At 34.2% G+C, this 57671-nt stretch carries 55 protein-coding genes, 1 other RNA gene and 1 other annotated feature (1 of these 57 running past the window's edge); of the genes, 54 read left to right on the top strand and 2 right to left on the bottom strand.

Annotation, left to right across the window (positions count from 1 at the left end):
• The 29 genes from alaS to GX308_04980 form a co-directional block, all read left to right on the top strand.
• Nucleotides 1–1540, top strand: the 3' portion of a protein-coding gene (gene alaS / locus GX308_05120; protein NLK21456.1) for an alanine--tRNA ligase. It extends 1103 nt beyond the left edge of the window; only the last 1540 of its 2643 coding nucleotides appear in the window; the start codon falls outside the window, past its left edge; it ends in the stop codon at nucleotides 1538–1540.
• 105 nt (nucleotides 1541–1645) lie between these two features.
• Entirely contained in the window at nucleotides 1646–2914 is a 1269-nt protein-coding gene (locus GX308_05115; GenBank protein NLK21455.1) for a CapA family protein, read from the top strand.
• 114 nt (nucleotides 2915–3028) lie between these two features.
• Nucleotides 3029–3202: a 30S ribosomal protein S21 gene (locus GX308_05110; protein NLK21454.1), complete on the top strand. Its 174-nt coding sequence runs from the start codon at nucleotides 3029–3031 to the stop codon at nucleotides 3200–3202.
• A 31-nt stretch (nucleotides 3203–3233) separates the two neighbouring features.
• Complete coding sequence (locus GX308_05105; GenBank protein ID NLK21453.1) at nucleotides 3234–3677, top strand: GatB/YqeY domain-containing protein; 444 nt, start codon at nucleotides 3234–3236, stop codon at nucleotides 3675–3677.
• 164 nt (nucleotides 3678–3841) lie between these two features.
• Complete coding sequence (yqfC, locus tag GX308_05100) at nucleotides 3842–4156, top strand: sporulation protein YqfC (protein NLK21452.1); 315 nt, start codon at nucleotides 3842–3844, stop codon at nucleotides 4154–4156.
• Nucleotides 4157–4190: 34 nt separating this feature from the next.
• A complete protein-coding gene (gene yqfD / locus GX308_05095) occupies nucleotides 4191–5429 on the top strand; it encodes a sporulation protein YqfD (protein ID NLK21451.1) in 1239 nt (412 codons plus the stop codon).
• Nucleotides 5392–6363, top strand: a complete 972-nt coding sequence (locus GX308_05090; GenBank protein ID NLK21450.1) for a PhoH family protein — start codon at nucleotides 5392–5394, stop codon at nucleotides 6361–6363. Before yqfD ends, GX308_05090 begins: the two co-directional genes overlap by 38 nt.
• Nucleotides 6364–6372: 9 nt before the next feature.
• Nucleotides 6373–8568 (top strand): HDIG domain-containing protein, encoded by a 2196-nt coding sequence (locus GX308_05085; GenBank protein ID NLK21449.1) that lies wholly within the window; start codon nucleotides 6373–6375, stop codon nucleotides 8566–8568.
• Nucleotides 8558–9052: an rRNA maturation RNase YbeY gene (ybeY, locus tag GX308_05080; GenBank protein NLK21448.1), complete on the top strand. Its 495-nt coding sequence runs from the start codon at nucleotides 8558–8560 to the stop codon at nucleotides 9050–9052. The genes GX308_05085 and ybeY overlap by 11 nt, the downstream gene beginning before the upstream one ends.
• A 32-nt stretch (nucleotides 9053–9084) precedes the next feature.
• Entirely contained in the window at nucleotides 9085–9771 is a 687-nt protein-coding gene (locus tag GX308_05075; protein NLK21447.1) for a DUF502 domain-containing protein, read from the top strand.
• A gap of 19 nt (nucleotides 9772–9790) precedes the next feature.
• On the top strand, nucleotides 9791–10183 hold the full coding sequence (gene cdd, locus GX308_05070) for a cytidine deaminase (GenBank protein NLK21446.1): 393 nt from the start codon (nucleotides 9791–9793) through the stop codon (nucleotides 10181–10183).
• 297 nt (nucleotides 10184–10480) lie between these two features.
• Nucleotides 10481–11386 carry a GTPase Era gene (locus GX308_05065; protein NLK21445.1) on the top strand — a complete coding sequence of 302 codons (906 nt, stop codon included), beginning with the start codon at nucleotides 10481–10483 and terminating at the stop codon, nucleotides 11384–11386.
• A 104-nt stretch (nucleotides 11387–11490) separates the two neighbouring features.
• The gene (locus GX308_05060) at nucleotides 11491–11652 is read left to right on the top strand and encodes a YqzL family protein (GenBank protein ID NLK21444.1); all 162 of its coding nucleotides are present in this window, start codon (nucleotides 11491–11493) and stop codon (nucleotides 11650–11652) included.
• A gap of 6 nt (nucleotides 11653–11658) precedes the next feature.
• Nucleotides 11659–12411 (top strand): DNA repair protein RecO, encoded by a 753-nt coding sequence (gene recO, locus GX308_05055; GenBank protein NLK21443.1) that lies wholly within the window; start codon nucleotides 11659–11661, stop codon nucleotides 12409–12411.
• A 48-nt stretch (nucleotides 12412–12459) separates the two neighbouring features.
• Nucleotides 12460–12634: a binding site (T-box leader), on the top strand.
• Nucleotides 12635–12696: 62 nt separating this feature from the next.
• Entirely contained in the window at nucleotides 12697–14079 is a 1383-nt protein-coding gene (locus tag GX308_05050) for a glycine--tRNA ligase (protein NLK21442.1), read from the top strand.
• Nucleotides 14080–14245: 166 nt separating this feature from the next.
• Entirely contained in the window at nucleotides 14246–16888 is a 2643-nt protein-coding gene (locus GX308_05045) for a pyruvate, phosphate dikinase (GenBank protein ID NLK21441.1), read from the top strand.
• A gap of 219 nt (nucleotides 16889–17107) precedes the next feature.
• Complete coding sequence (locus GX308_05040) at nucleotides 17108–18118, top strand: deoxyguanosinetriphosphate triphosphohydrolase (GenBank protein NLK21440.1); 1011 nt, start codon at nucleotides 17108–17110, stop codon at nucleotides 18116–18118.
• Between the two features lie 12 nt (nucleotides 18119–18130).
• Nucleotides 18131–18571 (top strand): YaiI/YqxD family protein, encoded by a 441-nt coding sequence (locus GX308_05035; GenBank protein ID NLK21439.1) that lies wholly within the window; start codon nucleotides 18131–18133, stop codon nucleotides 18569–18571.
• A 178-nt stretch (nucleotides 18572–18749) separates the two neighbouring features.
• Nucleotides 18750–20558 carry a DNA primase gene (locus tag GX308_05030; GenBank protein NLK21438.1) on the top strand — a complete coding sequence of 603 codons (1809 nt, stop codon included), beginning with the start codon at nucleotides 18750–18752 and terminating at the stop codon, nucleotides 20556–20558.
• 33 nt (nucleotides 20559–20591) lie between these two features.
• On the top strand, nucleotides 20592–21671 hold the full coding sequence (gene rpoD / locus GX308_05025; protein ID NLK21437.1) for an RNA polymerase sigma factor RpoD: 1080 nt from the start codon (nucleotides 20592–20594) through the stop codon (nucleotides 21669–21671).
• 55 nt (nucleotides 21672–21726) lie between these two features.
• A complete protein-coding gene (locus GX308_05020) occupies nucleotides 21727–22416 on the top strand; it encodes an SAM-dependent methyltransferase (protein ID NLK21436.1) in 690 nt (229 codons plus the stop codon).
• Nucleotides 22407–23222 (top strand): Nif3-like dinuclear metal center hexameric protein, encoded by an 816-nt coding sequence (locus tag GX308_05015; GenBank protein ID NLK21435.1) that lies wholly within the window; start codon nucleotides 22407–22409, stop codon nucleotides 23220–23222. Before GX308_05020 ends, GX308_05015 begins: the two co-directional genes overlap by 10 nt.
• A gap of 93 nt (nucleotides 23223–23315) precedes the next feature.
• Nucleotides 23316–24989, top strand: a complete 1674-nt coding sequence (locus GX308_05010; GenBank protein ID NLK21434.1) for a nucleoside kinase — start codon at nucleotides 23316–23318, stop codon at nucleotides 24987–24989.
• Between the two features lie 64 nt (nucleotides 24990–25053).
• Nucleotides 25054–25413: RNase P RNA component class A (gene rnpB, locus GX308_05005), an RNA gene on the top strand.
• A 125-nt stretch (nucleotides 25414–25538) separates the two neighbouring features.
• Nucleotides 25539–25970 (top strand): DMT family transporter, encoded by a 432-nt coding sequence (locus tag GX308_05000; protein NLK21433.1) that lies wholly within the window; start codon nucleotides 25539–25541, stop codon nucleotides 25968–25970.
• A 106-nt stretch (nucleotides 25971–26076) separates the two neighbouring features.
• The gene (locus GX308_04995; GenBank protein NLK21432.1) at nucleotides 26077–26247 is read left to right on the top strand and encodes a hypothetical protein; all 171 of its coding nucleotides are present in this window, start codon (nucleotides 26077–26079) and stop codon (nucleotides 26245–26247) included.
• A 106-nt stretch (nucleotides 26248–26353) separates the two neighbouring features.
• On the top strand, nucleotides 26354–26665 hold the full coding sequence (locus tag GX308_04990; GenBank protein ID NLK21431.1) for a hypothetical protein: 312 nt from the start codon (nucleotides 26354–26356) through the stop codon (nucleotides 26663–26665).
• 10 nt (nucleotides 26666–26675) lie between these two features.
• Nucleotides 26676–27548, top strand: a complete 873-nt coding sequence (locus GX308_04985) for a DUF2953 domain-containing protein (GenBank protein NLK21430.1) — start codon at nucleotides 26676–26678, stop codon at nucleotides 27546–27548.
• A complete protein-coding gene (locus GX308_04980) occupies nucleotides 27523–27927 on the top strand; it encodes a sporulation protein (GenBank protein NLK21429.1) in 405 nt (134 codons plus the stop codon). The genes GX308_04985 and GX308_04980 overlap by 26 nt, the downstream gene beginning before the upstream one ends.
• Before the next feature lie 25 nt (nucleotides 27928–27952).
• Here the strand turns inward: GX308_04980 and ychF are convergent, their stop codons facing one another.
• Both ychF and GX308_04970 read right to left on the bottom strand, forming a co-directional pair.
• Entirely contained in the window at nucleotides 27953–29050 is a 1098-nt protein-coding gene (gene ychF / locus GX308_04975) for a redox-regulated ATPase YchF (GenBank protein ID NLK21428.1), read from the bottom strand.
• Between the two features lie 132 nt (nucleotides 29051–29182).
• A complete protein-coding gene (locus tag GX308_04970) occupies nucleotides 29183–29365 on the bottom strand; it encodes a hypothetical protein (GenBank protein NLK21427.1) in 183 nt (60 codons plus the stop codon).
• Nucleotides 29366–29589: 224 nt separating this feature from the next.
• Between GX308_04970 and GX308_04965 the strand changes: the two genes are divergently transcribed.
• The 25 genes from GX308_04965 (at nucleotide 29590) to GX308_04845 (ending at nucleotide 57591) form a co-directional block, all read left to right on the top strand.
• Complete coding sequence (locus GX308_04965) at nucleotides 29590–30117, top strand: YhcN/YlaJ family sporulation lipoprotein (GenBank protein ID NLK21426.1); 528 nt, start codon at nucleotides 29590–29592, stop codon at nucleotides 30115–30117.
• A gap of 90 nt (nucleotides 30118–30207) precedes the next feature.
• On the top strand, nucleotides 30208–31074 hold the full coding sequence (locus tag GX308_04960; protein NLK21425.1) for a prolipoprotein diacylglyceryl transferase: 867 nt from the start codon (nucleotides 30208–30210) through the stop codon (nucleotides 31072–31074).
• 124 nt (nucleotides 31075–31198) lie between these two features.
• Complete coding sequence (locus GX308_04955) at nucleotides 31199–31363, top strand: Spo0E family sporulation regulatory protein-aspartic acid phosphatase (GenBank protein NLK21424.1); 165 nt, start codon at nucleotides 31199–31201, stop codon at nucleotides 31361–31363.
• Between the two features lie 163 nt (nucleotides 31364–31526).
• Nucleotides 31527–31958 carry a division/cell wall cluster transcriptional repressor MraZ gene (mraZ, locus tag GX308_04950; GenBank protein NLK21423.1) on the top strand — a complete coding sequence of 144 codons (432 nt, stop codon included), beginning with the start codon at nucleotides 31527–31529 and terminating at the stop codon, nucleotides 31956–31958.
• A gap of 18 nt (nucleotides 31959–31976) precedes the next feature.
• On the top strand, nucleotides 31977–32912 hold the full coding sequence (rsmH, locus tag GX308_04945) for a 16S rRNA (cytosine(1402)-N(4))-methyltransferase RsmH (protein ID NLK21422.1): 936 nt from the start codon (nucleotides 31977–31979) through the stop codon (nucleotides 32910–32912).
• Nucleotides 32913–32928: 16 nt separating this feature from the next.
• A complete protein-coding gene (locus tag GX308_04940; GenBank protein ID NLK21421.1) occupies nucleotides 32929–33468 on the top strand; it encodes a hypothetical protein in 540 nt (179 codons plus the stop codon).
• Nucleotides 33469–33472: 4 nt separating this feature from the next.
• The gene (locus GX308_04935) at nucleotides 33473–35473 is read left to right on the top strand and encodes a PASTA domain-containing protein (GenBank protein NLK21420.1); all 2001 of its coding nucleotides are present in this window, start codon (nucleotides 33473–33475) and stop codon (nucleotides 35471–35473) included.
• Between the two features lie 76 nt (nucleotides 35474–35549).
• The gene (locus GX308_04930; GenBank protein NLK21419.1) at nucleotides 35550–37499 is read left to right on the top strand and encodes a PASTA domain-containing protein; all 1950 of its coding nucleotides are present in this window, start codon (nucleotides 35550–35552) and stop codon (nucleotides 37497–37499) included.
• Between the two features lie 101 nt (nucleotides 37500–37600).
• Nucleotides 37601–39076, top strand: coding sequence for a UDP-N-acetylmuramoyl-L-alanyl-D-glutamate--2,6-diaminopimelate ligase (locus GX308_04925; GenBank protein ID NLK21418.1), 1476 nt, complete (start codon nucleotides 37601–37603; stop codon nucleotides 39074–39076).
• Nucleotides 39054–40454, top strand: coding sequence for a UDP-N-acetylmuramoyl-tripeptide--D-alanyl-D-alanine ligase (locus GX308_04920; GenBank protein ID NLK21417.1), 1401 nt, complete (start codon nucleotides 39054–39056; stop codon nucleotides 40452–40454). Before GX308_04925 ends, GX308_04920 begins: the two co-directional genes overlap by 23 nt.
• 4 nt (nucleotides 40455–40458) lie before the next feature.
• Entirely contained in the window at nucleotides 40459–41421 is a 963-nt protein-coding gene (locus GX308_04915) for a phospho-N-acetylmuramoyl-pentapeptide-transferase (protein NLK21416.1), read from the top strand.
• Nucleotides 41422–41450: 29 nt separating this feature from the next.
• Nucleotides 41451–42821, top strand: a complete 1371-nt coding sequence (locus GX308_04910; GenBank protein ID NLK21415.1) for a UDP-N-acetylmuramoyl-L-alanine--D-glutamate ligase — start codon at nucleotides 41451–41453, stop codon at nucleotides 42819–42821.
• A gap of 5 nt (nucleotides 42822–42826) precedes the next feature.
• Nucleotides 42827–43960 carry a putative lipid II flippase FtsW gene (ftsW, locus tag GX308_04905; protein NLK21414.1) on the top strand — a complete coding sequence of 378 codons (1134 nt, stop codon included), beginning with the start codon at nucleotides 42827–42829 and terminating at the stop codon, nucleotides 43958–43960.
• A 116-nt stretch (nucleotides 43961–44076) separates the two neighbouring features.
• Complete coding sequence (gene murA / locus GX308_04900; GenBank protein NLK21413.1) at nucleotides 44077–45330, top strand: UDP-N-acetylglucosamine 1-carboxyvinyltransferase; 1254 nt, start codon at nucleotides 44077–44079, stop codon at nucleotides 45328–45330.
• A gap of 23 nt (nucleotides 45331–45353) precedes the next feature.
• Nucleotides 45354–46094, top strand: coding sequence for an FtsQ-type POTRA domain-containing protein (locus GX308_04895; protein NLK21412.1), 741 nt, complete (start codon nucleotides 45354–45356; stop codon nucleotides 46092–46094).
• A 223-nt stretch (nucleotides 46095–46317) separates the two neighbouring features.
• Complete coding sequence (ftsZ, locus tag GX308_04890) at nucleotides 46318–47427, top strand: cell division protein FtsZ (GenBank protein NLK21411.1); 1110 nt, start codon at nucleotides 46318–46320, stop codon at nucleotides 47425–47427.
• A 221-nt stretch (nucleotides 47428–47648) separates the two neighbouring features.
• On the top strand, nucleotides 47649–48578 hold the full coding sequence (gene spoIIGA / locus GX308_04885) for a sigma-E processing peptidase SpoIIGA (GenBank protein NLK21410.1): 930 nt from the start codon (nucleotides 47649–47651) through the stop codon (nucleotides 48576–48578).
• Entirely contained in the window at nucleotides 48556–49341 is a 786-nt protein-coding gene (gene sigE / locus GX308_04880) for an RNA polymerase sporulation sigma factor SigE (protein ID NLK21409.1), read from the top strand. The genes spoIIGA and sigE overlap by 23 nt, the downstream gene beginning before the upstream one ends.
• A 74-nt stretch (nucleotides 49342–49415) precedes the next feature.
• Complete coding sequence (gene sigG, locus GX308_04875) at nucleotides 49416–50189, top strand: RNA polymerase sporulation sigma factor SigG (GenBank protein NLK21408.1); 774 nt, start codon at nucleotides 49416–49418, stop codon at nucleotides 50187–50189.
• Between the two features lie 122 nt (nucleotides 50190–50311).
• Nucleotides 50312–50575, top strand: coding sequence for a YlmC/YmxH family sporulation protein (locus GX308_04870; protein NLK21407.1), 264 nt, complete (start codon nucleotides 50312–50314; stop codon nucleotides 50573–50575).
• Nucleotides 50576–50680: 105 nt separating this feature from the next.
• Nucleotides 50681–51145, top strand: coding sequence for a transcriptional repressor NrdR (gene nrdR / locus GX308_04865; GenBank protein NLK21406.1), 465 nt, complete (start codon nucleotides 50681–50683; stop codon nucleotides 51143–51145).
• A 10-nt stretch (nucleotides 51146–51155) separates the two neighbouring features.
• Nucleotides 51156–52220: a hypothetical protein gene (locus tag GX308_04860; GenBank protein ID NLK21405.1), complete on the top strand. Its 1065-nt coding sequence runs from the start codon at nucleotides 51156–51158 to the stop codon at nucleotides 52218–52220.
• A 782-nt stretch (nucleotides 52221–53002) separates the two neighbouring features.
• Nucleotides 53003–54262, top strand: coding sequence for an anaerobic ribonucleoside-triphosphate reductase (gene nrdD / locus GX308_04855; protein NLK21404.1), 1260 nt, complete (start codon nucleotides 53003–53005; stop codon nucleotides 54260–54262).
• 190 nt (nucleotides 54263–54452) lie between these two features.
• A complete protein-coding gene (locus GX308_04850; protein NLK21403.1) occupies nucleotides 54453–56861 on the top strand; it encodes a N,N'-diacetylchitobiose phosphorylase in 2409 nt (802 codons plus the stop codon).
• A gap of 145 nt (nucleotides 56862–57006) precedes the next feature.
• Nucleotides 57007–57591: a hypothetical protein gene (locus GX308_04845; GenBank protein ID NLK21402.1), complete on the top strand. Its 585-nt coding sequence runs from the start codon at nucleotides 57007–57009 to the stop codon at nucleotides 57589–57591.
• Nucleotides 57592–57671 lie beyond the last annotated feature (80 nt).

Below are 57671 nucleotides of genomic sequence, written 5' to 3'. Positions count from 1 at the left end.
AATACTAAAAGATTACATTAAAGAGTTAAAGGAAAACAAACAAACCGTTCTTCTAGGGGAAAAATCTTTTAAACTTTACGATACTTATGGTTTCCCAATTGATTTAACCAAGGAAATCTTGGAAGAAGAAGGCTTAGACTTAGATGAAGAAGGATTCATAAAAGAAATGGAAATACAGAAGGAAAGGGCAAGAACTGCTAGGGAAGAAAGCACCTATATGGGAGCAAAGGAAACCGTATATGCAAAATTAAATAAGGAATGGCTAACGAAATTCGAAGGATATAGAAATCTAAAACTAGATAATGTTAATATTCGTGCGATTATTTCAAACAATGAATTTGTAAATCAAGCTCAAGAGGATGAACAGGTATCCGTTATTGTGGATAGAACTCCTTTTTATGCTGAAAGTGGTGGACAAGTAGGGGATAAAGGAATTATAAAGACGGATAAAGGGACGATTCAAGTTTATGACTCCATAAAAGCAACAGGGGGAAATATTCCCCATATAGGGAAGGTTGTAGAAGGAACGGTTTCAGTAGGGGAAAAAGCTTCTTTAATAGTGGATAAGGAAAATAGAATGGCAACTGCTAGAAACCATAGTGCAACCCATCTTCTTCATAAGGCATTGAGGGATATCTTGGGAAATCATGTGGAACAGGCAGGTTCCCATGTATCCACAGAAAGGCTTCGTTTTGACTTTGTTCATTTTGCATCTCTTTCTCCAGAAGAAATCCAAAGGGTAGAGGAAAAGGTAAACAAAAAGATTTTTGATAATATTCCTATAACAATCCATGAAACAGATATTAACGAAGCTAGAAAAATGGGAGCAATGGCATTGTTCGGTGAAAAATACCAAGAAAAAGTTCGAGTGGTTAATATGGGGGATTACAGCATAGAATTATGCGGAGGGACCCACTTAGATAATACAGCTCAAATCGGAACCTTTAAAATTATTTCAGAATCCGGGATTGCTGCAGGAGTTAGAAGAATTGAGGCATTAACGGGCTCAGCAGCTTTAGAACACTATAAACAGCAAGAAGAGTATATTAAAGAACTATCTTCAATGCTTAAGACTACCCCAGACCAAATAACGAAAAAGATAGAAGCGTTAATTTTAGAAACCAAGGAAAACCAAAAAGAGATAGAAAAATTAACAAGTAAAATGTCTATCGAAACAGTTCAAAACATGCTTGAAAACAAAAAAGATATTGATGGTGTTACCTTGATAACAGCCAGATTTGACGAATTAGATATGAATGGGCTTAGAAATATGGGAGATAGTATTAAAAATAAAATAGTATCGGGAGTAATAGCCTTGGCTACGGGGAAAGATGGCAAAGTTAGCTTCGTTGTAATGGCAACGGATGATGTTGTTAAAAAAGGCGCCCATGCAGGAAATATTATCAAAGAAATTGCCAAAATAGCAGGGGGCAATGGTGGCGGACGTCCCAATATGGCCCAAGCAGGTGGTAAGGACTTATCAAAAATCGATAAAGCTCTTAGTAAGGCAGAAGAGGTATTAAAAAGTCAAATTAAATAAATTCAAATAAGAAAGCGGCAGAATACTGTCGCTTTCTTGTTTGACACATTTTAGGTTAAAGAGTACAATTAATATTAAATTATGAATTAAATTGGAGATGTATAGATGAAAAAAACATACTGTTTATTTTACCTCTTAACACTTGTTTTTTTAACTTCCTGCGGACAGACGAAAGAAAGCAATGAGATAGTGGCCAACTGGAATATAGAAGGAAATACACAAGTGGCAATGGCTATTAATGGAGAAAACAGTAATGTTGTTTTGGAAGAAATATCTATAGAAAAAAAAGAACCAGAAATACATTCTGCAAAAATGAAAGTTGTAGGAGATATTATGGTCCATGAGTGGCAGATAGAAGCTGCCTTTGATAAAGAAAGTAATACCTATGATTTCGGTAGACAATTTGAATTGGTAAAACCCTTTTTAGAAGATGGGGATATTACAATAGGTAATTTAGAAACTACCCTTGCAGGTTCAGAAGCCGGTTATAGCGGTTATCCGAGGTTTAATACTCCAGATTCCCTAGGAGATAGTTTGAAAGATTCTGGATTTGATATACTTACCACGGCTAATAATCATTCCTTGGACACAAATGCAAAAGGCGCCCTTAGAACCTTAGATATATTGGATAAGTTAGAAATTGAACATACAGGTACATACAGAAGTCAAGAAGAAAGCGAGCAGATAATAATCAAAGAAGTAAATACTATTTCCTTTGCTTTTTTATCCTATACATATGGGACTAATGGTATACCAATTCCTAAAGAGCATTCTTATTTAGTTAACTTAATCGATATGGAAAAAATGAAAGCAGATATAAGAAAAGCTAAAGGTTTGTCCCCAGATTTTATTGTTGTAAGTATTCATTTTGGAGAGGAATATCAAGAATATCCCAACGGGAATCAAAAGCAGATAGTGGACGAATTATTTGATGTCGGGGCTGATATAATATTAGGTTCCCATCCCCATGTCATTCAGTCTATGGAAACAAGAAAAATTACAAGGGATGATGGTAGTGAAAAGATATGTTTTGTGATATATTCTCTGGGTAACTTTGTTTCTTCTCAAAGAACACCCCTTTATCCTCCAAGAGATGCAGGAATTATATTAAATTTGGATTTTGAAAAAATAGAAAATGAAAAAGCAGAATTGAAATCAGTATCATTTATGCCTACATGGGTGCAGTTTAGCAAGAAAGACGGGAAAAGACTAATAAGAGTTATAGGAAACAATTTATCCGAAGAAGAATTAAAGGAAGAATTAAATGGAGATGAAATAAATAGGTTCAAAAGCACAAGGGAGTATATATTGCAGCATCTATTAGGAGAAAATGAAATAAGAATAAAGGACGATTTTTATGTGTATCCTTTTTAAGATTGGTTATTGACGAAAGACACCTAATTGTGTATAATCTATTACAGTGCTTTAGAACTTTTCTCCGTTAGTATGCATAAAGCACAACCTTGCAATCCGGAGGGAGGGGAATTTATGTCAGAGGTTATCGTCAGAGAAAATGAATCCTTAGATAGTGCTCTGCGCCGTTTTAAAAGAAACTGTGCAAAAGCTGGAATTATGCAAGAGATTCGTAAACGAGAACATTACGAAAAACCAAGTGTTAAACGTAAAAAGAAATCAGAAGCTGCTAGAAAAAAGATTAAATAATTCGTTATAAAGCATATAAAGGATGATGTTTATGTCTTTAAAAGCCAGACTTATGGAAGACATGAAAGCAGCGATGAAAGAAAAGGATACTGTCCGAAAGAATGCAATTCAAATGGTTCGTGCTGCAATATTGCAAGTTGAAAAGGACCAAAGAATTGAATTGGACGAGGAAGGCATTCTTGAAGTAATTTTAAAAGAAGTTAAAAAACGTAAGAGTGCCCTTGCCGAAATAGAAAAAAGTAATCGCCAAGATATAATTGAAGATTCAAAAAGGGAAATTGGAATCTTAATGAACTATCTTCCTAAGCAGTTATCTGACGAAGAGCTAGAAGAGATTATCAATGAAGTGATTTCTGATATTGGTGCAGCTACTATGAAAGACATGGGAAAAATTATAAAAGCTGCAGCGTCAAAGGTAAAAGGTCGGGCAGATAACGGAAGAATTAGTAAAATAGTTAAAGAAAAACTAAAGTAAAATAATTGTAAGGCAGAAACAAGCTGTGTATTTATTATACAGCTTGTTTTTTATGTCTTAAAAACCCTTTTTCTGCATATTATTTATAGGGGAGCCCTAATAAGACCTAAAGATGAATCAATCCTATGGGAGGTGCAGACCTATATAAATGGAGGGATACATTTATGAGTAATAGAAAAAAAAAGAAACAAAAACAGAAAAAAGAATTACAACCAATTGGTATAAAGAAGAAAATGACAGATATATTAGATCTCCCAAAAGAAGTTATTTTAAATCTCCCAATCATTTCAATGGTAGGAAATGAGGAAATGCATATTGAAAATTATAAAGGAATATTGGAATATGACAATGAAAGAATAAGAATATATACATCAAATGGAATCCTTAAATTAGAAGGTCGTGGATTATTTTTAAGAGCTATGACAACAGAAGAAATTGTAGTTAAGGGGACTATTCTTAAGATGGAATTTTTAGTTTAGGTTCAATATATACAGGTTGTGGGGGGCATAATATATGTTTTTGTCTATATGGAATTATTTGCGAGGCTATGTTACTATACAGGTATCGGGATTTTCCGCAGAAAGGTTTATGAATTTAGCATCCCATAGAGGGATTTATTTGTGGGATATTCATAGAAACAAGGGGAAAATGCAGATGAAAGTAAGTATAACCGGATTTAAGTTATTGAAAGATTGCGCTAAAAAAACAAAATGCAAAGTTAAGATTGTAGAGAAAAAGGGATGGCCTTTTGTCGCCCATAGATATAGAAAAAGAAAGATGATGGCTTTAGGAATATTTGTTTTTCTAGGGATTTTATATCTTATGTCTTCATTTATATGGGTTATAGAAATAAGTGGTAATGAAAGAATTGCCCTAGAGGAATTAATAGAAGCATTAAATAGCCATGGAGTAAAATTAGGAGTTTTGAAAAATAAAATCGATAACACGGAAATAGAAGGCTTCTTAAGGGAAAACTTTGATGATATATCCTGGACAGCTGTGAATATTAAAGGCACAAAAATCACAATAGAATTAAATGAAACTGTAATAAAACCTGAAATTGTAGACCAAACAACCCCCTGTGATTTGGTGGCAGAAAAAACAGGACTGATAGTAAGCATTACAACTAGGGCAGGAACGCCGAAAGTTAAGCCAAAAGATATTGTTAAAAAAGGAGAGGTATTGGTCAGTGGTCAGTTAATTGTAAAAGAAGATGAAGAGGGGGTAATTACAAAATACGTCCATGCCGATGCGGATGTAATCGCTAAAACTAGATATGAGATAAAGCATAAGCAGCCCTTATATTATATAGAAAAACAATATACAGATAATATAAAAAAGCAATATGCTATAAGTTTATTAGATAAAGAATTAAATTTATTAAAACCCCGTATTTCTTTTCAACATTATGATAAAATTATTAGTAACAAACAATTGGCTATCACAAAGAATTTCGTTTTGCCAGTTCAAGGTATTACTTATGAATACAAGGAATATATACCCGTTAAACATAAATGGACTATTGAGGAGGCAAAAAACTTAGTTCAAGAAGAAATACAAAAAAAGCTCCTAGAGCAAATAGAAAAAGATAGCGAGATTTTAAATCAAGAAATACAATATCATCCCAAGGAGGATTCCTTAGGTGTAGAGGCTGTTTTTACAATTAAAGAACATATAGACAAAGTGCAAGCAATCGATAGGAGGAAATTAATTGATGGAACAAAAGGAAAAGACACTACAGATACCGACTGAATATATTTCTAATATTTTTGGAAAGTTTGATGAGAACCTAAAGATAATTGAAAAATCATTTAATGTTGAAATTGTAAATAGAGGCGAACACATAAAAATCATCGGGAATGAAGGGGATATAAATAAAACCCTTCGTACCCTTAAACAACTTATTACTTTGGCAGATAAGAAAGAAACGATAGCCACCCAAAATATACAATATATAATTTCCTTGGTGGGAGAAAATAAAGAAGAAGAATACAGTCAAATACACTCAGATTTTATATGCATGACAATCAATGGAAAACAAATAAAGAGCAAAACCTTAGGACAAAAGAAATATGTTAACATGATAAGAAATAATGTAGTCGTATTTGGAGTGGGACCAGCAGGGACAGGGAAAACTTATCTAGCTATGGCTATGGCAATTACCGCCTTAAAAAACAATGAAGTAAACAGGATTATTTTAACAAGACCTGCCATAGAAGCAGGGGAAAAATTAGGATTTTTGCCGGGAGATTTGCAAAGTAAGGTAGACCCATATCTTAGACCGTTATACGATGCATTATATGAAATCATGGGGGCAGAAACCTTTCTAAAAAACATGGAAAAGGGTATAATTGAGGTGGCACCTTTAGCTTATATGCGGGGGCGAACCCTAGATAATTCTTTTATTGTTTTGGACGAGGCTCAAAACACAACTCCTGAACAAATGAAGATGTTTTTAACCCGTATAGGTTTTGGTTCTAAGGCTGTTGTGACGGGAGATATTACACAAATTGACTTGCCAACTGGTAAAAAATCAGGATTAACAGAAGCACTTAAGGTACTAAAGGAAGTAGAAGGGGTGGGAATTTCCCTTCTATCTAAAAACGATGTGGTAAGGCATCCATTGGTTCAAAAAATAATACAAGCTTATGAAAAATATGAGAACAAAAAAGATAAGAAAAGGTAGGAGATTATATTGAGTAGGGGGCGAATAGTAAGAGTTTTACTAATTATAATATCTTTTGTATTAACCGTATCTGTAATTATGTCAGGGGAATATTTTAAAAGATCGGAAGACATTAAAGTAGGCGCTGTTTCTTCAAAAAGATTCATTGCTCCTAGAGAAACGGAGAATGTATTTGCTACGGAAAGAAAAAAAGATGAAATAAGAAATAGTATAGAACCGCTATATAAACAGGATACTAAAGTAGGAGAACAAGCAGTTATAAAAGTAGAATCCCTATTTGATAATATAGAAGAGACAAGAAGATTTATAGAGGAACAAAAAAAGATACAAAATGAAATACTAAGAAAACAGGAATCTGCAAAGCCTATGGGAGCAGAAGACTCCGAAGAGTTCGAGGATATGGAAAAGGAAGTAAACCAGGATATTAAAGAGTATTCGATAGAAGATATAATAGAAATGACAAAGCACCAACTAGAAGAATACAAAAAACAATCGCCTATATCCTTATCCCATGAAGAGTTCGAATTTCTTATTAAAATGAATTCAGGCGATAGGAATGAATTAGAAAATCAATGCATTAGCGCCGTTGAAACTACATTTAGTATGGGCATTAGGGAAGAGACAAAAACCAAAAATATATTGGATGTGAAAGAACATTTTGAAAATCTTAATATGGAAGATAATATTAAAATTGTTGGATATGATATCGTTGCCTCTGTCATCCGAGCTAATATGATCATAGATGAAGATGCAACCTATAAGATGCTAGAAGAAAAACTTCAAAAAGTTGAACCGGTTATAATCCTTAATGGACAAAAGATTGTTGATGAAGGAGAAATAGTCACAGACGAAATATACAGTATATTAAATGACTTGGGATTTATTAAGAAGGACTTTAAAGAAAGTACAATACAGTATATAGGGATTGTCTTGTTAATAGTTATCCTACAAAGCTTTGTATATGCATATATATGGTTTTTCAATAAATCTATTGTTGAAAGTAGAAAAGAAATGCTTTTACTTTTTTCAATTTATAGTATTAGTATTATTATGATTAGATTTATGAGTTCCTTAGATTTTGCATGGATTCCTATTCCAATTGCAGGTATGCTCTTGGCGATTTTACTGGATGTGCGATTAGGAATTATCTTAAACGGTTATATTACAATAGTTGGGGTTCTGATTAATAAAGAAGGATTAAGTTTTATGATATTTTTCCTAATAGTAGGAACAATTTTTTCAATGCTTGTTATGAACACTTATAAAAGGAATAGAATTTTATGGGTAGGTTTTATAGCAGGTGCCCTAAATGCCGTTACCTTACTAAGCATCGAAATGTTCCTAAATAATACATATACCCCATCCATTTCATATATCTGTTTGTATGGATTTATAAGTGGTGTTTTGGCTGTTATTATCACTGTTGGCAGTCTTCCCTTTTGGGAAGTGGCTTTTGATGTTGTAACCCCTATAAAGCTACTTGAATTGACAAATCCCGATCAACCTCTATTAAAAAGATTATTAATAGAAGCCCCGGGGACATATCACCATAGCTTAGTAGTGGCTAATCTAGCAGAAACAGCCGCCGCTGATATAGGTGCTAATCCTCTTTTGGCTAAAGTGGGAAGTTATTATCATGATATTGGTAAAATTATATATCCCCAATACTTTAAAGAAAATCAAGCATTAGACAATCCCCATGATTACATGGAGTCCTCCGTTAGTGCAAAGATTATTCAACAACATATTACTAATGGAATCAAAATGGCTTCCGAGTATAAATTACCAAGGGCTATTAAGGATATGATTACTCAACATCATGGGACAACCTTAATTCAATATTTTTATCATAAAGCAATTAAAATTGGCCCTGAGGAAGAAATTTCAAAAGCAGATTTTAGCTATGAAGGGCCTATACCTCAATCAAAAGAAGCAGCAATAATTATGTTGGCAGATACAGCAGAGGCGGCAGTTCGCTCCATGGAGTTCCAAGACAAAAATAAAGAAAAAAATGAAGAATTAGTTAGAAAACTAGTAAAAAGCAAACTAGATGAAGGACAATTAGATGATAGCAATCTTACTATAAAAGACTTAGAAATGATTATTCAGGCCTTTATGAAAGTCTTTAATGGTATGTATCACGAAAGAATAAAATACCCTGAAAAGCTAAAGGAGAAAAACAGTGAACATTCTAATGGAAAATAACACTTCATTTTTATTAAGCGATAACATAAAAACCCTAATACATAAAATTATTGAACAAACACTAAGGGAAGAAAGATATCCATCTACCGTTGAAATCAGTCTTACCTTTGTAGGTAATGAAGAAATACAAAGGATAAATAACGAGTTTAGAAATATTGATAAGGCTACGGATGTTCTTTCTTTTCCGCTATTAGAATTTGAAGCATCCGATGATGAAAATGACGAAGAGTTTTCCTTAGAGGGTTTAGATGATTATATGAACCCTGATACTGGGGACTTGATGCTGGGTGACATTATAATTTCAGTGGATAAGGCTAAGGAACAGGCTAGGGAATATGGGCATTCTATAGAAAGAGAAATAGGATTTTTAATAGCTCACAGTATGTTTCATCTGATGGGATATGATCATATGACGGAGGATGAAGAAAAAGAAATGGTAGAAAAACAAGAAAGAGTGTTAGGTTTAGTGGGACTTGGAAGATAGGGGGGAGTAAGCTGCAATAAAGGAGACTGAATATGAAAGAGCCAAGAACCTATAAAAATTTAATGAAACAGAGCCTTTTAGACTTGCGGAGGTTGTTTTTATCGGGATTGGTATCCATACTCCCCCTTGCTTTGACTTTTTATGCAATTGGACTGGTTTTCAATTTTACTGATAGGATTCCAAGGGAAATAATTGCAAGAATAATCGTTTTTTTCTTTTCCTTATTCAATATAAATATCCCGATTGAGGAAGCTAATATTCCAGGGTTGGGGCTTATTACCAGCATTTTTATAATTATGGTTGCAGGGTATATTTCTGCAAATTGGATTGGAAAGGGCATAATTAGATCCCTAGAAATATGGTTTCTAAAGATACCTATAATAGGAAACATATATACAGCCTTTAGCCAAATCATGGATACCATTTTTACCAAAAAGAAGAATGCATTTAAGGATGTGGTGTTGCTTGAATACCCCTATAGGGGATGCTATGCCATAGGCTTTATAACCACTGATACTCCTTTGAAGTTTAAGGGACTTATTGAAAAAAACCTTGCTGTTGTATTTGTGCCTACAACACCTAACCCTACATCAGGTTTTATGTTAATGATGGAAAAAAATGAAATATATAAACTGAATATTTCCGTTGAAGAAGCAATCAAGATGGTTGTTTCAGGGGGAATACTAGCTCCGTATAAATTCTTGGATACATCGAACTAATTGAAATAGGGGGAATGTTATGGATTATAGTGAACTTATTAAAAAAGCTTTAGAAGCTAAGGAAAAAGCATATGTTCCATACTCTCACTTTAAGGTAGGGGCTGCACTTTTAACTAAAAGTGGGGAAATATTTACGGGCTGCAATATAGAAAACTCTTCTTTTGGGGCTACAAATTGTGCGGAGCGGACTGCCATTTTTAAAGCTATTTCCGAAGGGGAAAATGAATTTAGGGCCATTGCCGTAATGAGCAGCTCTGGGGATTTCACATATCCCTGTGGTATATGCAGACAAGTAATTTCGGAATTTACAAGAGATATAAAGATAGTGTTAGGAAATAATAAAGGAGATATTAAGATTTTTACAATTAAAGATTTTTTACCTTATGCATTTACAAAAAACGATATTAAATAAAACTTTGAAATATAAATGAAATACAAACGAAATATTATTGAAATAGACATTAGGGGAGAATAATATTACAATGAAATTGAATAAGGTTTCTAAAGATTCATTAAGTATTCCCCCTTGATACATGAATTTGTTAAAATAAAAGTTCTGCATTTTGCAGGACTTTTATTTTGTTAATAAAAAGAAATAGATTGTAACTATAAAAATAAAACTATATAATTGTTATAAGTATAGATTTATGACTTATACTAAGAATATGGTTTTTATTTATGGTTTGCATAAAATAAGGAGGAATATAAATTGAAATCGGATTATCGTTCGGGTTTTGTTACCCTTATTGGAAGACCCAATGTGGGGAAATCAACATTAATGAATCGGTTTATAGGAGAAAAGGTAGCTATCATGTCTGACAAACCTCAGACTACTAGGAATAAGATACAAAGCATTTTGACAAAGGATGAATATCAAGTTGTTTTTATCGATACTCCGGGAATTCATAAGCCAAAACATAAACTAGGCCAGTATATGGTTAAGGCTGCTGAAAATACATTGAATGAAGTTGACATCATATTAATGCTCATAGAACCGTCTCAAAATGTTGGGCAGGGGGATAAATATATTATTTCCGGACTTAGGGATATTAAAACTCCTGTTATTTTAATCATTAATAAAATTGATACCGTAAAAAAAGAAAATCTATTGGAAATTATAGATAGTTATAAGGATTTATATAACTTTGCCGATATTATTCCTATTTCAGCATACACTGGCGAAAACTGCGACAGATTACTAGAAACAATTTATAAAAAGCTTCCAGAGGGGCCGCAATATTTCCCAGCGGATATGATTACGGACCAGCCGGAAAGACAATTAGTTGGAGAACTCATCCGTGAAAAGGCCTTGCACCTATTGCAACAGGAAGTTCCCCACGGGATTGCTGTAGAAGTAGAAAGCATGAAAACTAGAGAAGATAGTGATATAGTTGATATACAGGCAGTCATATATTGTGAGAGGGATTCTCATAAATCGATTATCATAGGGAAGCAAGGAAGTATGTTAAAGCAAATTGGAATAAGGTCGCGAAGGGATATAGAAAGACTCCTAGGTTCGAAGATATACTTGGAGTTATGGGTAAAGGTGAAGAAAAATTGGAGGGATGATTCCTTTACTTTAAAAAATTTTGGGTTTGATCCAAAGTCTATTTGAAAACATTTTGTCAAGGTATGTAGTACTGGTAAGTTTTTTGCAGTATACAACGATATTTAGAGGACACCCTAATACTATAAAACCAAGGATAGGGGGAAACTCAATTGCTAGAAAAAGTTTTTTGGGATGTATTTAAAAAGACAGGAAATATTGAAGCTTATCTTGCCTCAAAGGAATGTACTCATTGTAAATTTAATGAAGAGGTTTCAGAAGAATTGTTTCCTCATATTAAGCATAGTAAAGAAGAAAAAGCTAAAGAAAGATGAATAAATATGGAACATATTAAGACAAAAGGCATCATATTAAAAGAAATTCATATAGGTGAAGCAGATAAAATTCTTAAGATTTTTACAAAAGATAAAGGAAAAATTTCCGTCTCTGCAAAGGGAGCAAGAAAACATAAAAGTCGTTTATCAGCAGGAACACAGTTGTTTTCCTACTCAGATTTTTTAATTTATGCAGGTAGAAATTATAATATCATTCAACAGCTTCAGGTTATTGAAACATTTCACGGCATACGGGAGGATATCATTAAATTGACATATGCCTCCTATTTTTTAGAGCTTTTAGATGGAGTAACACAGGAAGGAGAAACAAATGAAGAATTGCTTTTATTGACTTTAAAAACTCTAGTAGTTTTGGAAAAAACTACACGAAACCCAAGATTGATTGCAAGAATATATGAATTAAGGTTAATGTCTATAATAGGATACATGCCTGAAATAACCCAATGCGTAAATTGCGGCATAGAAAAAGGTATAGGTAGTTTTAATACAAGGCTTGGGGGAGTATTATGTAATAGTTGTTCTACCAGAGATTCTTATACTTATAAGATGTCTATAACTACTTGGTATACTATCTGGTACATAGTTACTTCTGATTTGAAAGAGTTGTTTCAATTTAATGTAGATGAGAGTATATTAGAAGAGTTAGAGAAAATCACTAAGAGTTATTTAACATATCATATAGAAAAACGATTTAAGACCCTAGATTTTTTAAAAGAAGTTGAAACATTTTATAATTAAACCGTATTGACAAAGCTAAAATTATTTGCTAGATTAATGTTAATTCAATAAACTGCGATGAAAAAGAAGAGTAACTAACTTAATTTTTTAAGCGAGTCGGGGATAGTGAAAGCCCGATAAAGTTACTTAGTGAAGGGAGCTTTTGAGTGGTGAATTGTGACAAAGTGGGTGCTTTTGCACCAAAAAGGGTGGAACCGCGGAAGTAAAACCTTTCGTCCCTTAGGTTAGGGATGAACAGGTTTTTTTATTTTGTAAAAATATAAGTTAGAAATTGGAGGTAGGAAGATGAAAAAGACTATGGAACAAGTTGTAGCCTTAGCAAAGAACAGAGGTTTTGTTTATCCAGGGTCGGATATTTATGGAGGGTTATCCAACACATGGGATTATGGTCCTTTAGGAGTCGAATTAAAAAATAATATTAAGAATGCTTGGTGGAAAAAATTCGTACAGGGAAACCCTTATAACGTGGGAGTGGATTGTGCAATTTTAATGAATCCCCAAGTATGGATGGCATCTGGTCATATTCAAGGTTTTAATGACCCCCTTATGGATTGTAAAGAATGTAAAGAAAGATTTAGAGCAGATCAACTTATTGAAAATTATATGAAAGAAAATAATATAGAGCTTTCTGTAGATGGGTGGGAGCATTCAAAGATGAAAGACTATATTGATGAAAATAAAATTAGCTGCCCAAATTGTGGGGCCCATAATTTTACGGATATAAGGCAGTTTAACCTTATGTTTAAAACCTTTCAGGGAGTAACGGAAGACTCCAAAAATGCGGTGTATTTAAGACCAGAAACAGCCCAAGGAATTTTTGTTAATTTTAAAAATGTACAAAGAACCACTAGAAAGAAAATACCTTTTGGTATAGGACAGGTTGGGAAATCCTTCAGAAATGAAATAACTCCGGGAAACTTTACATTCCGAACAAGGGAATTTGAACAAATGGAATTACAATTTTTCTGTGAACCTGGGAAGGACTTGGAGTGGTTCGAGTATTGGAAGAACTTTTGTGTTAACTGGTTAATTTCATTGGGCATTCAAGAAGAAAATATGCGAATCAGGCCTCATTCACCTGAAGAATTATCCCATTATAGCAAGGCCACTTCTGATATTGAATTTCTATTTCCATTTGGATGGGGGGAACTTTGGGGCATAGCAGCTAGATCTGATTATGATTTAAAACAGCATCAAGAGCACTCTGGGGAAGATATGTCTTATTTTGATCCTAATACCCAAGAAAAATATATTCCATATTGTGTTGAACCGTCCCTAGGGGCAGATAGAGTGACCTTAGCATTCCTTTGTGAAGCTTATAATGAGGAAAAAGTAGGGGAGAATGATATAAGAACAGTATTAAAATTCCACCCTGCAATTGCGCCGATTAAGGCAGCAATTTTGCCACTTTCTAAAAAACTTTCAGATTCTGCGTATAAAATATATGAAAAGTTGTTAGAATCATTTAGTGTAGACTATGATGAAAGCGGCAGCATAGGCAAAAGATATAGAAGACAAGATGAAATAGGAACGCCATTTTGTATAACTTATGATTTTGATTCAGAAGAAGACTACTCCGTTACCATCAGAAACCGTGATACAATGGAGCAAGAAAGAGTAAAAATTGATGGTTTAGAAGAGTATTTACGGGGTAAAATGAGTTTCTAAAATTTTTTGAAATCACCCCTATGATTTTTTAGGTTTTATGATATAATGATGGGGGTTGAATAGACAAAACATGACAATATTATTAAAGAGAGATACATTTTCGTTTTAACTAGAGTTTTGACTATTCTACAAAAGAATAATTATAAATATACAGGAGGTAAATTCAATGAGCAAAAAATTTGTTTATATGTTCAGTGAAGGGGATGCATCCATGAAAAACCTACTTGGAGGTAAGGGTGCAAACTTAGCTGAAATGACTAAACTAGGACTTCCTATTCCACAGGGGTTCACTGTTTCCACAGAAGCATGTAACGAATATTATAATAATGAAGAAAAGATTTCCGATGAGATCGTAAAACAAATTCAAGAATCCTTAGTAAAATTAGAGGAAATTTCAGGTAAAAAGTTTGGCGATACAGAGAACCCTTTACTCCTATCAGTTCGCTCAGGAGCAAGAGCATCCATGCCTGGTATGATGGATACAATCCTAAACTTAGGTTTAAATGATAAGGCTGTTGAAGGATTTGCAAAGGCTACAGGAAACCCACGTTTTGCTTATGACTCTTATAGAAGATTTATCCAAATGTTTGCAGATGTTGTTATGGATATTCCTAGGGCAAAATTTGAAAAAGTCCTCGAAGATATCAAAGAATCAAAGGGTATCGAACTGGATACAGATTTAACAGCGGAAGATATGAAAAATGTTGTTTCCGGATTTGAAAGAGTTTATAAAGAAGAAAAGGGAGAAGGATTCCCACAGGACCCCAAAGAACAATTAATGGCATCCATTACCGCTGTATTCCGTTCTTGGAATAACCCCCGTGCTATCATATATAGAAGAATGAACGATATTCCTGCTAGCTGGGGAACAGCTGTTAACGTTCAAATGATGGTATTTGGAAACATGGGAGAAGAATCCGGTACAGGAGTTGCCTTTACAAGAAACCCTGCTACAGGAGAAAAAGCAATCTATGGGGAATACCTAATCAACGCGCAAGGAGAAGACGTTGTTGCTGGTATCCGTACGCCAAAACCAATTAAAGTTTTACATGAAGATATGCCAGAAGTTTATGATCAATTTATGGAAATAGCTCAAGGTCTTGAAAATCACTACAAAGATATGCAGGACATGGAGTTTACCATTGAAAATAAAAAATTATACTTCCTTCAAACCCGTAATGGTAAGAGAACAGCAGGTGCAGCATTAAAAATTGCAGTTGACTTAGTTGCGGAAGGACTCATTACAGAAAAAGAAGCGCTATTAAAAGTAGATCCAAAGCAATTAGACCAATTACTTCATCCAGCATTTGATGAAAAGGCTCTAAAAGCTGCTATTCCAATTGGAAAAGGACTTCCAGCATCACCGGGTGCAGGAGCAGGTAAAGTATACTTTACTGCTGAAACTGCAAAAGCTGCAAAGGAAGCCGGAGAGAGAGTTATACTAGTTCGTGTTGAAACATCCCCAGAGGATATTGAAGGTATGGCAGCATCTAGTGGTATCTTAACAGCCCGTGGAGGAATGACTTCCCATGCAGCTGTAGTAGCTAGAGGTATGGGTATTTGCTGTGTATCTGGACTTGGAGAAGTTAAAATTAACGAGGAAGAAAGAAATTTCACCTTAGGTGGCAAAAGTTTCAATGAAGGGGATTATATTTCCCTAGATGGTTCAACAGGTAATGTTTATGGAGAAGATATCCATACTGTAGAACCAGAAATATCTGGAGATTTTGCTAAATTTATGACATGGGCTGATAAAGCTAGAACCCTTAAAATCAGAACCAATGCTGATACACCAAAGGATGCAAAAGTTGCATTAGAATTTGGTGCAGAAGGTATCGGATTAACCCGTACAGAGCATATGTTCTTTGATGAAGATAGAATTCCTAAAGTACGTAGGATGATTCTTTCTAAGACAGAAGCAGATAGAAGAAAAGCATTAGAAGAATTACTTCCGGTTCAAAGAGAGGATTTCATCGGAATTTATGAAGCTATGGAAGGACGCCCAGTGACTGTACGTCTTCTTGACCCACCACTCCATGAATTCTTACCTCAAGCAGATGAAGATATTAAAGCATTAGCTAAGGATATGGGAGTAAGTTTCGAAGAGTTAAAGGGAACAGTTGAATCTCTTCATGAATTCAACCCAATGATGGGTCACCGTGGATGTCGTTTAGCTGTATCCTATCCTGAAATCGCAGAAATGCAGGCAAGAGCAATAATTGAAGCTGCAGTAGCTGTTAAGAAAAACAAAGGATATGATATCGTACCTGAAATAATGATTCCATTAATTGGAGAAGTAAAAGAACTAGAATATGTTAAATCCGTTGTTGTAAAAACAGCTGATGAAGTAATTAAAGAATCAGGAATGGATTTAAAATATCAAGTAGGTACTATGATTGAGATTCCAAGGGCTACCGTAACCGCGGATGAAATCGCAAAAGAAGCAGAATTCTTCTCCTTTGGTACCAATGACTTAACACAAATGACCTTCGGATTCTCACGTGATGATGCAGGTAAATTCTTAGAAGATTACTATGCAAAGCAAATTTATGAATTTGATCCATTTGCTAGAATCGATCAAACAGGAGTAGGAGCTTTAATCGAAATAGCTGTTGAAAAAGGCCGTAAGACAAGACCAAATATCAAACTAGGAATTTGTGGAGAACATGGTGGAGACCCATCATCTATCGAATTCTGTCATAAACTTGGACTTGATTATGTATCCTGTTCACCATTCCGTGTTCCTATTGCAAGATTGGCAGCAGCACAGGCAGCTGTAAGCGATGGCGATAACCTTGGTCAAAAATAACTAATAAAAACGTGCACATTGTGCACGTTTTTATTTTTCAATCAATTTGGTATACAAGAAATAAAAATGGACATTATATAATAGATGCATTAAGCAGTGAAGATAGGTCTGATAAGCCCTATCTATTTTTATTTAGCCATTTTGAAGGATTTTGAAAAAACGTGTAGTATATATAAGATATAGGGATTTTAATTCGTTTTAGATTAGGTGGTGGTCAATTTGCTTATTAGAGAAATCCAAGAAGAAAGAGAGCAGAATTTATTAAGCCCCTATGCAGCAAAAAGTAAAGAAACCCAAGGAAGGACAATACCAAAGTCAAAATGTGATATTCGAACGGAATTTCAAAGGGATAGGGACAGGATATTACACTGTAAAACCTTTAGACGTTTAAAACATAAGACCCAAGTATTTATTTCTCCTGAAGGTGACCACTATCGCACAAGGCTTACTCATACTCTGGAGGTTTCTCAAATCGCTAGGACCATAGCAAGGGCCCTTTCTTTAAATGAAGATTTAACAGAAGCAATAGCCCTAGGGCATGACCTTGGTCATACTCCCTTTGGCCATGCAGGAGAAAGCATATTAAATGAAGTATGCCCCATGGGATTTAAACATTATGAACAAAGTCTTCGGGTGATTGAGTTGCTTGAAAGAGATGGGAATGGGTTAAACCTTACCCTAGAAGTTAGAGATGGTATTATCAATCATACCTCAAAGGGGAAACCCCATACCCTAGAAGGAAAAGTTGTTCAACTTTCTGATATAATAGCATACATAAATCATGATATAGATGACGCCATAAGAGGCAGGATAATAAGAGAAGAAGAAATTCCAAGGGATTGTATAGAAGTTTTGGGGAAGACCTTTGGGGAAAGAATAGATATAATGATTACAGATATCATAGTAAACAGCCTAAATAAACCAGATATTATTATGAGCCAAGAAGTGGAAAAAAGCATGAAAAAGCTTAGGAAATATATGTTTGAACATGTGTACATCGGCTCTAAGGCAAAAAAGGAAGAAGAAAAAGCACAATATATTTTAAAACAGCTTTATTTTTATTTTGTTAAAAACCCCAACAGTATTCCAAAGGAATTTTATGCAATCTATAAGACAGAAAAAGAAGATCAAGAGAAGATTATTTGTGATTATATAGCGGGTATGACAGATAGATATGCCATAAAAAAATATTGCGAATTATATGTACCATCATCATGGAATATCTATTAGGAGAAAATATTTATGAGAATTATTGTAGATGGAGATAGCTGCCCTGTAATAGGGATAATCGATGAAATAGCAAAAAGCTATGATTTAGATGTGATTTTATTTTGTAGCTACTGTCATGTGCCCAAAGAGAGGCTTAATATAGAATATTGTATAGTGGATTCAGAACCTCAGGCAGTTGATTTAGCCATTATTAATTGCATTAAAGAACAAGATGTTATCGTTACCCAGGATTATGGCTTGGCATCTCTTATCTTATCTAAGGGGGCAAAAGCGATATCTCCTAAGGGCAATATCTATACCAATGAAGAAATAGATATCTTATTATTTAACAGGTATATTAATAGTGAAATAAGAAGAAGTGGGGGCCGTACCAAGGGCCCAAATAAAAGAACAAAAAAAGATGATGAGAAATTTAAAAGAAATCTAAAAAAACTCATCGAAATAAAGTTATAAGACTAAGTTATTTACCTTATGATTCAAAGCTTAATAAAAAAAACATATTTATAAAGAATTTTTTATATACTTTAAACAAACATTAATAAAAGAGTAAATTTTTAAAGGATTTACGGGAAATATGTCGAAAGAATTATAATGGATTTATATAGGTTAACATGAAAGATAAGGGGGCAGTATGTATTATTCAGAGGATATTATAGAAGAAGTACGAAACCAAAATGATTTGGTTGATGTAGTTTCTGAATATGTAAGGATACAAAAAAAAGGTAGTTCCTACTTTGGTTTATGTCCATTTCATAATGAAGATACACCTTCATTTTCAGTTAGTCCTGATAAGCAAATGTATTATTGCTTTGGATGCCAAGCGGGAGGTAATATATTTACTTTTATTATGCAAATGGAAAACTTCGGTTTTGTAGAAGCCATAAGGTACTTAGCAGATAGGGCTAATATTCACTTACCTGAGGCAGATTATTCCGAAGAGGTTAGGAAAAGGATAGATGAAAAAAAACAGCTTATTAACATACATAAAGAATCTGCCAAATATTTTTATGCTAACTTACGTTCTTCTAGAGGACAAGCAGCCCTGAATTACCTGATAAAGAGGGAAATAAAAGAAAACATCCAAAAGTTGTTTGGGATTGGATATTCAAATACTGATTTTGACGATTTATATCAATATTTATTATATAAAGGATATAGTGAGAAGTTAGTCTTAAAAAGTGGATTGATTATACCTAAAAAATCCGGCGATGGATATATTGATAGATTTAGAAATAGGATTATGTTTCCTATTTTTGATGTTCATAATCAGATCATTGGCTTTGGGGGGAGAGTATTAGATGATAGGTTGCCTAAATATATGAATTCCCCCGAAACCCCTTTATTTGATAAAAGTAAAAGTTTATACAGCTTGAACTATGCAAGGGTTTCTAGGCAAAGTCAAATATTGATTGTTGAGGGGTATATGGATGTTATCTCTTTATATCAGGCTGGGTTTACGAATGTTACAGCATCCTTAGGAACGGCATTCACATATCAACATGCAGCTTTATTAAAAAGATACACCGGTGAAGTTGTTTTGATTTATGATAGTGACAATGCTGGGACAAAGGCAGCCCTAAGGGCAATACCCATATTATCCTCCGTGGGATTAAAAGTACGGGTTATGCAGGTTCCCGGGGAAAAGGATCCGGATGATTTTATCAAACAAAATGGACCAGATGCCTTTAAAAAATTACTTGATAATGCAATGGGAGCCGTTATGTTTCAAGTACAGTTACTAAAAACCAAATACAATACTGAAGATACCGAACAAAAGATACAGTTTACAAAGGAAGTAGCAAAAATAATATCAAAATTAGATAATTCCATAGAAAGAGATGCATACCTACAGGAAATAACAAAGGATACGGGAATTTCTACAAAAGCTATTACCGATGAAGTAAATAATAATAGGAAGATATTAAAAAATGAAAAGCTTAATATATATAGGAAACCACAAGGTGTAAAAACAGAATCTAAAAATAATGTTAAAAGCCAACGGGGTAGAGGTTCGGGTGAAACGAATGGTTTATATAAGGCTCAACTAAACATATTGCATATTATTAGTTCAAATCCATCGATTTATCAAAAGATTAAACCCCATTTATCATATTTTGATTTTAGCGACCCTATATTAAAAAAAGCAGCTCAATTGATTTATGAGCAGTATGATAAAGGAATGAAAATACAGCCTGCCACTATTATTAATTACTTTGAAGATTTAAAAGAACAACAACAAATATCCTTAATATTTAGAGAAGAAAAAAGCAATAATCAGGATTATGATGTAGAAAAAGCCATCAATGATCAGATAAAACTTATTAAAAGAGCTAATATCGACATAAGAAGTAGAACTACTACAGATATCTATGAGATACAATCTCTTATTGAACAGAAAAAGCAGCTGGAAAGGTTGTATATTAACATTATAAGTGGTTAAAATAGTAGACAGGTGAGAAAGGAAGGATTCTGCGTGAAAACAAGCGAACAAGCCAAATTTTTGACCCGTGTGAAGGAATTGGTCGCATTAGGTAAACAAAAAAAGGGTGTGCTCGAATATAAAGAGATTATGGACCATTTTTCCGATATGGAATTGGAGCCCGAACGAATTGAAAAAATTTATGAATACCTTGAAAGACAAAGCATTGACGTACTAGGCAATATCGAAGAAGAGGAAGAAGAAGAAGAAGAAAACGAACTGGATTTAAGTCTTCCAGAAGGAATAAATATCGATGACCCCGTACGTATGTACTTAAAGGAAATAGGAAAAGTATCCCTTCTTACAGCAGAAGAAGAAATAGATTTGGCAAAAAGAATGGAAGCAGGGGAAGAAGAGGCAAAAAGAAAATTAGCAGAGGCCAACCTTAGATTGGTTGTTAGTATTGCAAAGAGATATGTTGGCCGAGGAATGTTATTTCTAGATTTAATTCAAGAAGGTAATCTAGGGCTTATTAAAGCTGTAGAAAAGTTCGATTATCGTAAGGGCTATAAATTCAGCACATATGCAACATGGTGGATTCGCCAAGCCATTACAAGGGCTATCGCAGATCAGGCCAGGACTATTCGCATACCTGTTCATATGGTTGAAACAATCAATAAATTGATTCGTATTTCTAGACAACTTCTTCAGGAATTAGGCCGTGAGCCGCAGCCCGAAGAAATTGCAAAAGAAATGGGTATGCCCGTAGCCAAAGTTCGTGAAATCATGAAGATTGCTCAAGAGCCGGTTTCCTTAGAAACACCTATAGGAGAAGAGGAAGATAGTCATTTAGGGGATTTTATCCCTGATGAAGATGTGCCGGTTCCATCAGAGGCAGCTGCATTCACCCTTTTAAAAGAACAATTAATAGATGTTTTAGATACCCTAACTGAAAGAGAGCAGAAAGTTCTTAGACTAAGATTTGGTCTAGATGATGGTAGGGCAAGAACATTAGAGGAAGTCGGTAAAGAGTTTAATGTTACTAGGGAACGTATCCGACAAATAGAAGCCAAGGCTTTAAGAAAATTAAGGCATCCCAGTAGGAGTAAAAAATTAAAAGATTATTTGGAATAGAAGTTGAGAAAAGTCAACTTCTTTTTCAATAATTTAGTAATTTAAGGAGAAATATATGAAATTGTCAAAAAGGCTATATGCCATTGCAAGTAAGGTTCCCAAAGGAAGTGTAATTGCTGATATCGGGACGGACCATGGCTACATACCTATTTACTTATTTAAAGAAGGAATTATTGAAAAAGCTATTGCCACGGATATTAATCAAGGACCTCTAAATAAAGCAGCAAAAAACATTAAACAACATAAATGCGAAAAAGCCATCGAAATAAGGCTGGGAAATGGTTTGGAAAAAGTCAATCCCAAAGAAGCAGATACCCTCATTATAGCCGGAATGGGTGGGATGCTCATTATCGACATATTAAATCAAAACCCTAGGGTTGTAGAAACAACAAAACGAATTATACTCCAGCCCCAATTAGACCAAAAAGAATTAAGAAAATACTTACATAGAATTCATTTTAAGATTATTCATGAGGATATTATATGGGAAGAAAATAAATATTATTGGGTGATTATCTCAGAACCGGGCAATGAACAATATGACGATGAAATGTACTATACATTTGGTAAGGTACCCATAGAAAATAAAAACCCTATATTAACAAAATATATAAAAGAGCAGCTTTTAAAATCTCAAAAAGTTTTGGAACAATTAAACAAAACGAAAACAGATAATACATATAAACGCATACAAGAGGTAAATAAAGAGATAAAGGATTATAAGAAGGTGCTAAAATGTCTATAAAATGCAATATTATTATTAAAGAATTAAATAAATTAGCTCCCGATGGTTTGGCAGAAGAATGGGATAATGTAGGGCTAATAATTGGAGATATGGAAGCAGAAATTCATACGATTTTGATAGCCCTCGATGCCATACCGGAAGTTATTGATGAGGCAATCAAAGTAAAAGCGGATTTAATCATTACCCATCATCCACTTATTTTTAAACCTATAAAATCTATTAGAAAGGATATGGCTTTAGGTAGAAGTATATACAAGTTAATTCAAAATAATATTGGGATATATTCGGCCCATACCAACTTAGATAGTGCATTTGGAGGAACCAATGATACATTGGCCAAAATCCTTGAATTAGAGAACCTGTCGGTTTTATCAGAAAATCATTTGCATAGTTCCAATGAAGAATATATACAGGGTATGGGGAGAATAGGAACTTTAAAAAGAACCTCTACATTAAAGGAATATGGTGAACTTGTTAAAAATAAGTTGGGCCTTTCAAACATAAAATTAGTAGGGAATGAAAGTAGTATAATAAGTAAGGTTGCAATAACTACCGGAAGTGGTATGTCATATCTAAAGGATGCTGTAAATAAAAAAGCAGATTTGTTTATAACAGGAGATATCAAATACCACGAGGCGCAACAGGCATTAGAAATGGGAATTACGCTTATTGACGCTGGACATTATGGAACGGAAAATATAATTGTACCCGTTATTAAACAATATTTAAAAAAGCTTCAAAACGAACATTCAGGATTAAATATTAAGACTTCCCAAATCAATGGGGACCCCTTCAAGGTCATATAAGAGGCATCCTATTAGGATTATCCTAGGGTAGATTTCCATATCTGATTAATCTGCAATAGAAGTAGTATCTAAAATAATGGGAGGAAAAGGATTATGAAATTAACCGGTGAACAAACAAAAGTTAGAATTACCTTTCCAAATGGAGAAACTAAAGATTATGAAAAGGGAATCAAGTTAGAAGAAATTGCAAAGGAAATGCAAGATAATTATGAATCTACAATTGTTGCTGCAAAAATAGATAATAGAATTAAAGAATTAAGAAGCCAAATTACCAAAGACTGTAATATCGAATTCATTGATTTAACTACTATAGATGGAATGAGAATTTATCAAAGGAGTTTATCATTTCTATTAATCTATGCTGCAAGACAGGTACTTAAGGATGAAAATGTTATAATTCACCATTCCATGGGAGATGGATTTTATTGCGAATTGCTGGGGATGGATAATTTATCTGAAGAATTACTAGGCCAAATAGAAGATAAAATGAAGAAAATAGCAGAACAAGATATTCCTTTCGAAAAAATGTCCATTCCCCTAGAACAGGCAATGACAATTTTCGAGCAAAACGGTATGGATGATAAAAGAAATTTATTTAAATACAGAAGGTCTTCCATGGTAAACTTATACCAATTAGGGGAACTTAAAAATTACTTTTATGGATACATGGTCCCTAGTACTGGGTATCTAAAAATATTCAGACTCATTAACCATACCCCTGGATTTATACTACAGTTCCCAACTATAAAAACCCCGGAAAAGCTTTCAGAATATGAACCTTTATCGAAATTATTCCAAGTTTTCATGGAATACAAAGCCTGGGGAAGGATTATGAGGGTTGATACCGTTGGAGCATTAAATGATGTGATAGCAGAACAGGGAATAGGAGGACTAATTAGGATTTCGGAAGCCCTCCACGAAAAGAAAATTGCCCATATTGCCGATATGATTGCAGAAAAAAGAGACTCAATAGGAGTGATTTTAATAGCAGGACCCTCCTCATCCGGTAAAACTACTTTCGCCCAAAGGCTCTCTATCCAGTTAAGAGTAAATGGTATGAGTCCACATGCTATTTCCATAGACGATTACTTTGTGGACAGGGAGTATACCCCAAGGGATGAAAATGGAGAGTATGATTTTGAAGCTTTAGAGGCTATAGATGTTAAGCTTTTTAACGAAAACCTAACAAGCCTTCTAAATGGAGAAATCGTTAGCATTCCTTCCTTTAATTTTAAGACGGGGAAAAGAGAATACAAAGGTAGAAAGATTAAAATGGATGTTAACGATGTTTTGATTATAGAAGGGATTCATGGTCTTAACGAAAAACTAACTGCGGATGTCCCGAGAGAAAATAAGTTTAAAATTTATATAAGCGCCTTAACACAGTTGAATGTGGACGATCATAATAGAATTCCTACGACAGATACTAGACTTCTTAGAAGAATGATAAGGGATAATCAATATCGTGGAACTAATGCAGAAAGAACTATGGAACTGTGGCCTTCTGTTAGGAGAGGGGAAGAAAAAAATATCTTTCCTTATCAGGAAGAAGCGGATGTTATGTTTAACTCAGCCCTAATCTACGAACTGGCAGTATTAAAGCAATATGCAGAACCTCTCCTTTTTAAGGTAGATCCTAAATCCAAATATTACTCGGAGGCAAAACGGTTGTTTAAATTTTTAGATTACTTCTTAGGGGTAAGCAGTGAAGTGGTACCACAAAACTCTATTATACGAGAATTTATTGGAGGAAGTTGCTTTCACTAGAAGAAATTGTATTTGACTAGCATAAGTAATCATGATAATATAATAGGACAAATTTAATAAAAAATGAGTAAGTCAGATGGTCGCAAGTACAGCACCGTGAGGTCGTACTTGAGGAAAGTCCGAGCTCCAAAGGGCAGGGTGCTGGGTAACCCCCAGTGGAGGCGACTCTAAGGAAAGTGCAACAGAAATAAACCGCTAGCCTTATCTTTGATAAGGCAGTAAGGATGGAAAGGTGAAGTAAGAGCTCACCGCTCCCATGGCGACTTGGGAGGCTATGTAAACCCCACCTGGAGCAAAACCACATAAAAGAACATATGGGGCTGCCCGTCCCGTTCCATGGTAGGTTGCTTGAGTGTATAGGTAACTATATGCCTAGATAGATGACCGTCTAATACAGAACTCGGCTTATAGATTTGCTCATTTACATATATTAAACATTCACTTTTGGTGGGTGTTTTTCTTTGTTCATATATATTATTAAGTGATTAGTAATAATTACGCATTTTATTTAATATAATCCCATAAGTAAGGAATATGGGGTGATTAACGATGATTCATGAGATTATACCATATATATTAGCCATAGCAGCAGGAATATTCACTACTTTAGAAGCGGATATTAATGCACAATTAGGAAAGGCTGTAAATCCTAAAATAGCAAGTTTACATAGTTTGTTGGTGGGATTAATAGTGATGCTTCTCATAAATATAACCGGTGGAACCTTAAGGGAATATACCAAAATATTTAATGTTAAGCTACAATATCTTATTGGTGGGATATTTGGGGCATTTATAATTTATTTTGTAACCAAGGCTATACCCAAGCTGGGAATGACAATAACCTTAACCATGATAGTTGCTGCACAAATTTTAAGCAGCCTTTATATGGATTTTATTATTTTAAGAAATCAAAAATTGAGTATGGGTAAGATATTTGGAACAGTACTAGTTTTATTAGGGGTTTACTTTATTTCAGATTAGTTTATAGGAGCTTATTTTAAAGATTAGTTGTTTATTATACGATAGAATAGATTATTTATTGTGGTATATACTAAGAGAGAAAATCTATTAAAGGAGTGTATTCCACATGGACCTACAACAGTTTGAACAGTTGAAACAACGTTTCCAAAAAGGTGATGTAGAACAAAAGATTGACATATATGTATCTACACAGGGATTAAATCAAGAACAATATATGCAGCTTTTAAGATTGTTTCCTAGGGAACATATACCTAAATTAGAGGCAGCTTTGCAATAAAGTCACGAATATCGTGACTTTATTTTTTATTTTTGTTATAATGTATTTTGAATTGGTCAAAGATTAATATAAATAAGCTGTTTACCCAAATGAAAGAGGAATGCGTATGATTATTGCTAAAAGGTGTTATATTGGGGAAACGATAAAGAATAAGGATAAAATCCTTAAAACCATTGCAAATAATCTCCCCCTAAAGAATATTTATTGTCTTTGTGTCGGGGATAAACCCCATCATCTTATGGAGATATTAAGCAGTAGGGAAATGATCAAAGACATCTATTCTAAGGAAAAGTATAAGATTATTGGCATTGCCAGCAGTAGGGACGAAGCTTTTGAATTAACAAGGCAAATTATGGCTTGTGTTTATAAGGAGTATAAGGACCCTTTAAAGATTAGAGAATTTTTTGCATTAGATTAGGAGCATTTGAATGTCAATATGGTTGATTTTACTATCTATTTTAAAATATATAGGAATTATACTAGGTATTGTATTGGGGATACTGCTCCTTGGAGTACTGATTATTTTGTTTGTTCCTGTTAGATACTCTATTCATATTTTAGGAAGTAAAGATACAGATGTAGACTTGAAAATAACATGGTTTATCAATCTAATGTATTATCATTATGTAGTAAAAGAATCTAAGATGACAAAAAAACTTTTCCGTTTATTTGGAAAAACTTTAATAAAAAAAGATACCATAAAGGATGTTGTTAAGGTAGACGAAGAATCAGATGCTAAAACTAAAGATAAAAGCAAGGAAAATTGCGAAAAAAAAGAGGGCATAAAAAAAGAAACTAGAAGGATTCAGCATAAAAAGATTGCAAAGCCTATCAAAAAAATAAATGAGTCGGCTAAAGCATTTAAGGAAGATACAATAGAAGAGGCAAAAGAGCAGGTGGAGGAAAAAGATAGTTTTGGTATAAAAGAATTAATGGACTATCCCCATAAAAAGGAGGTTGTTTCGCATACTTATGAATTGATTAAGAATTTAATTCTTCATATTATGCCCCGTGATTTTTATCTGCATGCGGAATTTGGTTTCAAGGACCCTTCCCATACGGGATATACTTTAGGCTTAATAGGAATAATAAAGCCGTATTTTGGAAACAGTGTACATATTAAAGGAAATTTTGATAAGGAAATATTCATAGGAGAGATAAAAGGTAAAGGGAAGTTTTCAATAGGCGTAATCATAGGGCATATTATAGTGTACCTACTTAAAAAACCTATAAAGAATATTATAAAACTATACCTTAGAAAACGAAAGGAAGATAATAATGGAATCGAACTTGAAGAATAACTTTGAAGCTCTTTTTGGACAATTAGAAAACTTTGTATCAACAAAAACAGTTGTGGGAGAACCTATGAAGGTAGAGGATGCTATGATTATTCCGCTAGTTGATGTAAGTTTTGGAGTTGGAGCTGGAGCATCAGGGGGTAAAACGGAAAAGGGAGAAAACAAGGATTCAGGAATGGGAGGATTAGGGGCTAAGATAACTCCTAGTGCTATTTTGCTAATAAAGGATGGCTCGACCCAACTTATTAATGTTAAGAGTCAAGATAGTGTTAATAAACTCATCGATATGATTCCAGGGGTTTTATCTAAATTTAATTTTGGAAATAAGAAGAGTAAAGATGATGGGGGAGAATATAAAGAAGTTATGGATGAAATAGAATAAAACAGGGGCATTATTGCCCCTGTTTTTATACATTAAAACGAAATAATATAATATCGCCATCTTGAACTATATATTCTTTACCTTCTAATCTTACCAGTCCTTTTTCCCTAGCTGTTGTATAATTTCCACATTTCATTAGGTCATTATAGGATACAATTTCTGCTCGGATAAAACCTCTCTCAAAATCGGAATGGATTTTACCTGCTGCTTGGGGAGCTTTTGTACCCCTAATAATCGTCCAAGCTCGTACTTCTTTTGGGCCGGCAGTTAAATAACTTATAAGACCTAATAATTTATAACTAGCTGCAACGAGTCTTTCAAGACCGGTATCATAGATTCCTAAGTCTTCTAGAAATACTTTCTTTTCATCATCATCTAGTTCAGCTATCTCTTCTTCAATTTTTGCACAAATAACAAAGACCTCAGAATTTTCTGTTTTGGCATAATCAAGGACGGTCTGTACATAAGGGTTGTCCTTACCATTTGAAATTAAATCATCCTCTGTTACATTAGCTGCATATAGCACAGGTTTATAGGTTAAAAGATCAAGAGATGCCACAAAGTCCTTTTCTTCTTGAGAATCAAAACCAATGCTCCTAGCACATTTACCATCTTCTAATTCTTTTTTTAGATATTCTAATATCTCTAGCTCTTTTTGAAGGGATTTATCGGCTTTAGCAGCTTTTTGTGTCTTTTGAATTCTGCGCTCTATGATTTCAAGGTCAGAAAAAACAAGTTCCAAATTTATGGTTTCAATATCACGGATTGGATTTATGGAACCTTCTACATGGATAATATTCGTATCATCAAAACATCTGACAACATGAACTATAGCATCTACCTCACGAATATGGGATAGAAACTTATTGCCTAATCCTTCCCCCTTACTTGCTCCTTTTACAAGTCCTGCAATATCTACGAATTCAATAACTGCAGGGGTTACTTTCTCTGCATGATACATCTCATCTAAAGGGTTCAGCCTCTCATCAGGAACGGGTACAATGCCGACATTAGGATCGATCGTGCAGAAAGGATAGTTAGCCGATTCTGCCCCTCCTTTTGTAAGAGAATTAAATAATGTGCTCTTTCCTACATTAGGAAGACCAACAATACCAAGCTTCATAAACAATACTTCCTTTCATTTTCAATTAAAGAGGTTTTTACGTATAACCAATTCAAAATTACATTATACCCAAAGGATTTGATTTAATCAATCCTATAAAAAATGCACAATGAAATCATTGTGCATTTTTTGTTAATCCCTTGATACCAGATATCCTACAATAAATCCCTGTATGAAGGTAAAGACAAACATACCTACAGCAAAAAGAATGTATTGCTGTTTTTTATTATTTTCGATAAAAATGCCTTTAGCAGGGGATTGTTCCACCTCTTTTTGTGCTACTCTGTAATGACGCTTTTTGGCTTTGGTGTACATATTTATTCCTCCTAATTTAATATTTTGATTAAAGATAGAACTTTAAAATCATTTTATCATAAATCAAACCTTAGAAAAAGAAAACATTTTTTATTAGTATTTTATTAATAATAGTTTTTATTCGCTTTATTAATAGATAAGGGATGAAATGAATGGGGAAATGAGCATACTTTTCTACTTTAAAAACCTTAGAATTTTCAAATACTACAGATGGAGGTGGAAATATGTCTAAAAATAAATATATTTTTAATTATATAGCTATGTTTGTACTAGTATTAAGTGGATGTACTAATATAAAAAATTACATTGGTAAGGATATGATAAAAACAAAAGGCTCTATAGAAGAGTTTAATAATCCTAATCCTTATAATACTCCTGAAGAAGTTGAAAGAAGAACTAATACTTATTTTGACATGGAATATAATACCCAAAGAGCAAATCGCATTGCAGAAAAAATCGCACGATTGCCGGAAGTAGAAAAAACAACCGTAGTTATAACAGGTAATACAGCATTAATAGGATTAAGCTTAGGGACTAATACCGGCGAAGAGCAAGTTAATCAGATAAAGAAAAAAGTTGAAAAGGAAACTTTTTTAATGGATGCTTCCTTGAAAAATATATCCATTACATCATCCCCGGAAATCGTTGAAAGAATTATAGACATATCAAAAGGCATAAATAAGGGTAGGCCAATTAATGGTCTATCAGAAGAACTAGGAGCTATTATTAGAAGAGTTACCCCAACTGTATAAAATGATTTTAATTTGCTTTTCATGAATTATATTTTACATTTTAGAAAAAAATAACTATAATTAAGTAGACTAAAGAAAAGGGGGAAGATTATGGTTAAGGCACCGGAAGTATGGTTTCCACATTTAGGGATTAAAATTAGCAAATTAGACCCTGTGGCCCTGAGAGTTTTTGGATTTCCTATATATCGATATGGAGTACTTATAGGATTAGGAGTTATAAGTGGATTATTACTTGCCCTAAGAGAAGCAAAGAAAACAAATCAAAACCCAGATGATTACATTGATTTTTTGATGTATAGTATAATTGCTGCAATTATTGGAGCGAGATTATACTATGTTATTTTTTCTTGGGACGATTATAAGGACAATCTTTTAGAGATTTTTGCCTTTAGAGAAGGTGGTCTAGCTATTTATGGAGGGATTTTAGCCTCTATTCTTGTGGCATGGATATTTACAAAGAAGAAAAACATATCATTTGGGTTATTAGCAGATACAGCTGCCCCAAGCCTAGTATTGGGACAGGCAATAGGAAGATGGGGGAATTTCTTTAATCAAGAGGTGTTTGGACGATATACCGATTCTTTATTTGCAATGCGTTTAATGAAACAAAACGTAATGGGACAGCCCCTTACAGAAAATATACTTAATAATATCTACACATATGAAGGGGTAGAATATATACAAGTACATCCGACTTTTTTATATGAATCAATATGGAATTTGGGTGTTTGTCTTTTATTACTATGGTATAGGAAAAAGAAAAAATTTGATGGAGAATTATTTTTACTGTACTTGGTAGGCTATGGCTGTGGAAGAACTTGGATTGAGGGCATTAGGGTTGATCAGTTGATGGTTGGAAATACGGGGATTGCTATATCCCAAATTGTATCGATTGTATTAGTCCTAATTTCAATATCAATGATTGTATATAAGAGGAGAAATACAAAAGAAACATAGAAATGGGAAAAATGTGTAAAAATATGTTGATTTTTCATTTATAAAGTATTATAATAATTTTAGAACAATAGAGATAAAAGTTTTAAGTTTTTTATTATGGGGATTATAAAAACGGGGTGAGAAAATGAATAATGTTTATGGGGAAATTACTCTTCTACGGGAAAAATTAGATGATTTAATCGTAGGGGATAAAAGTTATCAAGAAATTTATAAACTAAGTACAGAATTGGACAAGTTAATTGTTCTATATTATGATCAAACTTATCGCACAAAACAATTGAAAGTATAAGGCTATAAGCAATTTTATTGCTTGGAGATAGGAAATAATTCCTATCTCCTTTTATTTTTTCCTAAAAATACTTGAAAAAAAAAGCCTGTCATACTACAATATGAGGTAGAAAGTGGTTGAAAGTGGGGGGAAGTGGTAGAATACCCCCTAAGGTGGGATATATATGTTTATGGGAGAATACCAACATACCATTGATGCTAAGGGACGTCTCATAGTTCCATCTAAATTTAGGGATGAACTAGGGGATACTTTTGTTGTGACAAAAGGATTGGATAACTGCCTTTTTGTGTATCCCTATTTGGAATGGAAGGTATTTGAAGAAAAACTAAATGCCCTTCCGCTAACTAATTCAAATGCTAGAAAGTTTGTTAGATTTTTTCTTGCAGGAGCCATAGAATGTACAATCGATAAGCAGGGAAGAATATTAATTCCTAATAATTTAAGAAGTTACTGTAAACTAGAAAAAGACGTTATATTCATTGGTGTCACAAACAGAGTAGAAATATGGAGTAAGGATAATTGGGAAGCATATAACAACGATGAAGATTTTGATGCCAATGATTTAGCTGAAAACATGCAGGAATTAGGAATATAACTATGATGAGGTGAAAAGATGAATTTTCATCATGTATCAGTACTATTAAATGAATGTATAGAAGGATTAGAAATTGACCCTAGCGGAATTTACATTGATGGAACAATGGGTGGAGCAGGTCATTCAGAAGAGATATGTAAGAAGTTAAATGATAAGGGGCGGTTTATCGGTATAGACCAAGATATGGATGCAATTAGAGCCTCTAAGATAAAGCTATTAGATAAGGGCAAAAACATTGCCTTAGTTAATGATAATTTTTCAAACATAAGGAGAATAGTAGAAGAACTAGAAATTGATTATATTAACGGAATGCTTCTAGATTTAGGGGTTTCTTCTTATCAGTTAGATGAGCCACAAAGGGGATTTTCATATATGCATGATGCTCCTTTGGATATGAGGATGAATCAAAACAAAGCCCTTACCGCAAAAGAAGTGGTTAACGAATATAGTGAAGCGGGTTTGGAAAATATCATCAAAAACTTTGGTGAAGAACGATGGGCGAAAAGAATAGCAAGATTTATTTTGGATGAAAGAAGCAAAACGCCGATTGAAACCACCTACCAATTGGTGGAGATTATAAAAAAAGCCATACCGGCAGGGGCTAGGAAAAATGGCCCTCATCCTGCTAAAAGAACTTTTCAAGCAATACGAATAGAGGTAAATAAAGAATTGGAAATCTTAAAGCAATCCATACAGGATATTATAGATGTACTGGCCCCTGATGGGAGACTTTGTATAATTACATTCCATTCCTTAGAGGATAGGATTGTTAAACAAACATTTAAAAATTTAGAAAATCCATGTACCTGTCCGCCGGAATTTCCTATATGTGTTTGTGGGAAAAAAGGACAAGTTAAAGTAATTACCAGAAAGCCTATTGTACCTACGGAAGAAGAAATAGAATGTAATCCTAGGTCAAGAAGCGCAAAGTTAAGGATTTTAAAAAAATTATAATTTTGGGGGAATTATAATGTCAAGAAGGTACAATCAGGAACAATATATATTTGGGAGCGCCGCACCTAAAATCAACACCCATATACATGATATCCTAGCGCAAGAGGATAATGGGGAATTATATACCCATTATTCCAAAAAGGAAAAGATTCAAAAAGCTAAAAGGACTGTATCATATAGATTAAGGTTGGTAGGGAATGTATTTTTGATTTTTATAGGATGTTTATTTCTTATGGGACAGTACGCATCCATTGCTTTTAACCAAAAAGAAATCAATACAATGAAATCAGATTTAAAAGAAATTAAAAATACCAATGCCCTTTTAAAATCAGAAATAGCAGGAAGTATTGACCTTACAGCTATTAAGGAAAAAGCAATACAAGGCCTAGGAATGATAGAACCTGCACCCCATCAAATAGTATACATAAACATTCCCAAAATAAGCTATACAGCTTATTATCAGCCGGAAAAAAATATAAAGCAATTAGAGGAAGAAACAACAAATAAAGACTTTGTAGCTGCTAGCTTTTTTGACTTCTTAAACTGGAAAGAGTGAAGAAATGAATAAACTAATGCGGCAGATGAGAAGAAGAAACTTTGGGATATTATTGTTTTTTGTATCCTCCATCCTATTTTTAATGTATCGAATAGGATATATTAAATATGTAGATGGAGCAGTATATGAGGAAAAGGCTGTATTACAAAGACTAAATACAGAACAAATTATTTACCCCAATAGGGGTTCTATTGTTGACAGGAATTATCATGATTTGGCTTTAAGTACAATTGTATACAATGTTATATTAGATTCCAACATATTGATTGAACAGGTCCCTGAAGAAGAAAGAAAGAAGATATTAGAAACTATAGGAAACCTCTTAAACATACCCTTTGAGAATCTAAATGAGAGAATATTAAAAAATCCAAATTCTAGGTATGAAGTGATTGCCAAGCAAATAAAAGTCGATATGGCGCAAAAGATTAAAGAGGAAGAATTAAAAGGGGTGTGGTTAGAAGAGGATTCGGTTAGAAATTATTTAAAAAACGAATCGGCTTCTCATATACTGGGATTTGTTAATAGGAATAAAGAAGCCCAATATGGTATAGAGCAACAATATGATCAACGGCTTAATGGAATCCCCGGTCGGGTATTTCCCATGCTAAAGGAAGGTAAGTACATTACGGAAGAAAATATCCCTGCTAAACAGGGAAATACAATTGTACTAACCATAGATGAAACAATCCAGCATTTTGCAGAAACAGCTTTGGAAAAGGCGATTCATGAGCATCAGCCTAAGAATGCTTCAGTGATTGTTATGAATCCTAATACCGGTGAGATACTGGCAATGACTGCATATCCAGCCTACAATCCTAATAAATATAATGACCTAAGTGAATATGATGGAAATAAGGATTGGAAAGATTTAAATGATAAACAAAAGTTAGAAAGATTAAATAAGATTTGGCGAAATTACAACGTAAGCGATACATATGAACCGGGCTCCACATTTAAGCCTTTGGTACTTGCAGCTGCCTTAGAAGAAAATATAATCTCGATAAATGACACCTTTGAATGTTTGGGGCATAAAAATGTATACGGGCGGAATATAGGATGTTGGAAGACATCTGGGCACGGGGTACAGACCCTAGAAGAAGTTTTGGCTAATTCCTGTAATATTGCCATGATGGATATTGCAGAAAAAATGGGACCGGATATTTTTTATCATTACCAAAAGTTGTTTGGCTTTGGAGAATTAACAGGAATTGATTTGCCGGGAGAAGCCCTGGGAATTTTGCATAATCTGGATGGCTTAAGACCGGTAGAATTAGCTACCAGTTCTTTTGGTCAATCCTTTAACGTAACCCCTATCCAAATGCTCAATGGATTTGCAGCTGTTATAAATGGGGGAAATTTAATGCAGCCATATATTGTTAAGCAAATTGTTTCTGAGGATGGCAGCGCAATAAACGAAACAACCCCTATTCTAAAAAGGAAAGTTATCTCTAAGGAAAGTTCCCAAGTGCTCAGAAACTATTTAGAATCTGTCGTTGATGGTGGGACAGGTAAAAAGGCAAAGGTAGAAGGATATAGGATTGGTGGAAAAACGGGAACGGCGGAAAAGTTACCTAGGGAAGAAGGGAAATATGTCCTTTCTTTTATTGGATATGCCCCTGTAGAAAACCCACAGATTATTGTGCTGGTGCTTTTAGATGAAACAAAATATTATTCTGAAGGAAGTGGAACAGCAGCTCCTGTAGCCAAGGAAATATTCCAAAATGTTTTGCCTTATATGGGAATAGAACCTTCTACAACGGAAGAAATTGAAAAAACATCAAATGTGGAATTGCCAGATTATAAAGGATTAAACCTTTTAGAGGTGGATATGGACCTTACTATTAAGGGACTAAGCTATGAAGGCATTGGTATAGGAAATATCATAAAGGAGCAGTTCCCCAAACCGGGAACAATGCTTCCACAAGGTACAACCATTAAATTATATCTTTCAGAAAGCAATGAGGAAAATACAGAAGAGAAGATAGACCATGAAATCACAGAATAAGCACAAAAGATAGAATAATGCCCCCATGATTGAAATAGAATGATAATAATAGTCTATACAATTATGGGGGAATAATATGATTAAGCCGACCGTAAAAATGAAGCAGAAACTATTATTTTTTTTGTTCGTATTTACAATATCAATCATAGGATTGATACTTAGAATAGCCTATTTACAGATTGCGGAGGGGGATTTTCTTCAGGAATTAGCCTATGAACAACATACAAGAGACAGGCTTATATCCCCCCAAAGGGGCACCATCTATGATAGAAACGGAATAGAGCTGGCAAAAAGTGCTACGGTGACTACCATAGGGGTAATCCATGCACAGATTGAAGATGAAGAAGAAGTTTCTAGGGTACTTTCTAAGAAGCTTGATTTGGAGTATGAATTTGTAAGGAAAAAGGTTGCAAAGGTACTTGCCCTTGAAAGGATTCAATCAAAAGTCGATAAAGAAGTAGCCGATGAAATAAGAAAGTTAAATCTGCCTGGGGTAAAAATAGATGAAGACTCTAAAAGATATTATCCTTATAGTAACCTAGCCTCTCATGTCATAGGATTTGTCGGAAAAGATAATCAGGGTATTATAGGATTAGAAGTGAAATATGATGAATATTTAAAAGGTAGCCCCGGAAAAATTCTAATGGAAACCGATGGAAAGGGAAGAAAAATAGAAGGCAGCTCCGAAAAAAGGATAGAACCTGTTCCAGGTAACCATTTAGTAACCACCATTGATTTAACCATCCAGCAGTATGCGGAGCAAGCCTTAGATAAAGCAGTAAAGGCAAAAAGTGCAAAAAGGGGAAGTATAATAATTTTAAATCCACAAAATGGTGAAATATATGCCATGGCAAATAAACCGGATTATGACTTAAACGAACCTTTTACTATTAATGATCCATCGTTAAATGAAATATGGGACCACCTAAATACTGAAGATCAATATAAGAAATTAAACACAATGTGGCGTAATTTCGCCATCAATGATACATATGAGCCAGGTTCCACCTTTAAAATTATGACCTCAACTATGGGGCTGGAGGAAAAAGTAATAGATATAAATTCACCTTTTCATTGCAAGGGTTATCATACTGTGGGTGGGAGAATGATTAAGTGTTGGAGATATCCAAGGGCCCATGGATCAGAGACATTTCTTCAAGGGGTACAAAATTCCTGCAACCCTGTTTTTATGGTAACAGCAGAAAGAGTGGGTGCTAAGAAATTTTATCAATACATGAAGTTATTTGGTTTTAATGAAAAAACGGGGATAGATGTGCCAGGGGAAGCAGTAGGCATTATGCATGATTTAAAGAAAATAGGTCCCGTGGAACTTGCTACAATGTCTTTTGGACAGTCATTTCAGATAACACCGCTGCAACTTCTAAGAGCATCTTCTGCAGCAGTCAACGGAGGATATCTTATAACCCCCCATTTTGCATCTAAAATTATAGATGAAGAAGGAAAAGTGATTAAAGAAATTTCATTTGAAAAAGGGAAACAAGTAATATCTAAGGAAACCTCTGAAACTATGAAAAAGATATTAGAAAGTGTAGTTGCAGAAGGAACAGGAAACAAAACCTACATTCCAGGTTTTCGCATAGGTGGTAAAACTGCCACTTCAGAAAAATTACCCAGAAGCAGTAAAAAGTATATCGCATCCTTTCTTGCCTTTGCTCCCGCAGAAAATCCGCAGGTTATGGCATTGATAATTATAGACGAACCCCAGGGCATCTACTATGGAGGGACAGTGGCGGGACCTGTTATGAAGGAAGTTTTAGAAAATATACTTCCTTATTTAAATATTGAAGCAAAATACACAGAAAAAGAATTAAAAATGGATGAAATAGAAAAGGTCATTGTACCTAATCTTATAAATAAAGAAGTCAATGAAGCAGTAAAGGAATTGAAAAAGATTAATCTAGGCAATGAATTAATAGGAAATGGCAAAAAAATAAAAGACCAATTCCCACTTGTAGGGGAAGAAGTTAATCCAAAGAGTAAAGTAATTATTTATACCAGTGAGTAATTTATTTCTGCTTCCTATAAAAATGGTGTTTGTTGTTGGTTCTTTATAAATCAGTATGTTATAATAATGCGGTAATAATTCCTAAGAACTAGGAGGATAATATGAGGCTTAAAGACTTATTACAGGATATAGATTATGAAATACTGCAAGGAAATGCTGATGTTGAAATAGGTTCCATCGCCTATGATTCAAGACAAGTGGGAGGGGATACTCTCTTTATTTGTATTAAGGGATTCAAGGTGGATGGGCATAATTATGCGTTTGATTCTATTAAAAGGGGGGCAGTAGCCCTTATAGTCCAAAAGGAAGTTAAAGACATCCCAAGGGATATTACGGTTATTAAAGTAAGCAATACAAGAAAAGCAATGTCTTACATTGGAGCAGCATTTTATAAATATCCCACAAATAATATTCAATTAATAGGGGTTACAGGAACCAACGGTAAAACCACCACGACGTTTTTAATCGGGAAAATATTAGAAGAACACAATTATAAGGTTGGAATTATTGGAACCATCGAAAACCGAATCGGGGAAAGGGCTGTCGAAGCAGAAAGGACAACACCAGAATCCTTAGATTTGCAGTCCTTGTTCTCTCAAATGAATAAAGAAGATGCAACCCACATTATAATGGAGGTTTCATCCCACGCTCTTGAATTGGATAGGGTAGCTGCTTGTAATTTTGAAGTAGGAATCTTTACAAATCTTACCTTAGATCACCTGGATTTCCATAAAACCATGGAAAACTATAGAAATGCCAAGGGGAAACTTTTCAAAAAGTGTAAATACGGAATTATTAATAGGGATGATCCCCATGCCGAAGAAATTATAAGGCAATCAAATTGTAAGATTATAACTTTTGGAATTGAAAAGGAAGTAGATTTTAGGGCCTATGATATTCAGATGAGCTCTAGGGGAATTCAGTTTACAGTTAACATTGATAATGAAGCTATTAGATTTAAACTAAATACCATTGGAAGATTTAATATATATAATGCTCTAGGAGCCATTGCTTCTGCTTATTATTTAGGAATTCCTGTAATGGTGATTAAAACTGCTCTGGAAAACATGAAGGGAGTCCCAGGGCGGGTTCAAACCATACAAAGCAATTCAGGCTTTAGCATAATAGTAGATTATGCCCATGCCCCAGACGGATTAGAAAATGTACTTAAATCCATTAGAGAGTTTGCAAAAAGGAAAATTATAACCGTATTCGGCTGCGGAGGAGATAGGGATAAAAGTAAGCGACCCATTATGGGGAAAATAGCAGGGATTTACTCTGATTATTGCATTATTACCTCCGATAACCCAAGATCTGAAGAACCAGAAGCAATAATCAATGAGATAGAAGAGGGTATAAGGGAAACGGATTGCCCTTATGAAAAGATAGCAGATAGGAAAAAAGCAATTAAAAAAGCAATCCATAATGCAAGTGAAAATGATATAGTATTAATCGCAGGAAAAGGCCATGAAAACTATCAAATTATCAAAGATAAAGTTCATCATTTTGACGACGCCGAAGAGGTAAGAGCAATTCTTCAGGAGGATAATTCATATGGTTGCAATAAAATTAAGTGAGATTGTTACTGCAGTAAATGGTAGGCTGATTTTAAATGATAATCTAGAAAATGCTGGGGATATAATTATAAAGGAGATAGCTACGGATACAAGAAAAATTTCAGAAGGGGATTTGTTTGTTGCCCTTTCAGGTGAAAAATTCGATGGACATAATTTTATTCCACAGGCATTTGATAAGGGGGCCAAAATTTGTATCAGCAACAGGGAGGATGTAATAGTTCCAAATGATAAAGGATTAATAGTAGTAGAAGATACCAAAGAAGCCCTGATGGATTTAGCGGCATTTTATCGTTCGCTTTTTCCTATTCCGGTTATTGCTATAACAGGAAGTGTTGGAAAGACTAGTACAAAGGATATGATTGCATCCGTAATTGGTGAACGCTATAACATATTAAAGACTCAAGGGAATTTTAACAATGAAATAGGGGTACCTTTAACAGTTTTTAGATTAAATGGACATCATGAAGCAGCAATCATTGAAATGGGTATGAATCATTTTGGAGAAATTCATAATCTTAGCAGGATTGCAAAGCCTGATATAGCAATCATTACAAACATAGGTGTGTCTCATATTGAAAATTTGGGCAGCAGAGAAGGAATTTTAAAAGCTAAAAGTGAAATATTTGATTATGTTCCAAAAGAAGGTATAGCAGTACTTAATGGGGACGATAATTTACTTATAAATCTAAATAGTAAAAGCCCCTTTAATACAATATATTTTGGATTAGGAACCCATAACAATATTTATGCAAAAGATATACATCAAAAAGGAATAACCGGGATAGATGCGGTAGTTGTTTTTGATAATCAAGAAATTCCAATACATATACCCTCTCCAGGGAAACATATGGTTTATAATGCTCTTGTTGCTTTTGCTATTGGGCTTAAATTGGGATTAACCATACAGGAAATAATAAATGGCCTTCTTAAATATAAGGCTTCTGGAATGAGAATGGATATATCCAAAACGAAAAAGGGAATTTATATTATTGATGATGCCTATAATGCAAGCCCACAGTCTATGAAAGCAGCTATTGATGTACTCAGTGAATCAAATGAAGGAAAGAGAAAGATTGCTATATTAGGAGATATGTTGGAAATGGGCAGCTTTTCATCCCAGGCCCATGAGGAAGTAGGAAAATATGTAGCCAAAAGGGACATAGATTATTTATTTTGTATAGGAAATGAGGCAAAACATATTATCCGTGGAGCTATTGATGATGGTATGAGTAATAATAAGGTAAAAATGTTTTCAACTCAGCAGGAACTTTGGAGATACCTAGAAGACTTTATTGCCTATCAGGATATGGTATTGTTTAAGGCATCAAGAGGAATACATCTAGAGGAAACGGTAGAAAAACTAAAAGAGGTGAAGTAACATTATGGATAAAGGAGCAATATATGCGGCACTTATTTCATTTTTGATTAATTTGATATTAAGCCCCATTTTGATTCCCTTTTTAAGCAGACTAAAACTTGGACAGTATGTAAGGGATGACGGGCCAAAAAGCCATTTTAAAAAAGCAGGAACCCCGACCATGGGTGGAATAATAATTCTTATAAGTATTTTACTTACTTCTTTACTATTTATAAAGGGTAATACAGATGGAATAGCGGTTCTACTAGTTACCTTAGGATTCGGCGTTATTGGATTTATAGATGATTTCATTAAAGTAGTTATGAAACGATCTTTAGGTCTAAGGGCATACCAAAAAATAATAGCGCAACTCATTATAACAGGGAGCTTTGCATACTATATTTTATATATATCAGGTATTGGAACAAAAACCCTTATCCCCTTTTCGGGGGGGAAGGAAATGGAGCTTGGTATATGGTGGTTTATACCTTTTTTAGTTGTTACTATGTTAGGTACGGTAAATGGAGTGAATTTGACCGATGGTTTAGATGGTTTAGCTTCTAGTGTTACAGTATTAATTGCCACTTTTTTTACCATTGTAAGCTGGGGAGAAAACAGTAGCATTTTGCCTATAGGGGCTGCAGTTGTTGGGAGTTTACTTGGATTCTTACTTTTTAATTCCCATCCCGCAAAAGTTTTTATGGGGGATACGGGCTCCTTAGCATTAGGGGGATTTGTCGTAGCTACGGCGTTTATCCTTAAAATACCTATATTTATTGCTATTGTTGGAATCATATATTTGATAGAAGCTATTTCAGTAATGCTGCAAGTAGGTTATTTTAAAATGACTCGGGAGCGGATTTTTAAAATGGCCCCTATTCATCATCATTTTGAATTATCTGGGTGGAGTGAAACTAAAGTAGTTTCTGTCTTTTGTATTACTACGGCAATTATGTGCCTAGTAGGACTTTTGGGCTTGGGGATTTAAGTAATTTCATAAAGTGGAGGAATAGCAGTATGATATGGCAGAAGAAAAAAATACTCATTATCGGTATGGCAAGAAGTGGAATAAATTCAGCTAAGCTATGTCGAAGATTAGGAGCAAGGGTAAAAATTCAAGATATGAAAACGAAAGACCAATTGATTACTACTTTAGAAGGTGAGATAAAAGTATTAGAGCAAATGGGAATAGAAATGATACTTGGGGAAGATCCCACAGAAATCATACATTGCCAAGATTTAATTATATTAAGTCCTGGGGTGCCTACGGATTTAAAATTTATAAAAGAGGCAGAAAAACTTAACATACCCATATGGTCGGAAGTAGAACTTGCATATTCCCTATGTCCTGCCCCAATCATTGCTATTACAGGTACCAATGGAAAAACGACCACAACAACACTGGTAGGGGAGATTATGAAAAGATATAATTCCCATGCATTTATTGTGGGTAATATCGGTACTCCATTTACTGAGCAGGTAGGAAATATCAAAAGAGAAAGCTATGTTGTCGCGGAAATCAGTAGTTTTCAATTAGAAACAATACATAGATTTAAACCCAAGATAAGTGCAGTATTAAATATTACTCCTGATCACTTAAATAGACATAAGACATTCGAAAATTATATCGCTACAAAGGAAAGAATTTTTGAAAACCAAGATCAAAGTGATTTTTGTATACTTAATGAAGATGATGAAATATGCAAGAAAATGAAAAGCAAGTCAAAGGCAATGGTGGTATCCTTTAGTAGAAAAAAGGAATTAAATACAGGGGTATTTTTAAAAGATAATAAAATATGGTTGAAACTTTTTGGTGAGGATACAGCTATTTGTGATATTGATGAAATGCGAATATTTGGAAATCACAATATTGAGAATACTTTAGCAGCGGTGGCAATTGCCAGCTGTATTGGGGTACCTGTTAAAATGATTAAGGAAGTTCTCACAAAATTTAAAGGCGTAGAGCATAGAATTGAATATGTGGATAAGATAGATGGGGTAGAATATTATAACGATTCTAAGGCGACCAATGTGGATGCTGCCATTACTGGCATTAGGTCTATGAAAGTTCCTACTGTTTTAATCGGAGGGGGAATGGATAAAGGAGCTGATTTTTCCCAATGGATAGATGAGTTTGGGGATAAGGTTAAAACCTTAATCGTTCTAGGGGAAACTTCTGATAAAATTATTCGCACCGCTAATGAAAAAGGCTTTTATAGTATCAAGAGGGTATCTTCCATAGGGGAGGCAGTGGTTTTAGCTAAGAATTTGGCAGTTGAGGGGGATAATGTTTTACTTTCTCCTGCTTGTGCCAGTTGGGATATGTTTGAAAGTTATGAGGAAAGAGGTAATTTATTTAAGCAGGCGGTTTATGCCTTGAGAGGGTGAATATAGTGGATATTGCGGCATCCAAAAAACACCAAAGAAAAAAAATAAAAAGAACTCAATGTGACTTCACCATTTTATTTACGGTATGTTTGCTGGTTCTATTTGGGGTAATAATGATTTTTAGCTCCAGTTATTACTATGCCTTAAATAATTATAATGATATGTACCACTTTCTAAAAAGACAAATATTATGGTCTATGATTGGATTTTGTGCCATGATTTTTATGATGAACTATGATTATAAGAACTTAAAAATATGGGCAGTACCTTTATATCTTATTTCCCAAGTTCTTTTGGTATTGGTATTGTTTTTAGGTAAGGAAGTTAAGGGACAAAAAAGATGGTTTGGATTTGGAACTGTAGGGTTTCAGCCATCTGAGCTTGCAAAACTCACCCTTATATTCTTTTTAGCATTTCTAATAGTTTACAATCATAATAAGCTAAAAAAGTTTACGGGACTTTTATTTTATCTTATCTTTATTGCAGTTCCTGTGGTTTTGATTGGTATTGCAAACTTAAGTACTGCCATTGTGGTTTTGTTCATAGGAGTAGCTATGCTCTTTGTTGCCAGTCCCAAGGTTTGGTACTTTTTTGTATTTGCTATACCGGTTGCTGCATTTGGTGCAGTTGCTGTTATGCTCCCTCAATTTGCCTATAGATTAAGTAGAATACAAATTTGGAAGGATCCTTGGATTGACCCTACGGGAAAAGGCTATCAGCCTATTCAATCCCTATATGCTGTGGGTTCGGGGGGGTTATTTGGTCTAGGATTAGGGGAAAGTCGGCAAAAGCTTGGGTTTATACCTGAAGCCCATAATGATATAATATTTGCAATTGTTTGTGAGGAACTAGGTCTTATAGGAGCAGCAGTATTGTTGTCCTTATTTTTAGTTTTAATCTGGAGAGGAATTAAAGTTTCCATGAATGCTCCTGATTTATTCGGCTCCTTAGTTTCCATAGGTATAGTATGTATGATAGGAATACAAGTATTAATTAATGTTGCAGTTATTACCAAAACCATACCGACAACAGGAATGCCCCTTCCCTTTATAAGCTACGGAGGCTCTTCCTTATTATTTACTATGGCGGCTATGGGTATATTACTCAATATATCTAGATATTCTAAATTAAATAAATAATAACCCTTTTCTCCTGAAGCTTGATAGAATGCTTACTCTCAGTCACAATTTCTAATCTTATGCATACTATATTTATATATAGGCTTACCTGACAGTTTCAGGAGGTGTCTTTCTTTATGGGCAAATTTTATATAGATGGTGGAAGACGGTTAGAGGGAAGGCTCCGCGTCCAAGGAGGGAAAAACGCGGTTCTTCCTATTATTGCTGCAACCGTTTTAAATGGGGATATTAGTTATATACAGGACTGTCCTCAAATACTGGATGTGTTTACCATGATTCGCATTCTTGAAAGTATTGGGTGCAATGTAAGATGGGATGATAAAACCTTAATCGTTGATTCTACAACAATTTCCTCTTATGAAGTTCCCGAAGATTTGGTTAGGGAAATGCGTTCTTCTATTGTTTTACTTGGTTCTATTCTGGGAAGATGCAAAAAAATTGTTATTTCATATCCTGGTGGGTGCCCATTAGGCCCTAGACCCATCGATTTACACCTAAAGGCATTAAAAAAACTAGGAGTTCAAATTAAAGAAGAACATGGTTTTATTATTTGTGAAGCTCCAAAATTAGTTGGCTCCAAAATTCATTTGGATTTTCCTAGCGTGGGAGCAACTGAAAATATTATGTTAGCGGCTGTCTTAGCTGAAGGAACAACAACTATTTATAATGCTGCAAAGGAACCAGAAATCAAGGATTTGCAAAATTTTTTAAACGGTATGGGCGCTAAGGTATCAGGAGCATCAACCGATGTAATTTACATTGAAGGGATAAAGTCCTTAAAAAAGGTAGAGCATAAGGTTATTCCCGATAGAATTGTAGTAGGGACCTATCTTGCGGCAGCGGCAATTACCGGTGGAGAGGTTCAGCTTACAAACGTTGACGCCAACCATATCCAAGCGATTACGTCCAAATTAAGAGAAATTGGATGTAGGATTATAGAAGAAAAAGATAGCATATATTTGAAGGCACCAAAACAATTAAAAAGTTTAGATATTATCCGTACCCAGCCATATCCCGGATTTCCAACAGATATGCAGGCCCAAATGATGGCTATACTTACAGTTGCCAGGGGCACAAGCATTATTACAGAAACTGTTTTTGAATCAAGGTATAAACATGCGGAAGAACTTATAAGAATGGGAGCAGATATAACCTTAGAAGGGCGAACAGCAATCATCAAGGGTGTTAAAGATCTTACGGGAACTACCGTATGTGCTAAGGATTTAAGAGGTGGGGCTGCATTAATTATAGCGGGTCTTATTTCAGAAGGGATTACGGTAGTTGAAGGTGCTAAGCATATCATTAGGGGATATGAGCAAATAGATAAGGATTTAAATTCACTAGGGGCGAAAATACAAAAAAGCTTTTAGATTAAAATACAAGGGTGAAAACTATGGGAAAAACTATTGCAATTAAAAATTATAAAAAACAGCCAAAAACCATGAGGTTTTTAATTCTAATTATTTTAATTGTGATTTTTATGCTAGCCATATTTATCTCTCCAGTCTTTTCAATAAGGCAAATACTACTACATGGAAATGAACACTATTCGAAAGAAGAGATTATTGAAAAGATGGGTATTAAGGTGGGGGAAAATATATTTTTATTCAAAAAAGACAAGGCATATAAAGCCCTTTTAGACGATTCCTATATAGAAATGGTTCAGATATCTATTCATTGGCCTAATACGATAGAGGTTAAAATCAATGAAAGAAAACCCATAGGATATGTTCCTTATTTAGGGACATATCTTTATATAGATAAAGATGGACGAGTCTTAGAAACCTGCGAAACCTATAAAAAAAATCTCCCTATAGTTCAGGGATTGGTATTTGATTCTTTTAAAGTAGGGCAAGTGATTCCTGTTAACAATCAAATATCTTTAGATGTGGTAGCAACTATGGCACAGATGATGATAAAATATAATATATTACAAGATGTAGTAAAGGTTGATATAAGCGACTTTAGAGATATTCATATATACGTAAAAAGGCTAGATGTATCTATTGGCGGGATGGAGCAATTTGACAAGAAGATTCAATGGTTGATTCAAATCATGGATGTATATGATATGGGTAAAGTAGATTTGATTAATATTGATAAAGGTAGGGCAGTTTTTTCGCCACTTACATAGAAAATTAATTTAAAGGCATTTTATTATTGAATATAAGTAAAAAAACCTTTATTATAGACATATGGTATAAAAAGATTACAAATTTAATCTATACTATACTAAATTAATCTTTAGAACTAGATATTATCAAAATATTTACTTAGGATAAATTATAATAGAAAAAATTAATGCTTTAGTGTATAATCATAATAAGTATCCAATGATTAGAGAAGGGGGATTTGCGGTGCTGGAATTTGACATGACACAGGACCATGTAGCACAGATTAAGGTAATTGGTGTAGGTGGTGGCGGTAACAACGCTGTTGATCGAATGATAGAAGAGGATTTAAAAGGTGTTGAATTTATCACTGTAAATACAGATCGACAGGCATTAGGTCGTTCGAAAGCTACGACTAAGATACAAATAGGCGAAAAGGTAACTAGAGGATTAGGAGCTGGTGCCAATCCCGAGATTGGAAATAAGTCTGCAGAGGAAAGCCGGGAAGAAATTTTAGAGTCCATAAAAGGTGCTGATATGATTTTTGTCACTGCAGGAATGGGTGGAGGAACCGGCACAGGGGCGGCCCCTGTTATTGCAAAAATTGCAAAGGACGAAGGCATACTTACTGTAGGTGTCGTTACAAAACCTTTTGGATTCGAAGGTCGTAAGAGAATGGCTAATGCAGAGAATGGAATATCAGAGTTAAAACAAAATGTTGATACTTTAGTGATTATTCCTAATGATAAGCTCTTACATATCATCGATAAGAAGACAACAATGATTGATGCATTCAAAAAAGCTGATGAGGTGCTACGCCAAGGGGTACAGGGGATTTCAGATTTGATTTCTAACCCGGGGATTATTAATCTTGACTTTGCGGATGTAAGAACGATTATGTCCGATAAGGGAATCGCCCATATGGGAATTGGACGAGCAACAGGAGAGAACAAAACCGAAATGGCAGCAAAAGCAGCCATCCATAGTCCATTACTTGATACCAGTATTGATGGAGCAAAGGGTGTTCTAATTAATATTAGTGGGGGTTCAAGCCTAGGATTACTAGAAGCCAATGAAGCTGCGAATCTTATTCGGGAATCAGTAGACCCCGAAGCAGAAATTATATTTGGTACTACTATCAATGATGATCTAGGGGATGAGGTAATCGTTACGGTCATAGCTACGGGTTTTGAAAATGATTTTTCCAAGGCAATAAAGGCTCAAAAAATAGAAAGTACCAATACATTAAATACGCTTCCCAAGGAGGAAGTTAAAAACACACATATTGTTTCGGACAAGATGGATGAATCCAGTTTTATAGATATTCCTATTTTTCTACAGAGAAGAAGAAAATAATATTAAAAAAGATATGATTAAGGTCATATCTTTTTTTTAATATTCAGATGTTTTTACAAAAAGTGGTTTACAGATTGTATATAATGGATAAAGGAAAAGGATTTAGTATTTAAAATCTGATTTTAAGAGACAGTTTTGCAAAATATTGAATTGAAGGTATATATGGAATGCAAATTAGTATATATAGAATATACAGCATTATAAATGGGGGGATTATAGGTATGAAGCAGCCATTTCAGATAGAAATATATGCAGATATTTTGTTTTTGCTTAATTTCGTTATGGATTATTTCATTTTATGGATTGTAAGTAAAATGATTAAGCAAAAAGTAACATATAAAAGATTATTAGGTGGAGCATTTATTGGGGCACTTTTATATTGTTTGATGATTTTTATCCCTATATTTAGGAATACCTATAATATGATTAGCATTGTATTGCTCCCAATGATTCCCCTAATGCTTACTTATAAACCTAAGTCCTTTAAACAGCTAATTAAAATTTTTATCTTATTTCACGGTACGGCATTTGCTCTCGGAGGGGCAGGGATTGCCTTGTTTTATTATTTGAATATTAGTAAGGTCATCGAAGATGTCCTTAGATTTAATATAGATAATTTCCCCATAGTGTTACTGATTGTATCTTGTATCTTATCCTATGCTTTTATAAAGTTAATATGGTTTTGGATTAGAAAGGTTTCTAATAAGGAAGGAATCGTTTACCCGATTAAAGTTTATTTTGAGGGGATGAAAATAGATGCAACTGCACTTCTAGATACTGGTAATGCACTATATGACCCTTTTAGCCAAAGCCCCGTTATCGTAATTGAATTTTCAACTGTAAAAGGATTCTTACCCGATAACATCAGGGAATTGTTTAATGAAAAAAAAGAAAATGACTTAAACTTGCTTTTTCACTCTATTACACAAACATCTATAGGTTCTAAAATAAGAATGATACCTTTTTCCAGCTTAGGTATGCCTAATGGAATGCTTTTAGGGTTTAGACCTGATCAGGTTGAAATTATAGAGCAGGATAATACTTGTACAGTTTTAAAAGATATAGTTATAGGCATATATAACCAAAGACTTTCACAAGACAATAAATATCAAGCCCTGCTTCATCCTGATGTACTTCATAAGATTGCATAAATTATATAAATTAGGGGGAGAACAAGTGAATATATTATATGGATTTAAACTTAAATTTCAGTATTTTTGTCACCACCTATTGGATTTATTAGGGTTAAGAAAAGAGGATTCTATATATTATATAGGAGGAAATGAAGTATTGCCTCCACCCCTAAATAGGGATGAAGAAGACCTTTTGATTAATCAACTAGGAGGGGAAGATGACTTACATGTAAAATCAGTGCTCATAGAAAGGAATCTTAGATTGGTGGTATATATAGCTAGAAAGTTCGAAAATACTGGAATAGGGGTGGAAGATTTAATATCTATCGGTACAATAGGGCTTATAAAGGCAATCAATACCTTTAAACCGGATAAAAAGATTAAATTGGCTACCTACGCCTCAAGATGCATAGAAAATGAAATACTTATGTATCTTAGAAGAACAAATAAACTAAAAACAGAAATTTCTATAGACGAACCTTTAAATGTGGATTGGGATGGAAATGAATTGCTTCTTTCCGATATACTAGGAACCGACCCAGACATTATTTATAGAAGTATAGAGGATGAAGTGGATAAGGATTTGCTCAAAAGGGCTATGAATAAGTTATCAAATAGGGAAAAAGAAATAGTCGAACTTAGATTTGGATTAACTAGTGAGGGAAAGGAAAAAACTCAAAAGGAAGTTGCGGATATGTTGGGGATTTCTCAGTCTTATATTTCAAGATTAGAGAAAAAAATCATATGCAGATTAAAAAAGGAAATAAATAGAATGAACTGACCTATATGTATAAATTAGTTTTCTCTGGTAATCATTTTTAGTAGATGTAATTTTATAATACTGGAGGGAACGGCATGGCAATCAACAAGGTAGAGATATGCGGTGTAAATACTTCAAAATTACCTATTCTTAGTAATGAAGAAAAAGATAAATTATTTAAGAGAATCTTAGAAGGAGATAGGGAAGCAAGAGAAGCATATATTAGGGGAAATCTTAGATTGGTTTTAAGTGTAATTCAAAGATTTAATAATAGAGGAGAACATGTGGATGATTTATTCCAGGTGGGCTGTATAGGTCTAATGAAAGCCATAGATAATTTTGATATAACACAAAATGTTCGTTTTTCAACCTATGCAGTGCCCATGATTATAGGGGAAATAAGAAGATACCTAAGGGACAATAATTCAATAAGGGTTAGTAGATCTCTCCGCGATACGGCATATAAGGCTTTGCAAGCCAAAGAAAGGTTAATTAACAAAAATTCTAAAGAACCTACTATCACAGAGATTGCAAAGGAGTTAGGTCTTCCCAAGGAAGATGTTGTTTTTGCTCTAGATGCAATACAAGATCCTATATCACTATTTGAGCCAGTTTATCATGATGGGGGAGATGCCCTTTATATCATGGACCAAGTAAGTGACGATAAAAGTCAGGATGAAATATGGCTTGAAAACATTGCTTTAAATGAGGCAATGAAAAGATTAAATGACAGGGAAAAGCATATCCTTTCCCTTAGATTTTTTGAAGGGAAAACCCAAATGGAGGTAGCAGATGAAATAGGTATTTCACAGGCGCAGGTTTCAAGATTAGAAAAAACAGCCCTTAAACATATGAGAAAGTATATATAATAGCACTTATAAATAATATAAAAGCACAAATATAAAACGCACTATGGGATTTGTATCATAGTGCGTTTTATATTTGCTGGGGCATGAATATAATTATAATAATGATATAGGAGGTGAATACTTTGGTTAGAATTTACGATATGAAGCAAAAAGAAGTTATTAGTACAATAGATGGGTCGCGTTTGGGCTACATATGCGATATTGAGGTAGATTTAAATGAGGGAAGAATTAAAAAAATTATAGTACCGGGGCCTGGAAGGGTCTTGGGGTTCTTTGGAAAGGATATGGAATATCAAATCTCTTGGGGTCGGATAAGAAAAATAGGGGAGGATATTATTTTAGTAGATGTAGTGGGGGATGATGTACTAATAGAATCAGATTATTAATAGTGAAAAATGACTATAATAAAAATAAAAAAGCATTTGACCAACAACATTTTGTGTTTTATACTTTAATAAAACACAAAATGTTGTTATATAAGGAGGAAATTAATGCGATGCCCTTTTTGTAATAGTGAATATATTAAAGTAATTGATTCAAGACCATCTGAGGAAAATAACTGTATCAGGAGGAGGAGGCAATGCGAAAAATGTGAAAAACGATTTACCACATACGAAAAGATAGAAACCATACCTATAATGGTAATTAAAAAAGGTGGAATAAGAGAACTATTTGATAGAAATAAGATACTAAACGGTATCGTTAAATCATGTAATAAAAGAAATATTTCGGTACAGCAGATGGAAGAAATCGTAGATGATATAGAAAATACCATATTAAATACTTTAAATAAAGAAATTAGTAGTGCTCAAATAGGGGAATTAGTAATGGAAAAACTTAAGGTTATTGATGAGGTTGCCTATGTTAGATTTGCCTCTGTATATAGGCAATTTAAAGATATCAATACATTTATGGATGAACTTACGAGATTATTAGATGCAAAGCAAATGAAATAGGGGGACAATTATGTTAATGCAAATCAGAAAACGCGATGGTAGAATTGTAGAATTTAATGAAGAAAAGATTGCAACAGCAATTTATAAAGCGGCTATGGCAGTTGGAGGACATAATTATCAAACTGCTAAAGAATTAAGCAGAGATGTTATAGAATATATAGTAAACACTTTTCCACGAAATGATCTTCCAGATGTGGAGACCATACAAGATGGCGTGGAGAAAGTATTGATTGAAAAGGGCCATGCTAAAACGGCTAAATCTTATATTTTATATAGGGCTGCGAGAACAAGAACAAGAGAAAGCCAAACAAGGCTAATGAAAACTTATCATGGAATTACATATGAAGAAGCAGAAGAAAACAATTTAATGAGGGAAAATGCAAATGTAGATGGAAATACAGCTATGGGTGCAATGTTAAAATATGGTTCGGAAGGGGCAAAAGAATTTTATCATCTACATGTATTAAATGCGGACCATTCCAAGGCTCATCAAGATGGGAAAATTCATATACACGATATGGATTTTTTAACTTTAACAATGACCTGCTGTCAAATTGATATAGTCAAATTATTTAAGAATGGATTTTCTACAGGTCACGGCTATTTAAGAGAACCTCAAGATATCTCTAGTTATGCGGCCTTAGCAGCCATTGCTATCCAAAGCAACCAAAATGACATGCATGGGGGGCAATCCATTCCTAATTTTGACTATGGACTGGCAAAAGGGGTAGAAAAATCATATATTAAATTATATAAATCCAATTTATGCAAGGCCTTGGAATTCTTATTAGAGGTGCCCTTTGATAAAGCGAAAGAGGTTGTAGAAGAATGTACAAAAGTAGCAATTCATAAAACAGGAATTAATCCTCAATTAGAAATGAAATCTGAATACATTCTTGTAGAGCTTGAGTTAATTAAAGAAAAACTTGAAGCATACAATCAAGAAGAATTAGTAGTAAAAGCCCAAAAGTTTGCTTCAAAGCATGCGGCAAGGGAGGTTGATGAAAGGACTTTTCAAGCTATGGAAGGTTTTATACATAATCTTAATACAATGCATGTGCGACACGTTGGCTAATGAAAAGTTGGCCCAAGGGATTAGAACTTGTGTCTTGAGATGTAGAATGATAGGGTAACGCCTTGAAATGCACCTCTAATACTCCGACTAGCAAAGAGTTAGATAATAAACTCGATGTTAGAAGCTCGGTGAAGTCAGTTGAGAGCTACCGTAAGTTAAACACGAAAGTCGCTTAGAGGTAAGCGATGTAGCCTATAGACTGGGAGTCCATAAAACGGATATGGTTAGGATTTGCCTTTGCAAAGCAACGACGAACCTTCGAAATAAAATGCCTATAGTATAGTGTGTAGAAATGCACATAGCTCGCCAAGTCGAGCGTTATAAGTGGTTGAGTAAGATAGTGCATTATGAAAGACCATTAACCCTTATAGGGGGTTAGCTCAAGAGGCTTATAACAGGTATATAGAAGGAACCTAAGTCCATATGTAAGGATAGAGACACAGGAACGTGGAAAGCTTAGAGCGTGGAGATATTATCGTCTGTGAAACGTTGACATGGAAAAGCATATGCTAAACATGTCTTAATCTAAGTGAGAGTAGAGGCACAGTACCTACGAAGCAGTGATAATAAACTGTGGAGGGATGGCCTCAAGTCAGGTTAATTCAAACTGGTAAAGTTAAAAGTAATCATAAGGTTCAATTTCTTAGTTTGATTTAATTTGATGGAGCGCCGCATGAGCTGAAAGGCTCACGTGCGGTGCGGAGTGGGGGAAAAGACAGAGATAATTTCAAAGTCTTACCTATCACTATTCAAGAGCAGGAGCACAAGTTCCTTTTAGTAGCATCAACTTTGGAACGGATATATCCCCCGAAGGACGAATGGTTTCTAAAAACTTTTTATTAGCGGCGGAAAGGGGTCTTGGAAATGGGGAAACTCCGATATTTCCCATATCCATATTTAAAATCAAAAAAGGTGTTTCTTATGAGAAAGAAGACCCTAATTATGATTTGTTTAAATTAGCTTGCAGGGTAAGTGCAAAGCGTCTTTTTCCTAATTTTAGTTTTTTAGATGCTCCATTTAATAAGGTGTATTATGATAAATACGGAACAGAAGGGGAAGTAGCCTATATGGGCTGTAGAACTAGGGTGGCAGCTAATAATTACGATTCTACCCGCGAGATTACATATGGTAGGGGGAATTTAAGCTTTACCTCTATTAACCTTCCTTATATTGCAATAACTTCAAAGAAAAATATAAATACTTTTTTTGAAAAACTAGATGGAACCATTGATTTGGTCATAGCACAATTATTAGAAAGGTTTGAAATTCAAGCTAAAAAGAAGGCTAAAAACTTTCCATTTTTAATGGGACAAAAAATTTGGATTGATTCTGAAAACCTAAAAAGGGACGATGAGATTAGAGAAATAATTAAGCATGGAACATTAACCATGGGATTCATTGGTTTAGCTGAAACACTAAAAGCCCTTATAGGAAAACACCATGGAGAATCTCAAAAGGCTCAAGAACTAGGATTAGAAATCGTTGCCCATATGAGGAAACGTATGGATGAGGCAAGTGAAAAATTCGGGCTAAATTTTTCACTTATTGCTTCTCCGGCAGAGGGGTTATCAGGGAGATTCACAGCTATCGATAAAAGTCGATTTGGAATTATCGATGGGGTGACCAATAGGGATTATTATACAAACTCCTTCCATGTACCTGTATATTACTCAATTTCAGCATATGATAAAATCCAAATTGAGGCTCCCTATCATGAATTATGTAATGGAGGACATATTACCTATGTGGAATTAGATGGAGATCCATTAAAAAACTTAGATGCCTTTGAAGTAATAGTTAGGGCAATGGCTGAGGCAGGGGTGGGCTACGGCTCTATTAATCATCCTGTAGATAGGGATCCTATATGTGGTTATAATGGAATTTTAGATAATGAATGCCCACAATGTGGACGACATGATGGTGAAGATAATATATACTTTGAAAGAATACGCCGCATTACGGGGTATTTAGTGGGAGACTTAGATAGATGGAATGATGGAAAAAGAGCAGAAGAAAGAGAACGGGTAAAGCATAGCATTTAAAGCAGCTACTTAATTTAAAAAAACATCTTAAAAAGACTTATTAAAGGACATAATAAGTCTTTTTAAGACTTTAAATTACTTATGGATAAGACTTGAATATTAATACACGTTACTTTATAATTAACATACATATTGCTTTAATTTTAGATAAATTAAACTTATGGATAACTTACCAAGGGGGAGATAAATTATGAAGTATGGATATTTTGATGAGAACAATAAGGAATACATAATTACTAAACCCGATACCCCGGCTCCATGGGTAAACTACTTAGGTTCTCCGGAATATGGAGCGATTATTTCCAACAATGCAGGTGGATACAGCTTTGTAAAATCAGGAGCAAATGGAAGAATCCTAAGATATAGATTCAATTCTATTGATATGGATCAACCAGGAAGATACATATACATAAGGGATAAAGATAGTAAAGATTACTGGAGTACTTCCTGGCAGCCCGTAGGAAAGGATTTGGAAAACTATCAAAGTGAATGTCACCATGGAACAGCATATACAAATATGCTTGCGAGATATGACAATATCGAAACAAAGACTCTATACTATGTTCCCCTTGATAAGACTTATGAAGTATGGAGACTCCAAATTACTAATAATGATAGCAAGGAAAGGAAATTATCAATATTCGGTTCTGTAGAATTTACCAATGACGATAATTATGAACAAGATAGTGTGAATTTACAATATACTCAGTTTATCTCAAGGACCGAATATAAAAACAATAAAATCATTCAGCATATCAATGAATATGTAAAGAAAAACAACACCAATACCAATGGAGCTACTGGGGGTCAAAGGTTTTTTGGGGCAGTTGGTTTTCCTGTATGTGCTTATAACGGGGATAGGGATACCTTTATAGGGGAATATAGAAATTATTCCAATCCCATAGAAGTAGTTAATGGCCAATGCAGTAATTCCCTAAACTATAATACAAATTCCTGTGGAGTATTGCAGATTGATGTTGACTTAATGCCGGGAGAAACTAAGGAATTGGCTTTTTTACTAGGGGCTTACGGTAGTGAGGAAGCAGATAAAATAATGAATTTATATAGTAATTTAAACATTATAGAAGAAGAATTAAAAGAACTAAAAGACCATTGGCATGGAAAACTAGATAATCTCCAAATTAAAACTCCTGATGAAAATTTCAATAATATGATAAATACATGGAATTCTTATCAGTGTTTTATAACATTCATTTGGTCAAGGGCAGCATCTTTTATATATTGTGGCCTTAGAAATGGATATGGCTATAGGGATACAGTACAAGATATACAGGGTATTATTCACTTAGACCCAGAACTTGCAGCAAATAAGATTCGTTTCATGTTGTCGGCACAAGTTGATAATGGGGGAGGACTCCCACTTGTTAAATTTAATCATAATGCAGGTCATGAAAACACCCCTGATGACCCCGAATATGTTAAAGAAACGGGACATCCTTTTTATAGGGCGGACGATGCATTATGGCTATTTCCGACAATCCTAAAATATGTTAATGAAAGTGGCAATCGCAATTTTATAGATGAAGTGATTCCCTTTGCTAATAAAGGGGTAGGAACAGTGTATGAGCATTTAAAACGAGCTATTAATTTTAGCATGGAAAGATTAGGTACCCATGGAATGCCAGCAGGACTGCATGCAGATTGGAATGATTGCTTAAGAATGGGACCAAAAGGAGAATCAACCTTTGTGGCCCTTCAACTTTACTACGCTATTAGGATTTTGAAAGATTTTGCAATCGGAAAAGAAGATAAGGATTATGTAGACTATCTAGAAAAAATTCAAGAAGAATTAGGAAATGCTATTCATACATATTGTTGGGAAGAGGATAGATTCATAAGAGGCATAAGAGAAGATGGTATAGTTGTTGGTTCTAAGAATGATAAGGAAGCAAGTATGTGGCTTAATCCCCAAAGTTGGTCCATAATTAGTGGATTTGCCGATGAAAACCAAGCAAAACTAGCTCTTGATAATGTTTATAATATCTTAAATACTGAGTATGGGGTAATGGTTATGTATCCACCTTATAAAAATCATGCCTTCGATGGGGCATTAATGCTTCTATTTAACCCTTGTACGAAGGAAAATGGGGGGATATTTTCTCAACCACAGGGCTGGATTATATTGGCAGAAACAATGGTGGGGAATGGAAACAGGGCATATGAATATTATAAAAAATGTAATCCTGCTAGTATGAATGATAAAGCGGAAGTAAGAAAGTTAGAACCTTATGCCCATGGTCAGTTTATAGAAGGAAAAGATAGTCCTTATGAGGGTCGTGCCCATGTGCATTGGCTAACGGGTACAGCTTCTACAGTTATGGTAGGATGTGTAGAAGGAATATTAGGAATGAAACCTAGTTTAGATGGAATCACTATTGACCCTTGTATACCATCGGACTGGAAGGAGATTTCGATTTACAAAAACTTCAGAGGAAAGAAATTAAATATATTGGTTAAAAATGAAAATGGTAGTCAAAAAGGAATAAAAGAAACATATCTTAATGGAACTAAGTTAGAAACTAATTTTATATCTGTAAATGAATTAAAAGAAACCAATGAAGTATTGTTAATTATGTAATATAAAACTAAAGGACACCTCCATATTGTCACAAATTTTGTAGCAAATAATATAATGAAATTACAAGTGGCAATAGGAGGTGTATCAGTTGAAAATTAGTTTAATTACAATTTTAGAGGCAATTATACTCACCTCAGCATTATCTATGGATGCATTTGTAGCTAGTTTTGCTTATGGGAGTAACAAAATCAAAATACCGATGCTATCTGTTCAGATTATTAATACTATATGCAGCACCATGCTAGGAATATCGCTTATAATAGGCACCTTAATTAAACAGTATATTCCCGATTGGCTTACGGCAATAGTTTGCTTTATTATTTTATTTGTATTAGGTATTATAAAACTATTAGATAGCATTATAAAGTCAGTAATAAGAAGGTATAATAATTTTAATAAGGAAATAGAATTTTCGGCATTTAACCTTAAATTTATATTGAACTTGTACGCAAACCCAGAAGAGGCTGATATTGACTCTTCAAGGACAATTTCGTCAAAGGAGGCGACTTCTTTGGCAATTGCATTATCATTGGATGGACTAGTAGTTGGATTCGGGACTGTCCTTGGAAATATGAATGGAATTGTTGTCTTTATAGCCTCCCTTGTTACCGGTATTATAGCGATTATGCTAGGGGGCTATATAGGTAATAAAATTGCAGGGAAACTCCCATTTAATCTATCATGGTTAAGTGGCATCTTGTTAATAGTCTTAGCATTCTTAAAATTATAATGATGATTTATATAATTATCAAAATATGCTTTAGTGTTGTCTAACCATAGTTTATGGATGCGTGCAAATCTTGCACGCTT

Source organism: Candidatus Epulonipiscium sp., assembly GCA_012519205.1.
In the GTDB taxonomy this organism is placed as follows: domain Bacteria; phylum Bacillota; class Clostridia; order Lachnospirales; family Defluviitaleaceae; genus JAAYQR01.
The sequence above is the reverse complement of the archived record's forward strand: the minus strand, read 5'-3'. Positions and strand labels throughout refer to the sequence as shown.

Coding starts and splice junctions, on each gene's coding strand:
- GX308_04990 (NLK21431.1), top strand. CDS start 26,354: ATGATTATTGCTAAAAGGTGTTATATTGGGGAAACGATAAAGAATAAG.
- GX308_05020 (NLK21436.1), top strand. CDS start 21,727: ATGAAATTGTCAAAAAGGCTATATGCCATTGCAAGTAAGGTTCCCAAA.
- ybeY (NLK21448.1), top strand. CDS start 8,558: ATGGAAAATAACACTTCATTTTTATTAAGCGATAACATAAAAACCCTA.
- GX308_05010 (NLK21434.1), top strand. CDS start 23,316: ATGAAATTAACCGGTGAACAAACAAAAGTTAGAATTACCTTTCCAAAT.
- GX308_05000 (NLK21433.1), top strand. CDS start 25,539: ATGATTCATGAGATTATACCATATATATTAGCCATAGCAGCAGGAATA.
- GX308_04940 (NLK21421.1), top strand. CDS start 32,929: ATGTCAAGAAGGTACAATCAGGAACAATATATATTTGGGAGCGCCGCA.
- GX308_04955 (NLK21424.1), top strand. CDS start 31,199: ATGAATAATGTTTATGGGGAAATTACTCTTCTACGGGAAAAATTAGAT.
- GX308_04910 (NLK21415.1), top strand. CDS start 41,451: ATGATATGGCAGAAGAAAAAAATACTCATTATCGGTATGGCAAGAAGT.
- GX308_05015 (NLK21435.1), top strand. CDS start 22,407: ATGTCTATAAAATGCAATATTATTATTAAAGAATTAAATAAATTAGCT.
- GX308_04970 (NLK21427.1), bottom strand. CDS start 29,365: ATGTACACCAAAGCCAAAAAGCGTCATTACAGAGTAGCACAAAAAGAG.
- GX308_04935 (NLK21420.1), top strand. CDS start 33,473: ATGAATAAACTAATGCGGCAGATGAGAAGAAGAAACTTTGGGATATTA.
- GX308_05035 (NLK21439.1), top strand. CDS start 18,131: ATGAGAATTATTGTAGATGGAGATAGCTGCCCTGTAATAGGGATAATC.
- murA (NLK21413.1), top strand. CDS start 44,077: ATGGGCAAATTTTATATAGATGGTGGAAGACGGTTAGAGGGAAGGCTC.
- GX308_04925 (NLK21418.1), top strand. CDS start 37,601: ATGAGGCTTAAAGACTTATTACAGGATATAGATTATGAAATACTGCAA.
- sigG (NLK21408.1), top strand. CDS start 49,416: ATGGCAATCAACAAGGTAGAGATATGCGGTGTAAATACTTCAAAATTA.
- mraZ (NLK21423.1), top strand. CDS start 31,527: ATGTTTATGGGAGAATACCAACATACCATTGATGCTAAGGGACGTCTC.
- GX308_05050 (NLK21442.1), top strand. CDS start 12,697: ATGAAAAAGACTATGGAACAAGTTGTAGCCTTAGCAAAGAACAGAGGT.
- GX308_05045 (NLK21441.1), top strand. CDS start 14,246: ATGAGCAAAAAATTTGTTTATATGTTCAGTGAAGGGGATGCATCCATG.
- GX308_04915 (NLK21416.1), top strand. CDS start 40,459: ATGGATAAAGGAGCAATATATGCGGCACTTATTTCATTTTTGATTAAT.
- GX308_04845 (NLK21402.1), top strand. CDS start 57,007: ATGGATGCATTTGTAGCTAGTTTTGCTTATGGGAGTAACAAAATCAAA.
- GX308_04985 (NLK21430.1), top strand. CDS start 26,676: ATGTCAATATGGTTGATTTTACTATCTATTTTAAAATATATAGGAATT.
- yqfC (NLK21452.1), top strand. CDS start 3,842: ATGAGTAATAGAAAAAAAAAGAAACAAAAACAGAAAAAAGAATTACAA.
- GX308_05030 (NLK21438.1), top strand. CDS start 18,750: ATGTATTATTCAGAGGATATTATAGAAGAAGTACGAAACCAAAATGAT.
- GX308_04895 (NLK21412.1), top strand. CDS start 45,354: ATGGGAAAAACTATTGCAATTAAAAATTATAAAAAACAGCCAAAAACC.
- cdd (NLK21446.1), top strand. CDS start 9,791: ATGGATTATAGTGAACTTATTAAAAAAGCTTTAGAAGCTAAGGAAAAA.
- GX308_04850 (NLK21403.1), top strand. CDS start 54,453: ATGAAGTATGGATATTTTGATGAGAACAATAAGGAATACATAATTACT.
- yqfD (NLK21451.1), top strand. CDS start 4,191: ATGTTTTTGTCTATATGGAATTATTTGCGAGGCTATGTTACTATACAG.
- spoIIGA (NLK21410.1), top strand. CDS start 47,649: ATGAAGCAGCCATTTCAGATAGAAATATATGCAGATATTTTGTTTTTG.
- sigE (NLK21409.1), top strand. CDS start 48,556: ATGTACTTCATAAGATTGCATAAATTATATAAATTAGGGGGAGAACAA.
- GX308_04965 (NLK21426.1), top strand. CDS start 29,590: ATGTCTAAAAATAAATATATTTTTAATTATATAGCTATGTTTGTACTA.
- GX308_04960 (NLK21425.1), top strand. CDS start 30,208: ATGGTTAAGGCACCGGAAGTATGGTTTCCACATTTAGGGATTAAAATT.
- GX308_04995 (NLK21432.1), top strand. CDS start 26,077: ATGGACCTACAACAGTTTGAACAGTTGAAACAACGTTTCCAAAAAGGT.
- ychF (NLK21428.1), bottom strand. CDS start 29,050: ATGAAGCTTGGTATTGTTGGTCTTCCTAATGTAGGAAAGAGCACATTA.
- GX308_04860 (NLK21405.1), top strand. CDS start 51,156: ATGTTAATGCAAATCAGAAAACGCGATGGTAGAATTGTAGAATTTAAT.
- GX308_05075 (NLK21447.1), top strand. CDS start 9,085: ATGAAAGAGCCAAGAACCTATAAAAATTTAATGAAACAGAGCCTTTTA.
- GX308_05090 (NLK21450.1), top strand. CDS start 5,392: ATGGAACAAAAGGAAAAGACACTACAGATACCGACTGAATATATTTCT.
- GX308_05115 (NLK21455.1), top strand. CDS start 1,646: ATGAAAAAAACATACTGTTTATTTTACCTCTTAACACTTGTTTTTTTA.
- recO (NLK21443.1), top strand. CDS start 11,659: ATGGAACATATTAAGACAAAAGGCATCATATTAAAAGAAATTCATATA.
- GX308_04920 (NLK21417.1), top strand. CDS start 39,054: ATGGTTGCAATAAAATTAAGTGAGATTGTTACTGCAGTAAATGGTAGG.
- nrdR (NLK21406.1), top strand. CDS start 50,681: ATGCGATGCCCTTTTTGTAATAGTGAATATATTAAAGTAATTGATTCA.
- GX308_05105 (NLK21453.1), top strand. CDS start 3,234: ATGTCTTTAAAAGCCAGACTTATGGAAGACATGAAAGCAGCGATGAAA.
- GX308_05110 (NLK21454.1), top strand. CDS start 3,029: ATGTCAGAGGTTATCGTCAGAGAAAATGAATCCTTAGATAGTGCTCTG.
- GX308_04930 (NLK21419.1), top strand. CDS start 35,550: ATGATTAAGCCGACCGTAAAAATGAAGCAGAAACTATTATTTTTTTTG.
- rsmH (NLK21422.1), top strand. CDS start 31,977: ATGAATTTTCATCATGTATCAGTACTATTAAATGAATGTATAGAAGGA.